Raw genomic sequence first — 54737 nt, forward strand, 5'->3', positions numbered from 1 at the left:
GCGGCGCCGTGGCGGATGCGATCGGCCAGCGGCTGCGCCGCCTCTCTAAAACCGTGCAGGTTCTTTCCGTCACTCATGCGCCGCAGGTGGCGGCGCGTGCGGCGACGCATCTCCTCATTTCTAAGGGCCCATTGGGCGACGGCAGTGAGCGCATTGCCACGCGCGTCGCCACCATGGAGCCGAACCACCGTACCGAAGAAATTGCCCGTATGCTTGCCGGCGCCTCGGTGACGGACGAGGCGCGGGCTGCTGCCGCGCGCCTTCTGGCCGCCAAGGACTAGCGGCTGACCGCTATTGCCACGCCCGAGCCGATCATGACGCCGCCGGCGGCGCGGTTCACCCTACGGACGACCTTCGGCTCCCGCAGCATTTTTCTTGCTCGCACCGCCAGGAAGACGTGGCCGCCTATCACGACTGTTTCCACGGCGATGATAACGGAGGCGAGTGTCAAGAGGTGATCGACCGTCAATGATGTGCCGACCACGTTCGGCAGGAGTGCGACGTAAAAAAGCGGCATTTTGGGATTGCCGAGGTTTAGGGCGGTTCCGGTGGCGAAGACAGAGAGCAGGCCGCGCGCATCCCGCATCGGCTGTAGATCGGGGACGACGGGCTCCGCTGTCCAGAGTTTGAAGCCCATCCAGATCAGATAGGCAGCGCCGCCATAGCGCAACACTGCCATCACCGTTCCCATTTCTGATGCCAGGATCGACAGACCGAAAGCTGCGAGTGTGAGGAAGATCAATATGCCGGCGACGGTGCCAGCCCCATAGGCGAGGCCTGAGGCTGCGCCGTGGGTGATCGTGCGGGCGACTATGGTCATATTGTCCGGGCCCGGACTGGCCGCGAAGACAAGGAAAGCCGCTGCGAAGGCAAGAAGCGTAGTGAGGTCCATGGGAGGCTCCGGCAACTGTTTCGTCCGGATGTTCAGAATAGAGGATTCTCGGGCAATGAGAAGCGAGGATGGTTTTGCGTTTGGCAATAATTCGCTAAAAGCATTGCAGATTCATCTGTGAGGCTTCTTCCATGTCGAAAGACCAGAAACCCGTCGAAACCCTGACCGAGCTTGAAGCCTCTTCCGAGCTTGCATTTCTGGCAGCCGAGCTTGCCCGTCATGACGCGCTTTACCATGGCAAGGATGCGCCGGAGGTTTCGGACGCCGAATATGATGCGCTGAAGCGGCGCAACGATGCCATCGAGGCGGCTTTTCCGGCGCTGGTGCGGGCTGACAGTCCATCCAAGAAAGTCGGCTTCACGCCGCTGCCAACCTTCGCACCCATCGTGCATGCGCGGCCGATGCTTTCGCTCGACAATACGTTCTCGGAAGAAGATCTGCGCGATTTCGTCAGTTCGGTCTATCGTTTCCTGGGGCATCTGCCTGACGATTCCATCGCCTTTACCGCCGAGCCGAAGATCGACGGGCTTTCCATGTCCATCCGCTACGAGAAGGGCAAGCTGAAGACGGCGGCGACCCGTGGGGACGGCACAACCGGCGAGAACGTTACCGCCAATATCAGGACCATCAAGGAAATTCCAAACGAGCTGCCTTCGGATGCGCCCGATGTGGTGGAGGTTCGCGGCGAAGTCTATATGGCCAAGAGCGACTTTCTGGCGCTCAATGCCCAGATGGAGGCTGAAGGCAAGCAGACCTATGTGAACCCGCGCAACACGGCGTCCGGCTCGCTGCGCCAGCTCGACGCCAATGTGACGGCGAAACGCAAGCTGCGGTTCTTCGCCTACGCTCTGGGGGAGGTCTCGAATGGTGGTCAGCCGGCCCGGATTGCTGATACGCAATATGGTATCGTCGAGAAATTCCGGGAGTGGGGGTTTCCGGTCAATCCGTTGATGAAGCGATTCACCTCGGCCCAGCAATTGCTTGAGCATTATAATGAAATCGGCGTCGCGCGACCTGATCTCGATTATGATATTGATGGCGTGGTTTATAAGGTCGATCGGCTCGATCTACAGGAGCGGCTGGGTTTTCGTTCGCGCAGCCCGCGCTGGGCGACCGCGCACAAGTTCCCGGCCGAGCAAGCCTTCACCACCGTTGAGAATATCGAGATACAGGTGGGGCGCACTGGCGCCTTGACGCCGGTGGCGCGGCTCACGCCGATCACCGTTGGCGGTGTCGTCGTTACCAATGCGACCCTGCACAATGCCGATTACATTGAAGGCATCGGCAATAGCGGCGAGCGCATCCGCCCGGAGGATCACGATATCCGCATCGGCGATACTGTCATCGTCCAGCGCGCGGGGGATGTCATTCCGCAGGTGCTGGATGTGCTGCTGGAAAAGCGCCCGACTGAGGCGGTGAAATATGCCTTCCCGGAGAAATGCCCGGTCTGTGGCAGCCATGCGGTGCGGGAGCGCAATGAAAAGACCGGCAAGCTCGATTCGGTCACGCGCTGCACGGGCGGTTTCGTCTGCCGGGCGCAGGCGGTGGAGCATCTCAAACATTTCGTTTCGCGCAATGCCTTCGATATCGAAGGGCTCGGCACCAAACAGATCGATTTCTTTTTCGAAAGTGATGATCCCGCGCTCTCGATCAAGACCGCGCCTGATATTTTCACGCTAAAGGCGCGACAGGAAGCCTCCCATCTGACCAAGCTCGAAAATATCGACGGCTTCGGCAAGGTCAGCGTCAAGAAGCTCTTCGACGCCATCGATGCCCGCCGCGAGATCGATCTGCATCGGCTGATATTTGCGCTCGGCATCCGTCATGTGGGCGAGACCACGGCGAAGCTTCTGGCGCGTTCCTACAGCACTTATGAGCATTTCGAAGAGGCGATGAAGGCAGCGGCTGATCCGGCAAGTGACGCCTGGGCCGAGCTCAACAGCATTGACGGCATCGGCGAGGTGGTGGCCCGCGCCATCATCGAGTTCTACAAGGAGCCGCGCAATCTCGACGTCATCGACCGCCTGATACGGGAGCTTCGCCCGAAAGAGGCCGAAAAGCCTTCGACTGAAGGTAGCCCGGTGGCCGGCAAGACCGTTGTCTTCACCGGTTCGCTGGAAAAATTCACCCGTGATGAGGCGAAGGCGCGCGCCGAAAGCCTCGGTGCGAAAGTGGCGGGTTCCGTTTCGAAAAAGACGGATATTCTGGTGGCCGGGCCGGGGGCCGGTTCCAAGCTTGCCAAGGCTGCCGAACTGGGCGTGCAGACCATGGACGAGGATGAGTGGCTGGCATTGATCGGCGGCTGAGGCGTCGTCACTGCCATGTTGTTCACGTCCGCTAGAGCTTTGCGCCTGAATGGGAGTGGACAGCATGGACGATCGCATTGTCGTCAGCGTAGAGCAGGCTCGGGGGCTGATCGCCAGCCAATTTCCGCAATGGGCGGCGCTCGATATTCGCCCGGTCGAGCTGAGCGGCTGGGACAATCGCAGTTTTCGTCTCGGTGATGACATGTTGATCCGCATGCCGAGCGCCGCCCGTTATGTGGCCCAAGTGGAAAAGGAGCACCGGTGGTTGCCGGAACTTGCACCGCTTCTGCCTTTCCCGATTCCGACACCTTTGGCGCTTGGTCAGCCGGGCGAGGATTATCCATTCTGCTGGTCCGTCTATCGCTGGCTTGATGGCGAGCCTCTCGCCGGGCTTCTGGGCAGCGTCGATCTTTCGATCATCGCCGTTGATGTTGCGACGTTTTTGAAGGCCTTGCATAATATCGACGCTTCAGGTGGTCCGCCTGCTGGTGCGCATAATTTCCATCGTGGCGGATCGCTCGTTGTCTATGATGGCGAGGCGAGGGCGTCTGCGATGCGGCTTGCCGATGAGGTGGATCAGGCGTTGGCCATGGAGATATGGCAGCTTGCCCTTTCAAGCCGCTGGCAGGGGCAGGGCGTGTGGGTGCACGGCGATATTGCCGAGGGCAATCTGCTGGTGAGAGACGGGCACCTTTCGGCGGTCATTGATTTCGGCAGTTCCGGCGTTGGCGATCCATCGTCCGATCTCATTCTTGCGTGGAATTTGCTCGACGCGCAAAGCCGGGCTGTTTTTCGCCGGGCGCTGGATCTGGACGAGGCGACATGGCAGCGCGGGCGTGGCTGGGCACTATGGAAGGCGCTGATCGTGCTGGATGCCGCGCGCGGGCGGAACGAAAAAATGGCCGAATGGTCGCGGCGGACCATTCGGGAAGTGTTTGAAGATCATCTGAACGGCTGACAACTTTACCGAAGTCGCGCCATCACATGCGCGTCAACGTATTTTCCATCACGATAGGCATCGTTGCGTAAGGTGCCTTCGTGTTCGAAACCGAATTTTTCGTAGAGCCTGATGGCTGCTAGATTGTCGGTGAAGACGTTCAATTCAATGCGGCGGATATCGTGCCAATTGTCGGCCGTGTCGATCAGCGCCGCGAGGATATACGAGCCCACTCCCTTGCCGGCAAAGCCGTCATGAACACTGATCGCCAGATCGGCCACATGCGATTGCCTCCCCGCCCTCCGACGCAGCCCCGCATTTGCAACGATCTTTTCACGCCATTCGCCGATGATGGAAATATCGGACGGATCGCGATTTTCCAGCGCCTGTCGTGTTTTTTCGAGTGACTGAAACGGCTGACGAAGGGTGCCGTAACGAACTCCCGGCAGGTTGAACAGGTCGGTTAAAGCTTCGGCGTCGTCCAAACGTGTAGCGCGCAGGACAACGTCGCTTAGCTGGAAAGGTTTATCTTCATTGTCGGCGATTTTTACAGTCTGCATGCCTGTCTCCTTGGGCGCATTGGGGGCGTGTGTGGAGCAGGTGTCCGAACCCTGCTCTAACTGGCAGGGTGGAAATGGATCGCTTACCGCGACGACATACCTTCCCCTGCCGAATGGCCGGTCATGGTATAGCGACGGATGATGCTCTGTTTTGTTGCGATCATGCGCGCAGAATGCTTTTGCTGCGTGTTCCTGTCAAGCGGGCGCATTGCGCATCAGGCTTCGGAGTTTCGCCGGCAGCCTGCCATCGATCGCCGCAAGTCCGGCGGCAATCATCGCCATGCCGGCGAAGTGCTTTATTTCCAGCTGCTCACCGAGAATGAGCGAGCCTAGCAAAATGGCGCTGACCGGGATGAGGAAGGTGACGAGCGCGAGGTTGGTGGCGCCGGCGCTGGCGAGAATGCGGAAGAAGATGAGATAGGCAAGCGCGGTGGATAGTAGCGCAATGCCGATAAGCGCGCCCCAGGTGCCAAGGCTTGGCATGGCGAGCGTCCATGGCTTGTCGATGAGGAGTGCGGCGGGGATCAGCATCAGCGTCGATGAGGATATTTGCCCGGTTGCGGTCATCAGCGGCGGTACACCCATGGCCTTGAAGCGGCGACCGAATATGCCCGCGAAGGAATAGGAGATGGCCGCGCCGAGAATGGCGATCTGGCCCCACAGACCGGATGATCCGCCAAAGGCCGCCGGGCCGATCATGGTCGCCACGCCGGCAAAGCCGATCACGACCCCGGTCAGCTTGTTGCCGGTCATCTTTTCGTCGGCGGTCAGGAAATGGGCGACGATGACGGTGAAGAGCGGCGTGGTGGCGTTGAGGATCGAGGCAAGCCCGCTGGCGATCTGGGTCTGGCCCCAGACGATCAGGCAGAAGGGGATGATGTTATTGAGCAGGCCCATGCCAAAAAAGGCGCGCCATACCATCCATTCCCTGGGCAGGCGAAGCCCCATGAGGCGGCAGACGATCAGGAGCGCGGTTGCTGCAAACGTGACCCGCAGCGTGACGATGGTGACGGGCGGCAGTTCCTTGACGGCCACGCCGATGAAAAAGAACGATCCGCCCCACAGCAGCGAGAGCGCTATGAGCATCGCCCACTCGCGGGCATCCATCTGTTTCTGTATCGCCATCTTCGTCTCCCAGGAGCATGAATATTGATATAGTTGCAGACGCAGCTGCCGCCATCCACCCGATATCGGTTGAGTTTACCTCAATCCAGTATTCCGGGTCATATACCGTTTTGCACGTCTTGTTGCGTCCATCTAGTCCCTGATTTATGATGTTTTCAAACGATAGTTTCTCGTCTGATAATTGAGCTGAGCTAAACCATGATCGCGGAGCTTCCATCTCTGAAAGGATTGCAGGCCTTTGAGGCCGCGGCGCGGTATCGCAGTGTCACGCTCGCCTCCAACGAGCTGAATGTCACGCCCGGTGCGGTCAGCCTGCAGATCCGGGAGCTGGAGGCGCGGCTGGGTGTGCAGCTCTTCCTGCGCAAGCCGCGCAGCATTCAACTGACACGGGAAGGAGAGCGTTATTACGGCGCGCTTCGCACCGCCTTCCGGATGATGCGCGAGGCGACGGCGGAATTGACGGCGCGCTCGGAAATCACGGTTCTGACACTCAGTTGCACGCCCACCTTCGCCGTGCAGTGGCTGATGCCGCGATTGCCCTCTTTCCAGCAGCAACACCCGCATGTGGATGTCCGTATCAGCGTCACGAACCGGCTGGTGGATTTTTCGCGGGACGATGTCGATCTGGCGGTGCGGCATGGTTTTGGACGTTATGAAGGGCTGGAGAGCATCCGTTTCATCGATGACAGCACACTGCCGGTCTGCTCGCCGCAGCTTCTTGAGAAATACGGACCGCTTCAGGAGGCGGGGGACCTGAAATCCGTGCCGCTGCTGCATGATGAAAATCGCAACGAATGGCGGCGCTGGCTGGAGGCGGCCGGCGCATCCGAAGTCGACGCTTCCCGTGGCACCGTCTTCATCGACAGCAACGGCGCGCTGGATGCGGCCAAGGCCGGACACGGCATTGCGCTGACACGGCGCTCCCTCGTTTCCCGCGAACTTGCGGAGGGCGCATTGATTGCACCCTTTGGCAAGGACATGGCCAGTACGCTAGCTTATTTCCTCGTCTATCCGCGGCGCATGCTCGACAATCCCGATCTTGTGACACTCATCGACTGGATGCTTTCGCAGGCGGGTTCGGCCGAGGCCGGTTCTCTTTGAGGCCAATTCGGTTTATGCCGGAATGAAACAACGGGAATCACTCTTGAAAACCATTGCCATCGATTTCGAGACCGCCAATGAAGAGCGGGGCAGCGCCTGCTCCGTCGGGCTTGCGTGGATAGAGGAGGGCGAGATCGTTCGCGTCGAGGAACGTCTCATCCGGCCGAAGGATATGCGGTTTTCGCCCTTCAACATTGCCGTGCACGGCATCCGCCCTGCCGATGTCGAGGATGCGCCGGAATTCCCTGATGTGATGGAGGAGTTTATTGACGACTTCGACGGCGCCCTGATGATCGCCCATAATGCCGCCTTCGACTTCAGCGTCATGCGCGCATCATTCGACAAATACCGGCAATCCTATCCCGATCTTTCTTATCTATGCAGCGTCAAGATTGCCCGGCATGTCTGGCCAAATCTGGTGTCGCACAAGCTGAACGTCATTGCCCACCACCTCCAACTGCGTTTCGTGCATCACAATGCCGCCGAAGATGCGGTTGTCTGCGCGGCTGCGTCCATCGCTGCTGCCAAGGCGCTGCGCGTTGCCCATCTTCGCGACCTGCCGGAAAAGATCGGCATGGTGGCCGGTCGTCTCACTTCCACGGGTTATCAGCCTTGCAGCATGAAAAAACGCCCCGTCTCCCGGGTTGCGTAACGGCTTCGTCCACCTATGTTTGAAGCAGCGTAACGGAGAAGATGCGATGAGGATGAAAACTCTGTCGGGTTTGTTTGCGGGCCTTCTGGCATTGCTGCCGGTCACAGCGGCGCATTCCGAGGTCGTCGGCAAGGTCGGCGTCGACTGGATCGGCAACGACATCGTCGTCGAGGCGATTGCCGATCCGAAGATCAAGGGTGTGACCTGCCACGTTACCTATTTCGACCGCGGCGTGATCGACCGGCTGAAAAACGGCAACTGGTTCGAAGACCCATCGAACAACGCTATTTCCTGTAGCCAGACGGGGCCGGTTGAGATCGGCGACATCGATCTCTCCAAGGGCGGGGAAGAAGTGTTCCGGCAGGGCATGTCGCTGGTATGGAAAAAGCTCGTCGTCAGCCGGGTTTACGACAAGACGAATGACACGCTGATTTATCTCGTGCATGCGCGGGAACTGACGGATGGCTCGGCCAAGATGGCGATATCGACGGTGCCGCTTTATAACCAGCAGGTGACGTGGCAGAAGGGCAAGCCGTGAGGTTTTGCCTGCGGTACTTCTGCGCATAATCCACCCGCGTCGTCATCCTCGGGCTTGTCCCGAGGATCCAACCACGTATCCTAAAATGATAAGTTTCAGATGCTCGGGACAGGCCCGAGCATGACGGAGGAGAGGTTTGCGACGTTGGCGTGTGCTTAGACGAGCCGCAGAACCCGCCCGTTAATTTGAAACCTCGGTGACCTGATCAGGCTGCTTCGCGTGCCAGTTCGTCCGCAATAACCGTGTCGAGGTTGAGGAAGCAGACCATGCTCTTTTCCAGCGCCACGATACCGCGGCAGAAGCTGCGCTGCTCTTCCGGAATGATATCGGGTGCAGGCTGCAGGTCTTCCGAGCGGATGGTCATCATGTCGGAAACCTGTTCGACCAGGAGGCCGACCAGCTTGCCGCCGATATCGGTGACGATGATGGCGGAGCGTTCGGACGGCTCGGTCATTTTCATGCCGAGGCGGCCGGCCATGTCGATGACGGGAATGACGGCGCCGCGCAGGTTGATGAGACCGAGAACATAGGGTGGCGTGTGCGGCATTGGTGTAACCGGCGCCCAGCCGCGGATTTCGCGGATCGCCATGATGTCGATGCAGAATTCCTGATCGCTCAGATGGAAGGAAACGATTTCGAGATATGCGCCGGATTGCTTGATGGCGTTGGACATGACGGCAGGTTTCCTCTGATGGCTCTCTAACAGGCCCGCGCAGGATTGAGCTTTATGCGGTGGCCGGAATGGACCGGGAGACATCATGTCGAGGATTTGAAAACCGCTGCCGCGATCATGCGCAGCAAGATTTTAAACTTTCCCTAACAATTGCCGCCATCAGGCCGTGAAAACCCAGTATTTGGCGGTTTTCGCGCCTGCCCAAACAGGTTATAACAGGAACATGAAGGCACTGACGTCCCATCCGCTGAAGTTTATTCTGGCAAGTCTTGCCGCGGCCGTTTCGCTTGTCATCGTGCTTCTTGCCTTTGACGGCTGGGTGCGGCACAGCACGGATATCTTCATTTCCGCCGTGCAGAGCGGCATTGCCTGGTGCCTGTAATCCTTTGTCGATCGTGGCTTTGTGACAAATCAGCGCGGTCAACCCAAATACGCCCAGTTGATTTGCGGTCGCCGCCACCGTTCGATATCAGTCGGGCAGGGCCTGCGATATGCCGCGGGCTTTCGGGGTAGGATTGGACAATGAGAAATATTCGCATCGTATTGTGGGCTGTGGTGGTCGTTCTCGCCGGTGTCGTCAGCTGGTTGACGATCGAGATGACGAAAACCCGTGAGGAAATGGTAGAAACGGCCTATGGCGTGCCTTTCGCACTGACCGCGCAAAATGGCCAGCCGATCACCGAAAAGGCGTTTCAGGGCAAACCGACGGCGTTATTCTTCGGCTTCACCCATTGCCCGGAAGTGTGCCCGACGACCCTGTTCGAGCTGAACGGCTGGATGGAAAAGGTGGACCCGGCCGGCGACAAGCTGCAGGCCTATTTCGTGTCCGTCGATCCCGAGCGCGATACGCCTGAGATCATGCAGCAATATGTTTCCAACGTTTCGAAGCGGATCACCGGCATCACCGGCCCGGCTGACAAGATTGCCGAAACGCTGAAAGGCTATCGCATCTACGCCAAGAAGGTGCCGGTGGATGAAAAGGATCCCAATGGCGACTATACCATGGATCACACCGCATCCGTGATCCTGCTTGATGCCAATGGCCGCTTTGCAGGAACAATCGCTTACGGCGAAAACCCTGACATCGCCGAGCAGAAGCTTCAAAATCTTCTCAAAGGTACGAAGGCATAATTGCGTTGGGCTCCTTGGACTGATGAAGGTTTTGTGGCAAAGGCAGATTAAGTAGCCTTAGCCAGAGAAAGCAGCCGCCGTGAGCGAAATCCGCCTTTATGTCACCACGACCGAAATCAAGGCCGGTGAAATCCTCGATCTCATGTCGGACTATTTCGGTGAAGAGGATGTCGCGATTGCTACCACCGAGGTGGATGAGAAGCGCGACATCTGGGAAGCTTCCGTCTATCTGATGGCCGAGCAGGAGGATGAGTTCCGCGAACGCATCAGCTCCTTGCTTGCTCCCGCATTTCCCGGTCTCGCCATCGAGAAGGAAATCGTTCCCGATGTCGATTGGATCGCCAAGTCGCTCGAGGGGCTGAAGCCGGTGCGGGCAGGGAGGTTCATCGTGCATGGCGCGCATGATCGCGACAAGGTGCGGGCGAACGATTTGGCAATCGAGATCGAGGCGGGACAGGCTTTCGGCACCGGTCATCACGGCACGACGGCCGGATGCCTTGAGATGATCGAGGAGGTTCTGCGTGCGCGCACCGTGCGCAATGCGCTCGATCTTGGCACCGGCAGCGGCGTTCTGGCGATTGCCGTGCGCAAGATGCGTCCCATTCCCGTACTTGCGACGGATATCGACCCTATCGCCGTCAAGGTGGCGAAGGAGAATGTGCGGCTGAACGGCATCGTCTCCGGGATGGCGCTGGAGACCGCGCCGGGCTTCCACTCGGATGCCTTTCGCAAGCATGGTCCGTTCGATCTCATCATCGCCAATATTCTGGCGCGGCCGCTCATCAAGATGGCGCCGCAGCTCGTGACGCATCTGGCGCCCGGAGGCACCGTCATCCTGTCCGGTATTCTCGCATCGCAGCGCTGGAAGGTGCTCTCCGCCTACAATGGCGCAAGGCTTTCCCATGTCCGCACCATTTGGCGCAATGGCTGGGTGACGCTTCATTTGCGCAAGGACTAGAGCGTTTCCGGTGAACACGGGTTCACCTCCAATGCTCTAATCTCTTGTTTTGACGCATTGTCCGGACGCAAAAGCGACCTCGCTTTTGCTGGAAATGCTCTAAGTTCTCGAAATATCTATTTCGGACAAAGAAAAGGCGGCGCTTTCGCGCCGCCTGGAGACCCGCGAGCATGGGAGGAGCTTGCTCAAGCGGATCGACGTATTCCTGTTCAGACGCGGTGGAGGGAGGATCGTCGCGCCTGATGTCATCAGAATACGTAGCTGGACTTTGCCTTGCGACGCAGATCGGCGCGGTTCATGCCAAGCGCTTCGAGCGACTTGTCGTCGAGGTTCAGAAGGGCGGCGTTGACATGACGGCTGACCTGACGCTCGCGTGCTTCAATGACGCGATCGAAGGCGGTGCGGAGGAAAGATTTTGCCATTGCTTCAAATCCTTGTTTGCCGGGAGAGTGTCTCTCTCGCTGTGCTGACCCTGATATAAGCGATGTGTTTTTGTTTGGTTAGGTGGGAAGCTTCACGGTAGGAATGCATAGGATGCATAGCATTCTCCCTTGAGTACGACTTATTCCGCACAAAATGCACAATTTATCGCCGCAATCCGCGCGGTCATATATGGCTTGAAAGCGCCTCCACCGGCATGGCATTGTTCTTCCTGACCGCCGGTCTGATCGCGCGGGCGACAGCTTTTCTCATGACAGTTCCTGAAAGACACCCATGTTCCAGACCTTCCAAAACAAATCTGCGCCGCAATATGGCAAGGCCCGCGTCGAGGCGCTGCGCGCCGGTTTCGATGCCCTTGGTATCGACGGATTTCTCGTGCCGCGCGCCGACGAATATCAGGGGGAATATGTGCCTGAGTGTGCCGAGCGCCTGTCCTGGCTGACCGGCTTTACCGGTTCGGCCGGCATTGCGCTGGTCACGCGTACGCAGGCGGTGGTGTTCGTCGACGGACGATACACGACGCAGCTCAAGTCTCAGGTCGATCAGTCGGTGTTTACTGGGGGTGATCTGGTGGGGGCGCCACCCTCCGTCTGGTTGTCGGAACATGCTCCACAGGGTTTCAGGCTTGGTATCGATCCATGGCTGCACACTGGGGCCGAGCTTAAGCGGCTGGAAAAGGCACTGGCCGGCAAAGGCGGTTCGGTCGTTCTTTTGGCAAAGAACCCGCTCGATGCTCTGTGGCAGGACCGTCCCGCCGAGCCGCTGGAACCCGTCGTCATCCAGCCTGAGGTCTTCACGGGCAAGCTCTCGAAGGAAAAGATCGCCGCGCTTGCGGAAACTGTCTCCGCCAAGGGCGCGGAAGCCCTGCTGGTCACCGATCCATCCTCCATCGCCTGGATTTTCAATATTCGCGGCAATGACGTGCCACACACGCCGCACCCGCTCGCCCGCGCCATTATTTATGCTGACGGCAGGGCGGATATTTTTCTCGATAAGCGCAAGACCGGCATCGAGACCGAGGCCTATCTGGCGCAACTCGCCACACAATTGCCGCCGTCAAACATCGCCGACCGTCTGCACGCCATTGCCAGTGCCAAGGGTCGGGTGATGGTCGATGCCGATCTGACGCCGGTGGCGTTGACGGGAGCGATAACGCTCGCGGGCGGCTCTCTGATTGAGGAGCCTGATCCTGTCCGTCTACCGCGGGCGCGCAAGAACGAGGCGGAGCTTGCCGGCTCGGCTGCCGCGCATGTGCAGGACGGTGCGGCCATGGTTGAATATCTCTGCTGGCTGGATAGCCAGCAGCCGGGCAGCGTCACCGAAATCGCTGCGGTGAAGGCGCTGGAGGCGGCGCGCGCCAAAGTGGGGCAGGCGATGCAGAACCCGCTGAAGGACGTGTCGTTCGATACGATTTCGGGCGCTGGCGAACATGCTGCCATCATCCATTATCGCGTTACGACGGATACGGACCGCACACTTGCCGATGGCGAGATGTTCCTCGTCGATTCCGGCGCGCAATATGTCAACGGCACCACCGATATCACCCGCACCGTTGCGATCGGCACGGTGCCGGAAGAGCAGAGGCGTTTCTTCACGCTGGTGCTGAAGGGCGTAATCGCCATCAGCGCCGCACGGTTTCCGAAGGGAACGCGTGGCTGCGATCTCGATCCGCTGGCGCGAATCGCGCTGTGGAAGGCAGGCGCCGATTACGCCCATGGCACGGGCCACGGTGTCGGCTCCTATCTCTCCGTGCATGAGGGGCCGCAGCGTATCTCGCGGCTTTCGACGCAGGAACTTTTGCCCGGCATGATCCTGTCGAACGAGCCGGGTTATTACCGTCCCGGCGCTTTCGGCATCCGTATCGAGAATCTGATCTATGTGCGTGAGGCGGAAGACGTGGCTGGAGGCGACCAGCCGATGCTTTCCTTCGAGACGCTGACCTGGTGCCCCATCGACCGCAGGCTGGTCGTCGTGTCCCTCCTGACCGACGAGGAACTCGACTGGCTGAATGCCTACCACCTCGGCGTTCTGGAGAAGCTTTCGCCGCTGATCACGGACGAAGAGGTTAAGGCGTGGCTGGTTGCCGCGACCGAGCCGCTGGAGCGGGCCGCCTAAAACAGCCCGAAATGCCTGATGGCGATGACGATGGCCCAGCCGATGGCGAGCATCGTCAGGCCGGGAAAGCGCAGGCAGACCACAAGGGCCGCCACCATGCCGATCTTCACCTCGTATCCGCCTTCGAAAAAGGCGGGTGCGACGAGCGTGGTCAGAACTGCTACGGGCACGGCGTTCAATCCCGCCTCCATGCGCGGCGGAATGGATTTCATTCGCGTCATCAGCACGTAACCGCCGACGCGGGTGAGGTAGGTGGCGATGGCGGCGAGCGCGATCAGGAAGAGGGTATCGGCGTGCAGCATGTCGCTCATGGCGTGTCCGCCCCGCTCTCGGAATTCAAGGTGTTATTCGGTTTCGGCGGATAGATGACCGCAACAAGAATTCCGACGACTGCGCCGAGGCTGACATGCCAGGGCGAGCCGACGAAGTGGTAGGCGACCGTCGCGCCAACCGCGCTTGCCAGCATCACCGGGTAGAAATTCTCCCGTTGGCGGAAGCTGAGGACCATGCCCATGAAATAGATCGGCAGCAGCACATCCAGGCCCATTGCTTTCGGGTCGCCGATGAGGTTGCCGAGCGATGCGCCGACAATGGTCATAGCGAGCCACAGCAGGTAAATCGGCGCTGCAAAGCCCATGTACCAGGAAAAATCCACGCGGCCGGTATTCTCATATTTCCGAACAGATTCGGCAAATTGCGGATCCACAAGGACAAAGAAGCCGGTAGCCTTCTGCAAAAACGACCAGTTCGAGATCATCCGGGCAATGGCAGCCGAATAGAGGATATGGCGGAAATTGACCGCGAAGACCGAAAGCACGATCAGCCAGGGGGCGACCTTCTGGCCGAACAGTTCGATACCAACGAGCTGGCTTGCGCCGGCATAAACGGTGCCGCTCATGATCGTGGCTTCGGTGATACTGAGGCCATTATCGACTGCGACCGCGCCGAACAGCGCACCGAAGGGAGCGGCGGAGAGGGCGATCGGAAAACCGCTCTTCAATCCCTCGCGAAAATCTGCATTGAACATGTCTGGAAACTCCTTGCCCGCCGCTCTATCGCCGCTCAGGCCGACTGGCAAACGAATTGCATGAATGGATCGATTGATTAACTTGAACCTTCCGTTACGGTAGTCCCGTCAGCGGGCGGACGAGGCATCGCCTTTTTCTCGCACGCCCCAACAGGCCAACCGTGGAAGATCAATGCTGGAAAAGCAGGAAAAGGCCGATCTGGCCGTACGTATCAGGGCTTATCTCGCCCGCGAGACAGAAGCCGAAATCGGCCTTTTGCAGGCAGAGATATTCGTCGATTTTCTGGCGGAGGAAATGGGATATGTGTTTTACAATCAGGGGCTCAAGGACGCCCATACGGCGATCTTGAGGCGTCTTGACGATGCTGCTGCTGATATCGACGTGCTGGAAAAGGCGAAGCCGCGCTAACGGCGCTCTCCTTTTTCATTCCTGTGCCCGTCACGGAAGTAACGAAAGTGGCAGGCTCAGTGTCCTCTAATCCCGCAATATGTCGCGGCTTTTGAGAATGACCGCGCCCTTTTCCCGCATCGTCGCAATCGCGCCCTCGATGCCTCGTGGGTCGATGCCGCGGCTGGCATCCTCGATGAAACGGACCTTCACATCAGGCAGCATGGAGAGGGCGTCGAGCACCGAAAAACTGACGCAATAATCGGTTGCCAGGCCGCAGATATCGAGTTGCGTCACGCCCTGGCGGGCCAGATAGTCGGCCAGTCCGGTCGTCGCCACCTGGTCATTGTCGCGAAAGGCGGAGTAGCTGTCGATGGCGGGGTTTTCACCCTTTTGCTGGATGTAGTCGAAGGCCTCCGCCTTCAGGTCAGGATGGAATTCCGCATCCGGCGTGCCCTGCACGCAATGGTCCGGCCACATCATCTGCGGTTTGCCGGAGAGTTCCCCCATGTCGAAGGGTTTCTTGCCGGGATGCTGCGAAGCGAAACTGCCGTGATTTTCCGGGTGCCAGTCCTGCGACGCGACGATGAGGTCGTAGCCGCCATTATCGATGAGGGCATTGGCGATGGGCACGATCTTGTCACCATCGGCAACGGCCAGATTGCCGCCCGGGCAAAACCCGTTCTGGATATCGATGAGCAGCAGTGCCTTCATGATGGCCTCCCTTTTTTCGCAGGATGCCAAGCAGGCTTTGGCGGATCAAGCCCCTTTCGACCTATGCGTCAGAGACAGGTGTTGCTGGCGGAAGCCGGCCTTGTCGCAGTCCTGCCGCATTTGCAGCAAATTTCCGGCCAAGTCGGAATTTACCTGACAAAGCGGCGACGGAAATTTTTAGGCCGATGACGCTCCTTTAAGGGGCATTTCCCGGGACGATGCAGTGCGGACGCACGCAGTACCCGCGCAAGTCATTGTTTTGCCTTCGCCTTACAATGCGCAGACCTTAACGAAATATTTTTGCAGGGACTCGTAAACACTTTGGTTACCATAATTCGTCATGCTTCGAACCAGTCGATTCCGAAACCGGCGTGGTGTCCGCCCGCTCTTCGGATGTCCAAAAATCCCTCCGGCGTCGGCCGGGTATGCGTGAACGGTTCGAGTAACGAGTATCATGGCGTTTTCTGCTGCGGCCTATAATGGTGCCGGCTTTGCCGGTTCGTCTTCCGCCAGGAGAGGTAAATCCTCTTCGCTTGGACGGATATCCGCGCTTCTCGGTGGCGGCGCCTTTGCCGGCCTTTTCGCCTTTGCTGCATTTGCCTCGCTGCACAGCATGGCGGCCGCGTCGCATGGTGTCGGGCAATTTGAAAAGACATTGGTCGCACGGCTCGATTCTGCTGAAACGGCAATCTCACGCACGGCTGCGCGGGATATTCACGTCCGCAAGTTTTCCCGCCTGAGCGACCACAGCCACGGTCAGCAGAAGGCCGTTCGCCTTGCCGGCGTCATGCCCGAAATCGGCGCGAAGGAGTTCGGCGAGCGCTTCGGTGCGGCCGCCAATGCCAAAGGGCAGGCGACGGTGAAGGAACTTGCCGCGCTGAAGCCTTCGGCAATCGTTGATTCGGCGTTGGGGCGTACCTCCGAGGTTGCCTATCAGAGTGCGGTTCCGCAGCATCCTGCATTTGAAGTGGCGCTGGCGCGGCCTCAGATCGAGGAAGAGGCAAGCAGTCTGCTTCCCGATGATGTGCCGCTGCCGAGTTTCCGACCTGAAGTCGCAACGGCTCAGGCGGTTGAACCGTCACCGCGTCCGGCCACACCTGCCAAGGCCGAGGTTGCTTCGGCGCCGGCCTTTGATGCGCCTGTTCCCCTTCGTGCACCTGCGCCGCCGAAGCAGAGCACCGGCGCCATGCTCGCCTTTGCAAAGCCCGACAATCCAATGCGTGAGCCGAGCAAGATGGATGCGGTTCCGTGGCCGGATCGCGGCAATGGCACGGCCATCTACGATATTTCTTCTGGCGTCGTGCACATGCCGAATGGCGAAAAGCTGGAAGCCCATTCCGGCATCGGCAAGATGCGCGACAATCCTGATTATGTGCATGTGAGAATGCGCGGCTCGACACCGCCTTCCAGCTACCGCCTGACGATGCGCGAGGCCCGGTTCCATGGCGTGGAAGCCATTCGTTTGACACCGGAAAATGGCGTCAACCCGCACGGCCGCGACGGCCTTCTCGCCCACACCTACATGCTGGCGAAACGCGGCGAATCAAACGGCTGCGTGGTGTTCCGCGACTATCCGCGCTTCCTTGCGGCCTTCAAGCGCGGCGAAATCAAGCGCATGGTGGTGGTGCCGAAGCTGAATGGAAACCGCCCGACGCTTGCCAGCAGTGGCGGCAAAAGCGGCGGCAAGACGCTGCTCGGCATGTTCTCGCGTGGCAGCGATTCCTGATTGCCTTCGATTTAGCGAAATGCCTAGCGGCGTCGGCGTTGCGTCAGAACCATGCCGGCGAGGATGAGCAGGATGCCAAGCGCGCTGGCCCAGATTTTCGGCGGATGATCGCTAAAGAGATCGAGCACGACGCCTGATACCATCTGGCCGCTGATGACCAGAAGTGCGGTATTGACGGCGCCGATGCGGGGGATGAGCCAGCTTCCCGAAGCGATGAAAACGACGCCGATTGGACCGCCGATGAACGCAAACCACGGGGCGTCGGCCGCGCCCGGCGGAATGAGGCCGCCGACGATCAGGCCGATGACGGTCAGCACGGCAAACCCGACGATGTGATTCCAGAAGGACGCGATCAGCGGGGAGTTGGACAGGCTGAGGCGGCCATTGATCTGGCGGCTCAGCGCCACGAAGACGCCGCCGGCAAAGGCCATGGCGATCCAGACAATCATGCGGCTCTCCCGACAAGGATGATGAGTGCGCTGCCGCAGAGAATGAGGGCCACCGCCGCCATATCCTGCAAATCCGGTCGCCGTTTTGGCAGCCCGAAGAGGCCGAAAAGATCAGCCAGCAGACTGAAGATCACCTGCCCACCAAGCCCGAGCGCAATGGTGCCGGAAAGCGCCAGGGGCGAATTGACGGCCGTGGAGGTGAGGATGACAATGGCAGCGCCCACCACCCCGCCGCAATAGGCCCAGAGCGGCGCCTTCGGTTTTGCCGGTGCCGCAGGGTCTTTTTTCGGGCGCATGATGGCGAGATAGATCAGCGCCGCCACCGTGCCGGTACCATGCGCGGTCCAGGAGGAAAACAGCGCATTGCCATAATGGGCAAGTTGACCGTTGAAATGCACCATCAGTGTCAGAAGACAACCGCTCGCGAAGGCGGCGGCGAGATGCAGCGGGTTCAGGCGTGGGTGAGTTGTTTCTGTCATATCGGACCGGATTTGGTTTTACGCTGGGAAGCGTTACCGCATCGGGGCCGGAATCAAAATCGAATTCTCCGCCTGTGCCTCGTTCACATGGGCGTGTCAGCGTTTGTCCGCTGACGTCTGAAGATTGCGGACCGGACCGGCATCCTTCGTCACTTTGGCGAAGAACTCGGTGATGAAGGCGGAAACACCCTCCGGATTCTCCCAGTGCGGATTGTGCCCGTGGTCTGGTAACGTCACGGTTTGCCCCACGGGGAAAGCTTCGGAAAGTTGCTGCCGATGTGATTCATCGAACAAGGGGTCTTCGGCACCGGCGAGGCAGAGCACCGGCGCGTTTATTTTGGACGCGCTGTAGTGCAGGTTTGTTTCAGCAAAGGCTTTCAAAACGCCGTGCCAGGTTGCGGCAGGCATGTTCGCGGCGTCGCATTTCATTCGGGAGAGGAATTCCTCGTCTACCGGACGCTTGCAGGAATACCAGTCACGCAAAAAACCGCCGGCCGGCCTGATTGGGTCGCGTAGCGCAAGGATATCCTTGGCAAGTTTGCTTTCGGTGCCGAAATCGGGCTCCAGCGTGCCAGAGAGAAGCGCAAGACCCTGAACGGCGGAAGAACGCCGCGCCGCCAGTTCGATTGCCGTCATCGCCCCCATGGAATGGCCGAGCACAAAGAAACGAGAGATGCCCATGAGCCTCAGAAAACGGTCGATCGTTTCCGCGAAATCCGCGACATGGAAACCATGTCCCACCGAGGATGCGCCGTGGCCGGGCAGATCAGGAGCGATCAGCCGGTACTCCTGGAAATAAGGTTCGATAAGGGAGAAACTGCGGCTGGTGTCGGAAAATCCGTGGAGCATCAGCAGTACCGGCCCCGGACCTCCCGTGTCGATGAACGCCATTCGGCGCTTGCGCGGCAATTCGACAAAACGCTTGCGCTTTTCCCAAGCATCCTGAGACGTCGCTGTCATAGGCCGAGCGCCACCTTGACGGCTGCGTGGCCATTTTGACCGTCGAAGGTGGAGACGTCCCTCAGCCACGTCTCAAGTCGGCCAGGTTCGGCCTTGATCGCCTGCGTGGCAGCATCGTCCGGGGAGAGGCCGCCGTTCATGATCAGGTCCATGCCCTTGTTTTCGTATTCCACATCGAATTGGAGATTCTGCAACAGTCTGGCGACGTTAGTGCATTCCTGCAGGTAGCCTCTGCGGACCTGTGTATCGACGGTGGCGGCGCCGAAATCAGGTCCATAAAACTTGTCGCCGCCCGTTAGATATTTGATGTCAAATCTGCTGTTCATGGGATGCGGCGCCCAGCCCTGGAAGACGATGAACCCCTTGTTGCGGTTAAGCCGCGCGACCTGGGAAAGCATGCCCTGTTCGCTGGATTCCACCACTTCCCAGTCCTTCAGGCCGAGTGCGGGGTCGTTAACGGCATCCAGCATCAACTGGTTCGAGCCGGGCTCGATGCCGTAAAGTTTCCTGTCGAACTTGTCTGCGAACTTCTGCAGGTCGGAAAAGTCCTTCACGCCAGCCTCCCACACATAGGTGGGCACGGCGAAGGTGTATTTGGCGCCCATGAGGTTGGTGCGGACCTTTTCGACCGAACCGTCCTCCTTATAGGGCTTGTAATAGTTGGTCATCGCCGGATCCCAGTAGCCCAGGAACACATCCAGATCCTTGCTCTTCAGGCTGGTATAGATGACGTCGATGCCGAGCAGCTGGCTCTGCGGTGCATAGCCCAGCGCCTTGAGAAGGGTCGAGGCGACGCCGGTCGTGAAGGCGAGATCGTTCCAGCCCGGTTCAGCCATTCTGACGATTTTGCAGGCTTCGGCATCAGCGGCAGAAGCGGCGCCTGCCCCTATCACGACCAGCGTCGCCGCCGAAAAAATTCTCACCCATCTTCTCATGAGGCGACCTTTTGTCTTAGCAGTCACTAAATTGACCCGTGGGACAATAATTGATCTTTCCGGAAACTTTGTCAATGTGTTCCTGCAAGGAGACTGAAATGCGACTCACTAAAATAAGCGATATCCGTCGGGCCGAGTTGAGACGGGCAGCATTCGAAGTGTTGCAGACAGAGGGGATGGCCGGCGCAACCCTCGAAAGGGTGGCGGCGCAGGCGGGCGCTTCCAAAGGCATTGTGCTGCATTATTTCGCGAGCAAGCAGGAGCTCTTCGAGCACGCAATGCGTGAGGCAAACCTGAAGCTGGCGGAAGTTGTCATCGCGCGCCTCAATCGTGCCTCCACCCCGAGGGAGAGGCTGGACGCCATTATCGAAGGGAACTTCGACGAGAGCTTTTTCCAGCCCTCTATCTGTCATGCCTGGCTTTCGCTTTGCGCGGAAGTTCCCCGCGAGCCGCAGCTTGCGCGAATCCAGAAGGTAATTCATGCACGGATGCGCTCAAATCTTCTCTCAGCATTGCGGCATATCGTGCCAGAGGAGGAATGCGAGCCCATTGCGCTGGGGATCACCACGCTGATCGACGGTCTGTGGCTGCGGTCGGGATTACAATCGGGCGGTCTGTCGCGAGAAGCGGCAATGGCGCAAATGCGCGACTACCTCTTACATCGTTTGCCTGATGCGGATTCTGCTCCCTGATTGCTGCGAGGCCGCAGGCAAGCGGCGGTTTCATGGAACCAGCTTCCTCCTGCCGCATTATTGCATCATGAAGAAAACGACCCGCAAACCATTGAACCGGATGACGATTTTCGTCATTTCGATCTTTATTCTCGCAGCCGTCATTGCAGCGGTCTACCTCGTGGGCTTCACGCCTGGCGAGGTGTGAACCGGGCGTTCAATTGCCGGCGGAAACAGCGTTCGTCTTGCCACCTTCCATTGCGACTTTTGCCTTTGCCACGAGCAGGCGGATGCCGCGCAACAGAAACCGGCTAGTCTCCAGATAGGCGCGATAGGGCAGGACCGTAAAATACCGCCAGCGCGGCAGACGGTAGATGCGCAGGTTGTTCTGAATCTGGCTTTCGCCATCCGCATCCTGCGTGGCGCAGAGCGGGTAGATGAAGGCTGCCTTCAGGCCGGAGAGATATTCGAGATCGAAGGCGATGTCATAGGCGAGCCGCATGGGAATGAGTTTCGATATCCATTTCCCGGCGCGGCGGTTGACGAGATAGGCGCCCGATCCTTTTTCCCTGGTGAGCGCGACTGCAAGCGATCGATCATTGGACAACGGGCGGAATGGGAATTTGCGGCCGTTGCTGACCGTCGTCAGCCGCAGAATATCCCAGTCGCTGCCGTTCAAAACCGCTTCATCAATGGCATCAAGAAAATCATCCTCGAAGACCACATCGTCCTCGAGAATGAGCGCGATATCGGCGTCGCCTTCCATGAATTTATTGGCACAGGCGACATGGCTGAGATAACAGCCGATTTCTGGCGGCGAGGTACGGCGACCATGCATGAGCATGTAGGAAATTTCGCTGAATTCCGGGATCGGATATTTCAGTTCGCGGCCGTTGACGCCGGCAATGCGCTCCGCCTTCAGCCCCAAGGCATCTAGGCGGGCATTCATATCGGCGAGGCGCTTTTTGGCGCTGTCCATATTGATCAGGAAAACCGCAAGCTTACGCTGGCTTTTCGGCAATATATGCAAAGCAGTCCTCACCCGGTTCTCACATCCCATTGCAACTCCTTTATTGCAATGGCGTGACGTGGGCTATGGGAAAAGCGGTCTTCAGGCACTCATAGTTGTCGAATCAAACCTTTTCCACAAATCCATCCAGCACCCGCTTCTGGCCGGCGCGGTCGAAGTCGATGGTGAGCTTGTTGCCCTCGATGGCAGCGATATTGCCATTGCCGAACTTGATGTGGAACACGCGGTCGCCGACGAAGAATTTCGAGGGCGTGTCGGCCACGGATTTGGCCACCAGTTCGCCATCTATGGTGCGGGTGCGCGGGCCGCTTTCGCCATAGCCGATGCGTTCCACGGCGTGACCGGAGCGGGTGCCCCAGTTATCGCGGGTGGCGTCGCTGCGGTTCTGCTGCGCGCGTTTCCAGCCGGGGGTGGAGTAGGTGTTGGCGAAGGGATCTGCCTTATCGAAACGTGATTGTCCGTAGCCGCCACGCCCGCCATACCCGCCGTAATTGCTGTCGGACGCCGCCACATCGACATGAGCGGGCGGCAGTTCGTCGAGGAAACGCGAGGGCAGGGTGGATTGCCAAAGCCCATGAATGCGCCGGTTCGAGACAAACCAGATATGGCAGAGTTTCTTGGCACGGGTGATGCCGACATAGGCAAGACGACGTTCTTCCTCGAGACCGGAGCGGCCGCCTTCATCCAGCGCCCGCTGGTGCGGAAACAGGCCTTCTTCCCAGCCGGGCAGGAAGACGGTGTCGAATTCCAGACCCTTGGCGGAATGCAGCGTCATGATGGAGACGGCATCGAGGTTTTCGTTCTGCTCGGCATCCATGACAAGTGCAACATGCTCGAGGAAACCGCGCATGCTTTCAAAGGCTTCCATCGAGCGGATGAGTTCCTTCAGGTTCTCAAGGCGCCCTGGCGCTTCGGCCGTCTTGTCGGCCTGCCACATGGCGGTATAGCCGCTTTCGTCGAGAATCTGCTCGGCAAGCGTGGTGTGTTCGGTGTTTTCCAGCAGGCCCTGCCAGCGGCGAAAATCCTGCACCACATCAAAGAGTGCCTTGCGCGCCTTCGGCTTCAGCTCGTCAGTCTCGATGATGTCGGCCGCTGCCGCGAGCATCGGAATGTCACGCGCGCGCGCATAATCATGTAGATTGCGGATCGTCGTATCGCCAAGGCCGCGCTTCGGCGTATTGACGATCCGCTCGAAGGCGAGATCGTCAGCCGGCTGGCAGACGAGGCGGAAATAGGCCATGGCATCGCGGATTTCGAGGCGCTCATAAAAGCGCGGGCCGCCGATGACGCGGTAATTGAGGCCGAGCGTGACAAAACGGTCTTCGAATTCGCGCATCTGGAAGGAGGCGCGAACGAGGATCGCCATGTCATTCAGCAGGTGACCCTTGCGCTGAAGCTGCTCGATCTCTTCGCCGACCGCGCGGGCTTCCTCCTCGGAATCCCAGGCAGCATGCACCACGACCTTTTCGTCGTCAGGGCTGCTGCGCTCGGTGAACAGCGTCTTGCCCAGACGCCCCTCGTTATGTGCAATGAGATGGCCGGCGGCGCCGAGAATATGTTCGGTGGAACGGTAGTTGCGCTCCAGTTTGATGACCTTGGCGCCGGGGAAATCCTTGTCGAAGCGCAGGATGTTGTCCACTTCGGCGCCGCGCCAGCCATAGATCGATTGGTCATCGTCACCCACGCAGCAGACGTTCTGCGGCTCGCCCTTGGCGCGCTGGGCCAAGAGCCGCAGCCACATATATTGCGCCGTGTTGGTGTCCTGATATTCGTCCACCAGAATGTAACGGAACTTCTGGTGATACTCCTTGAGAATATCCGTATGGCGGCGGAAGATGCTGATCGGGTGCATCAGGAGATCGCCGAAGTCGCAGGCATTCAGCGTTTTCAGCCGGTTCTGATAGGCAGTGTAGAGTTCGCGGCCCTTGCCATTGGCGAAGGCGCGGCTATCGCCCTCCGGAATATCCGGCGGTGTCAGGCCCTTGTTCTTCCAGCCGTCGATCATGCCGGCGAACTGTTTTGCCGGCCAGCGCTTGTCATCGAGACCTTCGGCCTGGATGAGCTGCTTGATCAGCCGCACCACGTCATCCGTATCGAGAATGGTGAAATCCGATTTGAGACCAACGAGTTCGGCGTGACGACGCAACAGTTTGACGCCAATTGAGTGGAACGTGCCGAGCCAGGGCATGCCCTCGACCGCGCCGCCGACGAGAACGCCGATACGTTCCTTCATCTCGCGTGCGGCCTTGTTGGTGAAGGTCACGGCGAGGATCTGGCTGGGATAGGCGCGGCCGGTGGCGAGAATATGGGCGATGCGGGTCGTCAGAACGCGGGTCTTGCCGGTGCCGGCGCCGGCGAGGACGAGAACCGGTCCGTCCAGGGTTTCCACTGCGTCGCGCTGTTCCGGGTTGAGGCCGGAAAGATAATCGGGTGCGGCACGCGTTTGATCGCGCGCAGCCATGGCGCGGGCGGCGATGCCAAGCCCACCGCCGTTGTCCGAAGGGGCATTTTTCGTCGCCCTGCGCGGTGCCACGGGTTCTTCATCGAAGAACGGCATATCGTCAAAACTGTTGCTCATGCGGCCCAATGTAGTGATTCGGGATATAAAGGCTAGAACCGCGTTCTGCTTTTATTCCGGTATCGCCGCTCAAAACGCCTATTCCAAGGCATTATTTCGGGTTCATGTCCTCTGGTCGGCATCAAAAGCGGCATCAACGGGCACTTGCAGAGCCACGGCAAGCTGATTGGTCTTGGCGGCAAGCGCGATAATCCGCATCAGATCGGCATGCTGTTCATTCGTCATGCCCTTGGCTTTTGCGGCCGCCGTGTGGGAATGGGCGCAATAGGAGCAGCCATTGGTTACGGACACTGCGATATAAAGCATTTCCTTTACGAGTGGATCGAGCGCCGAAGGTGTCGCCATCACCGCCTTGACCTCAGCCCATGTCCTTTCCAGAAGATCAGGATCGAAGGCGAGATAAAGCCACATATTGTTGATGAAGTCCGATTTGCGGGTGGTGCGGATATCATCGAATACCGCTTTGACACGCGGATCGGCTTCGGGATTTCGTGTTTTCGTGATGGTGCTCATGGCTTCCTCCGGCTCATTTCCTGCCGGCAGATTATCGCCTTGAAGAATATTTGCGATAAAAATGGCTTTCTTCGTGCGTTCGACGAGAATCCATCACAAATTACAATTACGTAAGAAACGGATTTGTGCGTTGCCTCGTTCTAAGCGAGCGGGAATAGTGCTGGTGTCCCTAAGTTTGCGCTTCAGGGCTCATTTATGCTGATATTATCAACCGGAGAACTATATGCGGGTCTGGAAACAGGTGGGTGTCAGTCTGGCCGTGGTGGGGGCAGGTCTCTGTCTCTGGGGTTTTTATTCGCCTGACGCCCGCACTATGCTTGCCAGCGTCGGACTTGCAAAACCGGCGCCCGGCGCTGTTGAAGTCGCAGCAGCGGGCTCGTCGGGTGGCCAGAATGGCAATGGCGCGCGCCGCAATTCCAATGCCACGCTTGTCGTGACGGCCCCTGTGAAGCGCGGCGTTGTCAACGATCGTCTCAACGCCATCGGCAACGGTCAGGCTATTCAGTCGGTTGTGGTCATGCCGCAGGTATCCGGCACGCTTTCTGAAATCCGCACCTCGTCCGGCCAGCGCGTCGTGAAGGGCCAGGTATTGGCACGTCTGGATGACGATGAACAATTGATAGAGCGGGACAAGGCCCAGGTGGCGCTGCGCAGCGCTGTCGAAAAATCCAATTCCTACAAAAACCTCAAATCCGTTGCCCGCCTCGACGTGCTTGATGCGCAGATCGCAGAGGAGGCAGCAAAGCTTGCGCTCAGCACTGCGGAGCTCAATTTGAAGCGGCGCGATATCGTAGCGCCGATCAATGGCGTTGCCGGTATCGTTGCCGCCAATATCGGGGATAACGTTACGACACAGTCTACCATCGTCAGCATCGATGACCGGTCTGAGATCCTCGTCAACTTCTGGGCGCCGGAGCGTTTTGCAACGGCAATCAAGATCGGCATGCCCGTCGAAGCGACCTCCATTTCGCGGCCTGGCGAAACCTTCACCGGCGAGGTCGAGGCTGTCGACAACCGCGTGGATGAGGCGAGCCGTACCATTCGCATCCGCGCAAAATTTGGAAATGAAAAGGATGAGCTGAGGGCTGGCATGTCCTTCGGCGTTACAATGCGTTTTGCCGGCGAAACTTATGCATCCGTCGATCCGCTGGCCGTGCAATGGGATGCGGAAGGCTCCTATGTCTGGCGTGTCGTAGACAACAAGTCGAACAAGGTGCGGGTGCAGATCGTGCAGCGCAACCCGGACGCCGTGCTGGTGAAAGCCGAGCTGGCGGACGGCGAGTCTGTTGTCATTGAAGGATTGCAGCGCGTCAGGGAAGGCGGCGCTGTCCGCGTCGGTAATGCGCCGAAGGCCGAGGAGGTTGCCAGCCAATGACGCAGTCGCCCTCCGGTCAGGATTCCAAACTTGCCTTCACCGCGCTTTTCGTGCGCCGGCCGATTTTGGCGGCGGTTCTCAACACGCTGCTGGTCGTCGCCGGTCTTGCCGCGCTGGTTGGCGTCGAAGTGCGCGAATTGCCTGATGTCGACCGGCCGTCGATCAGTGTCAGAACCACCTATGAGGGGGCGGCGCCAGAAACGATTGACCAGGAAGTAACGCAGACCATCGAGGGTGCGGTGGCGCGTGTCAGCGGCATCAAGTCCATCGCTTCCAGCTCGCAATTCGGCACCAGCCGCGTAACGATGGAATTCGGCGACAATGTCGATATGGCCGTTGCCGCCAATGATGTGCGCGATGCCATCGGCCGCATCACCAATCAGTTGCCCGACGATGCCGACGAGCCGCAGATCATCAAGGCGGATTCCGACAGCCAGCCGATCATGCGTCTTGCCGTCACATCCTCCACGCTCAGCATGGAAGACCTGACCAAGCTGGTGGATGACGAGATCATCGACCGTCTGGCTGCCGTCGATGGTGTGGCGGACGTGGAGCTTTACGGCGATCAGGAAAAGGTCTTTCGCGTAGACCTCAATCAGGCGGCACTCGCCAGCCGTGGTTTGACGGTGACCGACGTTTCCAATGCACTGGCAAGTGCGGCGCTGGATGTGCCTGCGGGATCGCTGAAAAGCACGACGCAGGATATCGTCGTGCGCGCTACGGCGAGCCTGACGAAGCCCGAGGATTTCTCCAATCTTCTTATCAAGAACAATATCCGCCTGCGCGATGTGGCGACCGTCATGCTCGGAGCTGATGATGAATCCACCTCGTTGCGTTCCAATGGCGTGCAGGGTGTCGGTCTCGGTGTCATCCGTCAGGCGCAGTCCAACACGCTCAATATTTCAACGGGCGTGAAAGCCGCCGTTGATGCCATGCAGGCCAATCTGCCTGAGGGCACGCGTATCGTCGTCACCAGCGATGACGCCGTCTTCATTGAAGGCGCGCTGCACGAGGTTGAGCTGGCGCTCGGTCTGTCGGCGATTATCGTCGTAGTCGTGTTGTATCTCTTCCTTCGCGACTGGCGCGCCACCCTCATTCCGGCGATCACCATGCCGGTGGCGCTGATCGGCACCATTATCGCCATCTACATGGTCGGCTTCTCGGTCAATATTCTGACGCTGCTCGCCATCGTTCTGGCGACCGGTCTGGTGGTCGACGACGCCATCGTTGTGCTGGAAAATATTGTGCGCCGCCGCGCGGAGGGTATGGGGCCGCGGGCCGCCGCCGTTCTCGGCACGCAGGAAGTCTTCTTTGCCGTCATTGCAACGACGGCGACGCTTGCTGCCGTCTTCATTCCGCTTTCCTTCCTGCCCGGCCAGCTTGGCGGTCTGTTCCGCGAATTCGGTTTCGTGCTGGCCTTCGCCGTGGGCCTGTCTTCCATCGTGGCGCTGACGCTCTGCCCGATGCTCGCGTCCCGCATGTTGAAGGAGGGGCTGAAAGAGCCGACGGGTCCGCTTGCGTGGTTTGGCAATGTTTTTGCTGCCACCTATAAATCGACGCTGTCCGCCTGCCTCAACAATCCGCTGATCGTCATCATCGTGGCGCTGATCTTTTCCGGCCTGTCGTGGATCGCCTTCGGCATGATCCAGAACGAGCTGACGCCGCGCGAGGACCGCGCCTCGATCATGATGCGGGTTACTGCACCGCAGGGCGTGAGCCTCGAATATACCCGTGACCAGCTGCAACGTATCGAGGAAAATCTGCAGCCGCTGCGCGATAGCGGTGAAATCCGCAATATCTATTCCATAACCGGCATGAACGGTTCCTCCAATACAGGTTTCATGGTGCTGACGCTGGCGCCTTGGGCCGACCGCGAGCGCACCCAGAACCAGATCGCCGCTGATGTGACTTCCGCTGCCAACAAGGTTCCGGCTCTGCGCGGAAGCGCGATGCAGCCGAACAGCCTGCGTATCCGCGGCGCCGGCAACGGTTTGCAGATGGCCATGGTTGGCAGCAACTATGCGGCGCTGACCGAGGCGACGCAGAAATTGCTGCTTTCCATGGAAGAGAGCGGGCTGTTCGAGACACCACGCTTGGACAACGAGCCCAATCAGGCGCAGCTTTCCGTCTCCATCGACCGCGAGCGGGCCTCCGATCTTGGTATCGACATCACCGGCCTCTCGCGAGCCATGCAGTCCCTTCTGGAAGGGCGCTCAATCGTTGATGTCTTCGTGAATGGCGATGCCATCCCGGTGCGGCTCCTGTCCTCCACCCGGCCGATCAACGATCCGACCGATCTCGAAAACGTCTTCCTGAAAACCGGTGATGGCAAAATCGTGCCGATGTCGGTCATCGCCTCGCTCAAGGAAAATGCGGTCGCACCGCAATTGAACCGTGAGCAGCAGCTTCCCTCCGTCGGCTTCACGGCCAATCTGAAAGACGGTGTGTCGCTCGGGCAGGCCCTGGAGAAGGTGAACGAGCTGGCGCAATCAGTGATGCCATCAGGCGCCCGCCTGTTGCCGCTGGGTGAAGCGGCGACGCTGGAAGAAAATTCGAGCGGCATGTTGCTGACCTTTGGTTTTGCCATCGCCATCATCTTCCTCGTGCTCGCCGCGCAGTTTGAAAGCGTGCTGAGTTCGATCATCATCATGTCGACAGTGCCGCTCGGCCTTGCCTGCGCCGTCATCGCGCTGCTCGTCACCGGCTCCAGCCTCAATGTGTATAGCCAGATCGGTCTCGTGCTGCTTGTCGGCGTCATGGCCAAGAACGGCATTCTCATCGTTGAGTTCGCCAACCATCTGCGCGATCAGGGAGCGACCGTGCGCGAGGCCATCGAAAAGGCCACCAGCATCCGCCTGCGCCCGGTCATGATGACCATGATCGCCACCATTCTCGGCGGCGTGCCGCTGGTGTTGGCGCAGGGGGCGGGTGCGGAAGCGCGCATCGCGCTCGGCTGGGTTATCGTCGGCGGTCTCGGTTTTGCAACGCTGGTGACGCTCTACATCACGCCGGTCTCCTACCTGCTGATTGCCCGCTTTGCCAAACCGCAGGCGGATGAGGAAATCCGCCTCCACCGCGAACTGGAACTTGCCGCCCGCCGCAAGGCGCTGGAGGAAGACAAGCCGTTGCTCGCGGCGGAGTAGGGTTGGCGCCAAACCGCATCCGATGCAATCGCGATGCTGGACAAAGCGTTAACCTTATCCCATACCACCTGACGAAATTTCGTAACGGATCGAATCCGTTACGGGCAGATGTTGCGGTGGAGATGGACGATGGCGCTGAAGGATGTGGTCGCAGGTAAGCGGAATGAAGAGGGCATCGCGTCCGCGCTTGCGGTGCTGAAACAGCAACTGGGCGAGAAGGTCCAGACGGGCCAGGCGTTTCGCGAGCAGCACGGCCACACCACCACCTATCTGACACTCCAGGCGCCTGACGGCGTCGTTTTCGCCGAAAGCGCCGATGATGTGAAGGCCGTCGTGAAGGCCTGCGCGCAATATAAGGTGCCGGTCATTCCCTTCGGTACGGGGTCTTCGCTCGAAGGGCAGGTCAATGCGCCCAATGGCGGAATCTGCATCGATTTCAGCCGGATGAATCGCATCATTGAGGTGAATGCCGAAGATCTTGACGTCACGGTGGAGCCTGGTGTGACGCGCGAGGATCTCAATGTTTATCTGCGCGATACCGGCCTTTTCTTTCCGATTGATCCGGGCGCCAATGCTTCGCTCGGCGGCATGGCCTCTACGCGGGCTTCCGGCACAAATGCCGTGCGTTACGGGACGATGAAGGACAATGTTCTCGCCGTCACTGCCGTCGTCGCCAATGGCGAGGAAATCCGCACCGCGCGGCGCGCCCGCAAGTCGTCTGCTGGCTATGACCTGACGCGGCTTTTCGTGGGTGCAGAGGGTACGCTCGGCGTCATCACCTCGGTCACGCTACGGCTGCAGGGCATTCCCGAAAAGATCGCCGGTGGGGTCTGCACCTTCGAAAGCATCAAAGCTGCCTGCGATGCCGTCATCATGACAATCCAGATGGGCGTTCCGGTTGCCCGCATCGAATTGCTCGATGAGGTGCAGTTGCGGGCCTGCAATGCTTATTCCGGCCTGAATTATGCGGAAAAGCCGACACTGTTCGTGGAGTTTCATGGCACGGAAGAGACGGCGGCGCTGCAATCGCAGCAATTTGCCGAGATTGCGGCCGAATGCGGCAGCGTCGATTTCCGCTGGACGGGCGATGCCGCCGAGCGCAACAAGCTCTGGAAAGCGCGACATGATGCCTATTGGGCGTCGCGTGCGCTCGCGCCGCATCTCGATGGTCTTTCCACTGATGTCTGCGTCCCGATTTCGCGCCTCGCTGACTGCGTGGTGGAAACGCAGCGGGATATTGAGGAAAACGGCTTTCTCGCGCCGATCGTCGGCCATGCCGGTGACGGGAACTTTCATGTGCTTATTCTGTTCGATGGCAAGGATGCCGAAAGCGTCGCGAAGACCGAGGCTTTCGTGGCCCGTCTCAACCGCCGCGCCATCGCCATGGACGGCACCTGTACCGGCGAGCACGGCATTGGCCAGGGCAAGATGAGTTTTCTCGCCGAAGAGGCCGGAAATGCGCTGGATCTCATGCGCGCCATCAAAACGTCGCTCGATCCGGATAACATCTTCAATCCGGGCAAATTGTTCCGGCTTGTCTGATCGTTCTCATATTTGATTGGTACAAAAGGCTGCTTGCCGTTAAGGCATAAAAGAATAGGTTTGCAGCGTTCGCGAAGGGAGATGCAGGTCAGTGCTCGGGCGTATTCTGGTTTTTCTGGGCGGACTGCTGGCCGTGGTGCTGTTTTCGGCGCTGCTCATTCCCTATTTCGTCGACTGGACGGATTTCCGCCGCGATTTCGAGGACCAGGCCAGCCGCATTCTCGGCAAGAAGGTGGTGGTGCACGGCCGTGTCGAAGCCCGGCTTCTGCCTTTCCCTTCCGTGACGCTGCATGACGTGCGCGCCGGAACGGATGCGGATGGATCGCCGCTGATCCAGGTCGCGCGTTTTTCCATGGATGCCGAGCTGGCGCCTTTCCTTTCCGGGGAGGCGCGTATCTTCGACATGCGCATCGAGGAACCGAAGGCGAAAATCCGGCTTCTGAAGGACGGCACACTGGACTGGATGCGCGGCAGCCGGGCGGAAATTCCCGCCCGCACCGTGGTTCTGGAAAGCGTGCAGATCGAAGGCGGGCAGATCGAATTCATCGATGAGCAGTCCGGCCGCAACCGCGTCGTGACCGGCCTTACCGCCGATATGTCCGCCAACTCGCTGGCCGGACCCTGGAAAGCCGAAGGACGCGCCGCCGTCGACGGGCATCCGGGCTCATTCTCGCTTTCCAGCAACGAGCCGGATTACGCCAATGGCCGCATGGGGCTGAGGCTCCGCCTTGTGCCGGATGAACACCCGGTCGAAGTCGATCTCGATGGGGCGATTGCGGCGACGGCGGGAAAACCGGCCTATAGCGGCTCCTTCTCCTTCAGCTTCCGGGAAGACGAAAAGCAGAAGCAGCAGGCGGGGCAATCCATTTTCTCCTCGCCGCGCACACGGGGTAGTTTCGAGCTTACGAATGAGAGCGTACGCGTCCCGAGCTACCGCATGGAGCTCGGGGGCAACGAAAATCCCTATATCGTGACCGGTGAAGCGACGCTGGATACCGGCGCCAAGCCCGAATTCCTGCTGACTGCGGATGGCCAGCAGATCGATGTCGCCCGCTTTGCGCCGCCCGTGGTGCAGACGGGCAAGACCTCGCGCCAGCCCACCATCTCGGTGCGCCAGCGCATCGAAGCCTTCGCCGCCATGGTTGCCCGCATTCCGGTGCCGCCGGTGCCGGGTAAGGCGAGCATCAGCCTTCCGGCGCTCGTTTCCGACGATACGACGATCCGCGACATAAGGCTGGATGTGCGACCGGATGGCAGCGGCTGGCAGGTGGTGAATGCGGTTGCGACGCTGCCCGGCAGGACGCAACTCGAAGCCAAGGGATCACTGACGCTGCTTGGCGGCCCCGCCTTCAACGGCAATCTGCTGCTCGCCTCCAACCAGCCTTCGGGGCTGGCAAACTGGCTTTCCGGCTCGGTCGACCCCGCGATCCGGCAGCTCAATGCCGCCGGTTTTTCCGCCGATGTCTCGCTGACGACGCTGAACCAGCGTTTCGACAATCTGGAACTGGCGATCGGCGATGCTTCTTTGAAAGGCGAGCTGGAGCGGCGCTCCGATGGCAAGACCTCCAATCTTTCCATCGATCTGGCCGGCAATGAAATCGATCTCGATGCTCTGCGGGCGCTTGGCAGCCTGGCGCTCGGCGATCAGGTCGGAAGCTCGGTTCTCGACCATCGCATCACCGCGAAATTCAAGGCCGATCGGTTCAACATGGCCGGCGTGACCGCCAATCATGTCGAGACCGCCTTCACCATGGCGGGCGGGGTTCTCTCGCTTGAGAACATGACCGCCGGCGATATTGCCGGCGCGGAAGTGAAGGCCAAAGGCCAGTTGCAGGGTTCGTTGCTGAAATATGCGGGCAAGGGCACGGTGAACCTGCATGCTGCCGATATGCAGCCGTTCCTGACCATGCTTCGCCAGAAACTGCCCAACCACCCCTTCTTCACCCGCCTGGCGGCGAGTGCCCCGTGGTATGCCAATTCCGATCTTGCGATGGATGTTTCCGTCAACAGTGAAAACGGCGGCGCCAATGTCGCCGTTTCCGGCACCGTCAATGGCAGCCGCCTGTCGGCTGTCGCCAAGATGCCGGATTTCCTGTCGATCACGGATGATACGGCCATGTCGCTGGAGGCGGTGCTGAAGAACCAGTCGACGGCGATCCTGTTCGGACAGGCGGGGCTGGACCCGCTGCCCTTTGACGCGGATGGCGAGGGGCTTCTTTCCGTCAAGCTCAACGGCACGCTCGGTTCACCTGCTCAGACCGACCTGCGTTTTTCGACGGAGCGCACGCATTTTTCGATGAACGGCTCCTTTAACGTTGCGGCCGGCAATTTCGGTGAAGGCAGCGCGGATGTTGCGCTCGAAAGTGCTGACATCGAACCCTATCTGATCATGAATGCCGTCGGCCTGCCGCAGCTCGGTGGCGGCATGGCGCTGAAGGCCAATGCCAAGGTGGCGGTGGATGGGCAGAAGATTGCCTTTTCCTCGATCGGCGGGCAGGTGGGTGGCAATCCTTTCTCGGGCAATGTCACGGTCGAGCGCGCCGCGCCTCATCCCGTCACGGGCGATCTGTCGGTCAGAACGGCCGATCTCGCCTGGCTGGGTGATGTGATGTATGGGCCGGTGATCGACCCGGAAACCGGCGCGCTGAATGCCAAGCCTCTCGCCATGCCCGCATTCCCGCAGCTCAAGGCCTCGCTTGCCTTGAAGGCGGAAAGCTTCGAGGCCGGACCCTTCGGCACGGTCACGGGTGTTTCGGCTAAAGTTACACATGATGCAGGCAGCCTCTCGCTTGATGATGTTGCCGGTACCTTCATGGGCGGCAAGCTGACCGGTCGGCTTGCCATGTCCACGGGCGAGGGCGCGGGCATTTTCCGCACCAAGATCGCAGTGACCGATGCCAATCCGGAGCCGATCCTGTGGGCCAATGCCAACGGTCCTGTTGCGGCAGGCCGGGTCGCCATTGATCTCACGGCCGAATCGACCGGCAAGAGTGTCGGTGAAATGCTGAAATCGGCGGGCGGTTCAGGTGAAATCCGGGCTGGCGGGCTGGTGCTGAAGGGACTTAATCCCGGCGCCCTGCCGCCGATGCTGCAGGCGGCCGATGGTCTACAGCAGCCGATCGATGCGCCGAAGGTGCGGCCGCTGGTGGATCAAAGCCTTTGGCAGGGTGAAATAGCACTCGGTGATGTGGCCCTGCCATTTTCCCTGAATGGCGGCGCGCTTCATTTCAAGAATCTGCGTGCCGGGGTCGATCCGGTGACGCTGACCGCCGATGCGACCGTCGATATCGCTGCCTCGACCGTGAATGGCGACCTCGATCTTTCGTTCAATCCCGGCACCGAAACGGTTGCCGGGGCCGAGCCATCCGTGCGTCTCAACTATAACGGCCCGCTTGCCGCGCCGGCTTTGACGACCGATGTCTCCGCGCTCAGCAATTACCTGTCCCTGCGGGCTTTCGAAAAGGAACGGCGCCGGGTGGAAGCCATGCAGGCCAGCGTTCTTGAAAAGCAGCGCCTGCGCCGCGAGGTGGCGCTTTACCGCTCCCAGGCGGCGGAGCGGCAGGCCGAGAAGGAACGGGCCGAGGCGGAAGCCAAGGCCAAGGCAGAAGAAGAGGCGCGGTTGAAGGCCGCGGCCGAAGAACGTCTGCGCCAGGAAAAGGAGCAGCAGGAGCGGTTGCAGCAACAGCAGCAACAGCAGCCGGCACCCGAGAGGCAGTCCGCGCCGGCTCTTGTGGTGCCGCCCACGGAAAACGCCATCCGGCAACTGGCGCCGGAAATTGCGCCCGCCAACCCGTAAGCCAAGGGCAGGAAAGCCGTTGCACCAAACTCTCCAACCTCATCCTCGGGGTTGTCCCCGTTATATGCAATCGCTTGATTTACTCGACGTGACTAGATCCTCGGCACAGGGCCGAGGACGCAGAGGGGATATTTACCCTTCTCAGCCGGCTTCAGGCTTCAATCAAAATTTAAATCTGATAGCGGCGGCTCTGCCTAAGGATTGATTGCAATCCTCGTTTCCGGAGACGGCTGAAGCCATCTGCGCCTTGTGGTAGAGGCGCGGAGCCGACAGTCTGAAGCAAATATTTGGAGGCAAGGCTACGCAATACGGAAATGCCTTGCAACGCAGACTAGGCCGCCAATGTTTAATGAATGCTTTCGCGGCGTTATGAGTTTTCGGCGGGAATTTTTGTAGTCGGCTTCAGGTAGGCGGCATTGCAATCTGCGCTCGACGGCGGATGGCCCGTCGTGCCGGTCTGGATCAGCGGGTCTTCAGCCAGTTCAGCACGTAAACCCGCAGCGACGAGGACAGGTTGCTATCAGCCGGGCGGTTGTCGTCTATTTCGGCGAGCAGGGCGGCAAAACTGATCTTGCGTCTTTCTGCGATGATTTTCAGTTCGTCCCAGAAAGCATCCTCAAGCGAGATGCTGGTGCGGTGGCCGTGCAAGGTTGCGGAGTGTTTGCGGATCATCAGATCGGTCTCCGGCGGGTCCGGTTGGAAATCTCGATCATGTCTCGCCGGCAAGTCCCTGTTTTGCGATTCTTTTTCGAATCCCGAAATCCGTTGCGGTCCGTCAGTCTTTTCCGGCGCCGTCATCGCCTTTTTCGAGCCGCCCCTGATCGAGCGCTTTTTCGGCTTTTTCGTTCAGGGCCGAGGTAAGGTTCTTTTCCGTCTTGGTGCGACCGTAAGAGAGGCGGTTCTGCTCCGCCTGCTTTTCTTTTTCGCTACGGGCCTTCTGCTTGCGAAACTGACGCAGATTGACGATATCGGCCGCCATGGGGATATGTCTCCTTGAGTTTCACGAGGCTAAGTTCACAGGGATTGGGGCAGGAGCCGTTACTGCTTCTTGCGGAAAGCATCCAGCGAAACGACGGAACCTTCCTTCTTTTCCTCGCCGGATTTTGGCGTTTCGGAAGCGGGCTTGGCCTCGTGGGAAACGGGGTAAGCGGTGATTTCCGCATCTTCCATTTCTTCTTCTTCCGCCAGAGGCACATCGAATTCAAGTTCGAAATTGACCGACGGGTCGTAGAAACCCCTGATGGCATTGTAGGGTATAACAAGCTTTTCCGGCGTATCGGAGAAGGAGAGGCCGATTTCGAAGCCGATTTCCGTAACCTTCAGATCCCAGAACTGATGCTGAATGACAATGGTCATCTGCTCGGCATATTTGGATTTCAGGTGCTGGGAAATCCGCACGCCCGGCGCGCCGGTCAGGAAGGTGATGAAGAAATGGTGGTCGCCGGGCAGACGGCCGGTTGCGGCCACTTCACCCAAAACCTTGCGAATAACGCCGCGAAGGGCATCCTGTGCGAGAATGTCGTAACGGATATGATCCTGCCCCATGCGGTCCTGTCTTTCCCTTATTCGAACGTCTTTTCATATGCGGCGCGGCCTGCGCGCCAAGGACGCTTTAACACTTTGAATCTTCGCGCAATCCTTGCGCCGAGATCATTTCCGATCCTGACGCTCGCGCGTTACCCAAGTATACGCAATGTCCCGAACGGCAGCAACGGAAAAGCCGACACCGTTTGCATGTCAGCTATCATATATTCAATTCAGACAAAATGGAGAAGGTGGAGGTTTCTGTTGCCAGGTACCTCCGAACCCCGCCTTACGGGGCTAACCGTAAGGGCTTTAGAGCGGAATTCCCGCACCGCCATTAGGCAGCGAGAGCATATTCCTTAGCGTTGTTGTCATTTGCAACTACACTTGTGACCCGATAACGGCGGTATCATGCCGAGCAAAAGTTCGATCTTTACGCCCTTGTCGATCCTATTTCGCCCCCATCAAAAGCCGCCCTCGTCCTGAGGAGCCCGCCGGTTTTTGGTGGAGGCGCCGGGTACCGCCCCCGGGTCCAATAGGTTTATTACACCGACCGTTTATCGCCATAGCCGGGTTGCCCCGGCAAGGTCCATATAGGCGTTTCCCCTGGCCGAGAAAAGAGGCCGATGACAATTCCGTGAAAAGATTTCGCATTTGCCGCGCACAATTTAGACAATTCTTGACGACGAGGGATTGCTGTCTCATTCTCCATACAACCGGTCACTTGAAGCAACCGGGCCGGGGACACACGAAGGAGCTGATATGACCGACTATCTCGCAGATGTGAAGAAATACGACGCAGCGGCCGACGAAGCCATTGTCGGCAAGATCGTCAAGCATCTCGGCATTGCCCTGCGCAACCGGGATTCCTCGCTGGTGTCCGCTTCCGACCCGGAAGAGCTCGCGCGCGTGAAGACGAGCTGGTGCGGCAAGAAGCTCGGTGTCACCGATGACAGCGCCGACAAGGCAGTGGCTGCCGTGGCAAAAATCATGGCTGCGGATCGCTCCAAGTCGCGCGTGACCTTCTATTATCTGGTGGCCAAGGAACTGGGCAAGCTTCAGTCGCTTTGATTTGAGCGGGGATAAACCCGCATTCGGTGATTGGTTCTGCCGCCCTGTGCTATTATATTCCCCTGATATCAGGGAATCGGCGGCAGAACGCATGAAACAATATCTCGATCTTCTTCGGCATGTGATGGAAACCGGCTCCGACCGTGGAGACCGCACCGGCACCGGCACGCGCTCGGTGTTCGGTTACCAGATGCGTTTTGACCTTTCCGAAGGGTTTCCGGTCCTCACCACCAAGAAACTGCATCTGCGCTCCATCATTCATGAGCTGCTGTGGTTCCTGAAGGGCGATACCAATATCGCCTATCTCAAGGAAAACGGTGTTTCCATCTGGGATGAATGGGCAGATGAAAATGGCGATCTCGGTCCGGTCTATGGCGCGCAATGGCGCTCCTGGCCGGCGCCTGACGGTCGCCATATCGATCAGATCGCGCTTCTGATCGAGGCTCTGAAAACCAATCCCAATTCCCGCCGCCACATCGTTTCGGCCTGGAACCCGGCGCTGGTTGACGAGATGGCGCTGCCGCCCTGCCATTGCCTGTTCCAGTTCTATGTTTCTGATGGTAAGCTCTCCTGCCAGCTTTACCAGCGTTCAGCGGATATTTTCCTCGGCGTGCCCTTCAACATCGCCTCCTATGCGCTTTTGACGCTGATGGTGGCGCAGGTCGTGGGTCTGAAGCCGGGTGATTTCGTTCACACGCTGGGTGATGCGCATATCTACGCCAATCATTTCGAACAGGCACGGCTGCAAATGACGCGTACGCCGAAGGCCTTGCCGACGATGCGCCTCAACCCTGATGTAAAGGACCTTTTCGGCTTTAAGTTCGAGGACTTTACGCTTGAGAACTACGAAGCTGATTCAAGCATCAAGGCGCCGATCGCGGTATGAGTGAGCCGTGCGTCACCATTATCGTTGCCGTCTCGGAGAACGGTGTCATCGGCCGCGATCTCGACATGCCATGGAAACTGTCGACCGATCTGAAGCGCTTCAAGGCGCTGACGATGGGCAAGCCGTTGATCATGGGGCGCAAGACATTTTTGTCTGTCGGCGAACGTCCATTGCCGGGACGGCCGCATATCATCGTCAGCCGCAACGCCGATTACCGGCCGGAAGGTGTCGATGTCGTCTCGTCGCTGGACGAGGCCGTGAGGCTTGCAAAGAGGAAGGCGGCGGAACTGGGCGTGGACGAGGTTTTCGTCGCCGGCGGCGGCGAGATTTACCGCCAGGCGATGCCCTTTGCCGATCAACTTTCCGTCACCCATGTGGCGGTAAAACTCGATGGCGACACTTTTTTCCCGGAAATCGATCCTGCCGTTTTCGAAAAAATCGAAGAAAAGGCCGTGCCCGCAGGGGAAAAGGACAATTATCCGGTTCTGTTTACCACTTATGTGCGAAGAGCCGCGGCAAAGTGAACTATTTACCCGGATCGGGTATTTAGTTACCACCTCTGCGTTGAAACGGACGCTTCTCCTTCCTATAACGGGTCGATATTCCCGCCGCACGCGAGCAATCGCTTACGAACGGAACCGGGAGAGGCTTTTATAAAGAGGTATTGATGCCCTGGAGCAATCAGAATGGCGGCGGCGGCCCTTGGGGCGGCGGCGGTGGAGGAAACAACCAGGGCGGCGGTGGCGGCCCATGGGGACAGGGGCCGAACCGGCCTCGCGGCGGTGGCGGCGGCAATGGCGGCCCGCCCGATCTGGAAGAGATCATCCGGCGCAGCCAGGACCGTTTCAAGAATGTGCTGCCCGGCGGCTTTAATGGCGGCGTGGTCGCCATCGTGGTTCTCATCCTTCTGGTTTTCCTCGGCATCCAGTCCATCTACACCGTTCAGCCTGATGAGCGCGGCGTGGAGCTGCGCTTCGGCCGTCCGAAGGATGAAATCTCGATGCCGGGCCTGCATTTCCATCTCTGGCCGATCGAGACGGTGGAAATCGTCAAGGTTACCGAGCAGCAGCAGAATATCGGCTCGCGCGCCTCGTCCTCTTCATCGAGCGGCGTGATGCTGACGGGCGACCAGAACATCGTCAACGTCCAGTTCTCGGTGCTCTATACGGTCTCCGATCCGAAGTCCTATCTCTTCAACGTCGACACACCGGCGGAAACGCTGCAGCAGGTTTCCGAAAGCGCCATGCGCGAAGTCGTCGGCCGTCGTCCGGCTCAGGATATCTTCCGCGATAACCGTCAGGCGATTGCGGCGGATGTGCGCAGCATCATCCAGTCCACCATGGACGGTTATGGCGCCGGCATCTCCATCAATGCCGTGGCCATCGAAGATGCGGCTCCGCCGCGCGAAGTGGCTGATGCGTTCGACGAAGTGCAGCGTGCAGAACAGGACGAGGATCGCTTCGTTCAGGAAGCCAACCAGTACGCCAACCAGAAGCTCGGTGCCGCCCGCGGTCAGGCCGCGCAGATCCTCGAAGAAGCGAACGCCTACAAGTCGCGCGTCGTCAACGAGGCACAGGGTGAGGCGCAGCGCTTCATTTCCATCTATGACCAGTATCGCACGGCGCCTGATGTGACCCGTCAGCGCATGTTCCTGGAAACGATGGAGCAGGTTCTGAAGGGTTCCAACAAGATCATCATCGACGAGAAACAGGGCGTCGTGCCCTATCTGCCTCTGAACGAGATCATGCGCAACAATCCGGGCGCAGCACAGCAGGGAGGCAACTGATATGAGTAACCGTCTTACGGCCGTTCTCGTCGGTCTCGCCGTCCTGCTTTTCCTCGGCTATTCGTCGATCTTTGTGGTCAACGAACGCCAGCAGGCCATCGTTGTCCGCTTCGGTCAGATTCAGGATGTCAAAACGGCGCCGGGCCTCTATTTCAAGCTGCCTTTCGCCTTCATGGACGCTGATCGCGTGCAATACATCGAGAACCGCGCACTGCGTTTCGATCATGATAATATCCGCGTTCAGGTCTCCGGCGGCAAGTTCTACGAGGTTGATGCTTTCGTGGTCTATCGCATCACGGATGCACGCCGCTTCCGCCAGACGGTCTCGGGTGACCAGATGTCGGCGGAATCGCGCCTGCGCACCCGTCTCGATGCGTCGCTGCGTCGGGTCTACGGTCTGCGCGGCTTCGAATCGGCACTGTCGGATGCACGCGCATCGATGATGCAGGAAGTGCGTGACGATCTGCGTCCCGATGCGGAATCGCTTGGCATCAGCATTGTGGATGTCCGCATCCGCCGTACCGACCTCACGCAGGAAGTCTCTCAGCAGACCTTCGAGCGCATGAAGTCGGAGCGTCTGGCCGAAGCCGAACTGATCCGCGCCCGGGGTAACGAAGAAGCCCAGCGTCGCCGCGCTATTGCCGACCGTCAGGTTGTCGAGTTCGAGTCCGATGCCCGCCGTCAGTCCGAAGTGCTTCGGGGTGAAGGCGATGCGGAGCGCAACAAGGTGTTCGGCGAGGCTTTCCAGCGTGATCCTGATTTCTTCGAGTTCTATCGCTCGATGTCGGCTTATGCCAACTCGCTGAACGGCACCGGTACGACGCTGGTCCTATCCCCGGATTCGACCTTCTTCCGTTATTTCAACAACATCAACGGCGCGGCTCCTGCCGCTCCGGCTGCGCCTCAACCGGCACCGGCAAATTGATAACGGATCGATTGATTTTGAAGGGGCCGGTTTTTACCGGCCCTTTCTTTTTGATCGGTTTTCGTGCCAAAGCTGTGGTAGCGGGCATGGTGTTAGCAGCCCGTTCACGAAAAGGTATTTTTACACTTCATCATTCCGCCTTATGCTTTGACGATATATGCAGGGCATGACGATTTGAAACGCGAGGACGCTTATGGCCGTGACCCTTCTTTCGCCTTTTCGCAGCAGCATTGCCGCATTCGCGGGCATCGCGCTTGTCGCGGGTAGCCTTTCGGCGCCGGTTGCAGCAAGAGCGCAGAGCCATGGGCCGGAATCGGTGGCTGATCTCGCCGCTCCGCTGCTCGATGCGGTGGTGAATATTTCCACGTCGCAGAACGTCAAGACCGAGGGCAAGGGGCCCGTTCCGCCAAAGCTGCCGGAAGGTTCGCCGTTCCAGGAATTCTTCAAGGACTACTTCGACAGCCAGAAGCCGGAAGGTGGTGAAAAGGTCAATTCGCTGGGGTCAGGTTTCGTGATCGACCCGGCCGGTTATGTCGTGACCAATAACCACGTCATCGAGGGTGCTGACGCCATCGAGGTGATTTTCCCGAATGGCTCCAAGCTCAAGGCGACGCTGGTTGGCACCGATACCAAGACGGACCTTTCCGTCCTGAAGGTGGAGCCGAAGGCGCCGTTGAAGGCGGTCAAGTTCGGTGATTCGCGCAGCATGCGTATCGGCGACTGGGTGATGGCCGTGGGTAATCCCTTCGGCCTGGGCGGATCGCTGACCGTGGGCGTCATTTCCGCGCGCGGCCGTAACATCAATGCCGGTCCCTATGACAATTTCATCCAGACGGATGCGGCGATCAACAAGGGTAACTCCGGTGGCCCGCTCTTCAACATGAAGGGCGAGGTGATCGGCATCAACACGGCGATCATTTCGCCGAGCGGTGGTTCGATCGGTATCGGTTTCGCCGTGCCGACGGAACTCGCGCAGAATATCGTCCAGCAGCTGATCGAGTTCGGTGAAACCCGTCGCGGCTGGCTCGGCGTCCGCGTGCAGCCGGTCACCGATGACGTGGCGGCGAGCCTTGGTATGGACAGCGCCAAGGGCGCGCTTATTTCAGGCGTTGCCAAGGGTGGTCCGGTGGAGAACGGCCCGATCCAGGCTGGCGACGTCGTCCTGAAATTCGACGGCAAAGACATCAATGAAATGCGTGATCTCCTGCGCATCGTGGCGGAAAGCCCGGTTGGCAAGGAAGTCGATGTTGTTGTCTATCGCGACGGCAAGGAAGAGACCGTGAAGGTTAAGCTTGGCCAATTGCAGGATACGACCGACGAAAAGGCCTCGACCGACGACCAGCAGAGCGAAGACGGCGACGGTGGCATGGTTGTGCCCGAAGACAAAGACGGCGGCGACGATCAGGCGCAGGACCAGACGCCGGAAGTCCGCGAGGCGCCGCAGAGCGTGCTTGGTATGAACCTCGTGGTGCTGAGCAATGAACTGCGCGCGGAAAAGGGCATTGCCGAAAGCGTGGAAGGCGTACTTGTCGCCAGCGTCGCTCCCGGTTCTCCCGCTGAACAGAAGGGCATGAAAGCTGGTGACGTCATCGTCGAGGTCGGGCAGGATTTCATGGAAGTGCCCGGTGATGTGCTGGTGCGTGTGAACGGCCTGAAGTCCGAGGGCCGCAAGAATGCGCATATGATGGTGGCGGATGCCCAGGGCAATCTGCGCGTTGTGGCGCTGCCGCTGGAATAAATGCTTTTCGCCCGATCCGTCAGGAATCGGGTGGTTACGGCGTCGTCAGATCCCTATCCCTTAGTCTCTATCAAATGGAGGCCAAGGATATGAAATTACTCGAAAACAAGGTTGCCATCATCATCGGCGCGTCGTCAGGAATCGGCCGTGCGACGGCAACGCTGTTTGCCAGCCACGGCGCGGCCGTTGTCATCAATGCGCGTGGTGAAAAGGCGCTGGATGAAGTTGCCGCGGAGATTTGCGGAGCAGGTGGTCGTGTGCACGCGGTTTCCGGTGACGCCGGTATTGCGGAAACACATGCCCGGCTGGCGGACGCGGCAGTCAGCGTCTTCGGGGGCCTCGATATCGCCGTAAACAATGCGGGTGGGGTCGGTGCCGCCAAGCCAATGGCGGAGATTTCGCCCGATGAATGGGAATACGTGCTCAAGGTCAACCTGACCTCCGCCTTCCTTGGCGCGCGCCATCAAATTCCATTGATGTTAAGGCGGGGCGGCGGATCGATTGTCTTTACCTCGAGCTTTGTCGGCTCCAGCGTCGGCATAGCGGGCATGTCAGCTTATGGCGCTGCGAAGGCAGGGCTAATGGGTCTGGTGAAAGGCATTACCGCTGACTATGCCGCCAATGGCATTCGGGCCAATGCGCTGCTACCCGGGGGTGTTGATACGCCCATGGCAGGCAATCAGGCGCAGAAGGAATGGGCGGCCGGCCTGCATGCGATGAAACGCATTGCCGAGCCGGAAGAAATTGCGCAGGCAGCGCTTTTTCTTGCGAGCCCGATGGCAAGTTTTGTTGCCGGGGCGGCGCTGTTTGCCGATGGTGGCAATGCCGCGGTGAAATGAGGTTCCGGGTTGGCAGGCAAACGTCTTATCGCGCCCGCCACTCCTCCAGCGTCAGCGCATAGGTGACATGCGGACGCAGATGCGGGTGGGTCTCTTCCGGTACGCGCGGATGGTCGAAATCGCGGGAAGGATCGCGCCTGAGGCCGATGCGTTCCATAACCGCCGTCGAACGATGGTTGTCGTGCACGGCGAAGGAGACGATTTCGGGCGTCTCCTTTTCATCGAAGGCCATAACGAGAAGGGATTGTGCGGCTTCGGTGACATAGCCATTCCCCCAGAAGCGGGTCGCGAGGCGCCAGCCGATCTCCATGGTGCCGAGCGGGAAGGGCGGATCGAGGTTCATGACGGGGGATATGCCGCAGAACCCCATGACGTCGCCGGTCTCGCGCAGCTCCATGGCATAGAAGCCATAACCGCTGCCGCGGATCATACCGTTGATGGTTTCCAGCACGGCGTCCGCTTCCGCGTGGCTGCGGCGAAAGGGGAAAAATTCCATGACCTTTTCGTCGGCGTTGATCTCGCGAAAAAGGTCGCGGTCGCTCTCCTTCCACTCGCGCAGAATGAGTCTTTGTGTTTCGCGAATGATCATGGAATGACAAAATCCGTCTTGCGATAGCCCTGGATGTAAAGAAGCGCGGTCAGGTCGCCGTGGTCCACGCGCATCTGCGCTTCGGCGGCGACGGCGGGTTTGGCATGCAGGGCAACGCCGGCGCCGGCCACATGCAGCATGCCGAGATCGTTGGCGCCATCACCGACCGCCATTGCCTCATCAGGCGAAATGCCGAGCTTTGCGGCAATATCGTTCAGCGCATCCACCTTGGCCTGTTTGCCGAGAATGGGCTCTGCAACGGTGCCATCAAGCTCGCCATTGGCCTCGCCGAGCAGATTGGCGCGATTCTCATCGAAACCAAGCATCGCCGCGACACGGCTGGTGAAGACGGTGAAACCGCCTGACACGAGGGCCGTGTAATAACCCTTCGCCTTCATGGTGGCGATGAGTTCCTTGCCACCTGGTGTGAGGGTGATGCGCTTCTCGATGACGTCATCGATGACGGAGACCGGTAGACCCTTCAGCAGCGCCACGCGCTCGCGCAGGGCAGGTTCAAAAGCGATCTCGCCATTCATGGCGCGGGCGGTAATCGCGGAGACCTTTTCCTTCAGCCCGACTTCGGCTGCCAGTTCGTCGATGCATTCCTGGCCGATCATGGTCGAATCCATATCGGCGATCAGAAGCTTCTTGCGACGCTGGTCCTGTTCCTGGATGACGATATCAACCGGTTTTCCGGCAAGCGTGGCTGCAATTGCGCTGCGCGCCTGCTCAGTTGCTGTGCCGGAGGGCAGAGCGATATCACAGGCTATGCCATCGGCCAGCCAATAAAGGCCCGACGCGTTGACGGCCTTTGCGGCCGCTTCGCCGAGGGCCGGTGTCAGAACAGGATTTGACGGATTGGCGATAAGCGTGGCAACCAGAGCCATGATGAAAAACCTTGATGAGAATTTTGATGCGATCCTGATAACCGGCCCGACGGCAAGCGGCAAGTCCGCGCTTGCGCTTCGCTTAGCGCGGCAGCGGAACGGCGTCGTCATCAACGCCGACAGCATGCAGGTTTATGACACGCTGCAGGTGCTGACCGCCCGGCCTTCCCACGATGAAATGGAGGGCGTGCCGCATTGTCTCTATGGCCATGTGGCGGCGAGCAGCCTCTATTCAACCGGTGAATGGTTGCGCGACGTTTCCGCCTTGCTTGCGGATTTGCGCGGGCAGGGACGTTTCCCCGTCATCGTCGGCGGCACAGGACTTTATTTCAAGGCGTTGACGGGCGGCCTCTCCGATATGCCCGCCATTCCGGAAGGCATCCGCGAGGGATTGCGCTCGAGATTGGTGGAAGAGGGAGCGGCGGTCCTTCATGCTGAACTTAAGCGCCGCGATCCGGCCATGGCGGACGCACTCCAATCGGGGGATGGCCAACGTATCGTCCGGGCTCTGGAAGTTCTTGAGGCGACGGGAAAGTCGATCCGCGATTTCCAGCGTGCCACCGGCCCGATGATTGTTGATCCCGAGCGGGTGCAGAAATTCGTCGTCCTGCCGGAGAGGCCAGTACTGCATGACCGCATCAACCGCCGTTTCGAGGCGATGATGGACAGCGGTGCGGTGGAGGAGGTGCAGGCGCTTCTCGCCCTTGATCTTGCGCCGGATGCAACGGCGATGAAAGCGATCGGCGTTTCTCAGATAGCCGATATGCTGGCGGGACGCATGAGCCAGGCGGAGGTGATCGAAAGATCGGCGGCTGCGACCCGTCAATATGCCAAGCGGCAGATGACCTGGTTCCGCAACCAGATGGGGGACGACTGGACGCGCATCCAGCCGTGAAAAGGCCTAGTCCTTGCGATAAAGGCTGCCGAGCGGTTTCTTCAACAGGCTTTCGCGCAGCGAAGGGCGGGACTCTGCTTCCGGCGGGCCATTCTGTGTCTGCATCTGGAAACCGGCCTTGCGCAATTCGCTGACGGCGCCGGAGGTGGCATCCGTGGTCGCCGTATTGGATGGCGCAGGCGATACGCGTCCGGGCAGCATATCGGGGCGGTAGGGTTCATATCCTTCCGTTGCGGATGTCCCCAGTTCACGCTTCCAGCGATCCACATCGTCCGTCGCTTGGAATGCCGCCGGTTCCGGCTGATCGGAAAAAGCCGCTTCCACGCTTTGCTGGAAGCCGGTGATAACGGGCTTGGCCGTGGCGCGCATGCGGGTGACGATACTGTTCAGGTCGACCGTGTCCGGGGTCTCGTGGTTCGCATGGCTGATCGTTCCGCTCGCTTTCGGCAGCTTGACCGTGGCTACACGGTCGAAACGCATGCGCATCGGCACACTCACGGCTTCGCCGAAGGCGATGGCTTCACCATTGCCGATGGACGATAGGAAACTGGTGGTCGATGTCGATGCATTCGGTACGGCGGACAGGATGATCTTCTGGTCGATCTCGTTCGAAAGCCGCATGGCGAAAACGGTCGAGCATTGCGACAGGATGGTCTGGTCGAGTTCGCTTGGTCGCTGACTGACGACGCCGAGTGAAATGCCGTATTTGCGGCCTTCCTTGGCGATCTGGGCGATGGATTGCCGGGTGGGGAAAAAGCCGCGCTCGGGATCAGCCGGAACATAACGATGTGCTTCTTCGCAGACGATGAGCATATGCAGCGAACCGCGGGCCAGAACCGCGAGCTCGAAGGACATGCGGCAGAGCACCGAGACCACCGAATTTACCACCTCGGAGGGGATGCCTGACAGCTGGAACACCGAAATCGGCTTGCCTTCCCCGGGGATGCGGAAGATATGCGCGACCGTCTCGAGAATGTTGTCGTTGATCGTATTGCTCGAGAACATGAAATTATAGCGCGTATCGTTGACCGCCGAGAGGATGCGGCCTTTCAACGTGCGTAGCGCCGGTTTTTCGTCGCGGCCTTCCAGCCGGCCAATGCGTTCGTCGATGAGGGCGAGAAGATCGGCGATGCGGTAGGGCACCGGCGTGTCCGGCGTGATCGCACTCTTGTCGGATGTGCGGCGGACAGCGGAACCGTCTGTGCCGCGAAACGCCTTTTTCGCTTCCGGAATGAGGTCACGGAGGAAATCCATCTCTTGCGGCACGGGCTTGCGGCCGCGGAAAATCACCTCGGCAAATTCCTCGAGCCGCATCAGCCAGAAGGGAAGGTCCAGCGTGTCCGTATCGATGACAACGGAATGATCGGGAAAAGCAGCCGCGAATTCATTGTGCGGATCGAGAATGAGGACACGCAGCTTCGGATCGGTCTCGATCGCCTTGTTCAGAAGCAATGAAACGGCGGTGGTCTTGCCCACGCCCGTCGAGCCGACGACGGCGAAATGTTTGGCAAGCATCTGCGGAATGCTGATGGCGGCATTGATCGTGTCGTCCTGCGTCAGCTTGCCGATGACGCAGGCATCGCGCTTGCCGCTGTCGTAAATCTTCGCAAGGTCGCTTGTGCGGATGCGGTGCGATACCGCGCCGAGATAGGGGTAACGAGAGATGCCGGAGGAAAAACGTTCGCTGCCGTCCTCGGTGCGGTAGACCTCGCCCACCAGCTCAACGTCGATCAGCAGCCTGTTCGGCCTATCCGCCGCCCAGTATTCTTCACCGGTGCGCATGGCAAAGACGAGCGCCGCGACACGGCTTGTCCCCATTTCGATCGAGATCAGGCGTCCGACTGACCAGAGCTGCGACACGTCCGTGGTGCCCAGTTCGGTTTCGGCCGCAATGGTGGCGTGCGCACCGTTGCAGGCGATGACGCGGCCGAGCATGCGGTTCGCCGGCTGCTCGCCGGATCGCCGTTCGTTTTCGCCCGCGCGGGACGCGTTATGAAACGTGTCGTTATTCACATTTTTTCCCGGTACATGCGGATGATCGCGGTGGTTCGGGCGGCATCTGCTATCTCGGTATAAAAGATTATGCTTAACAACAGGTGTATCTGCCGCGTTCGAAAATTTCGCGAAACTCCGCTTTCGGGTAATAAAAGAAGGCGGCGGTGATTTTTTCCAGCAATATGCGTTGACGGCTGGGGCTTTTGTGGCTAACACTCCGGCCCATGAAAAATCTTAACGTACTTATCGTGGTGGGACGGCGCATGGGCAGGATGGTGTAACCATCCGGCGAAAGCACCCATGCGCTGAACGAGGCTCCTCTAGGGGCCTTTTTTTATGTCTTCAAACAGGCCCTCGGGCTCCTCGATATCCAAAGCCAAAGCGGGATGGAAACAGGCAATGACGGATAAGGACAATACGGAAAACAGCAATCGCATGACAGGTGCGGAGATCGTTCTGCAGGCGCTAAAGGACAATGGCGTCGAGCACATCTTCGGTTATCCGGGCGGTGCCGTTCTTCCGATCTACGACGAGATTTTCCAGCAGGAAGACATCCAGCATATCCTCGTGCGCCACGAGCAGGGCGCTGGCCATGCGGCCGAAGGTTATGCGCGCTCCACCGGCAAGGTTGGCGTTATGCTCGTCACATCCGGCCCGGGTGCGACGAACGCGGTCACTCCGCTGCAGGATGCGCTGATGGATTCCATTCCGCTCGTCTGCCTTTCCGGCCAGGTTCCCACCACGCTCATCGGCTCGGACGCGTTCCAGGAATGCGACACCGTCGGCATCACGCGGCCCTGCACCAAGCACAACTGGCTGGTCAAGGACGTCAATGAACTGGCGGGCATCATCCATGAGGCTTTTCGCATTGCGCAGACCGGTCGTCCGGGTCCTGTCGTTGTCGATATTCCGAAGGACATCCAGTTCGCCACCGGCACCTACACGCCCCCTTCGGCCGCCGTTCAGCAGAAGAGCTACAAGCCGAAGGTTCAGGGCGACCTCAATGCCATCCATGCCGCCATCGAGCTGATGTCGAAGGCGAAGAAGCCGGTTTTCTACACCGGCGGCGGCGTCATCAATTCCGGTCCGGAAGCCACCCGCCTGCTGCGCGAACTGGTGGAGCTGACTGGCTTCCCGATCACGTCGACGCTGATGGGTCTTGGCGCCTATCCGGCTTCCGGCAAGAACTGGCTCGGCATGCTGGGCATGCACGGTTCCTACGAAGCCAATATGACGATGCATGATTGCGATGTTCTGGTCTGCGTCGGCGCGCGTTTCGACGACCGAATTACCGGCCGCATCAACGCGTTCTCGCCGAATTCCAAAAAGATCCATATCGACATCGATCCGTCTTCGATCAACAAGACGGTTCGTGTCGATGTGCCTGTTATCGGCGATGTCGGTCATGTCCTCGAAGATATGGTTCGCCTGTGGCGTGCTCTGCCGAAGAAGCCGGAGAAAGCGCAGACCGCAGAGTGGTGGTCGCAGATCGAGCGCTGGCGTGCCCGCAACTCCTTCGCCTACAAGAATTCCAACGATGTCATCATGCCGCAATATGCTCTGCAGCGGCTTTATGAGGCATCGAAGGGGCGTGACACCTATATCACGACAGAAGTCGGCCAGCACCAGATGTGGGCGGCGCAGTTCTTTGGCTTCGAGGAGCCGAACCACTGGATGACCTCGGGCGGCCTCGGCACGATGGGTTATGGCCTGCCGGCGGCCATCGGGGTTCAGGTTGCGCATCCGGAAGCGCTGGTTATCGACATTGCCGGCGATGCCTCGATCCAGATGTGCATTCAGGAAATGTCCTGCGCCATCCAGTATGGCTTGCCGGTGAAGATCTTCATTCTCAATAACCAATATATGGGCATGGTGCGGCAGTGGCAGCAGCTGCTGCATGGCAACCGCCTGTCGAACTCCTATACCGAAGCGATGCCTGATTTCGTCAAGCTCGCGGAAGCCTATGGCGCGGTTGGCATGTATTGCGACGACCCGAAGGAACTGGACGACAAGATCGCCGAGATGATCGCGGTCAACAAGCCTGTCATCTTCGATTGCCGCGTTGCCAATCTTGCCAATTGCTTCCCGATGATTCCGTCTGGTAAGGCTCATAACGAGATGCTGTTGCCGGATGAGGCGACGGATGAAGCTGTTGCCAACGCCATTGACGCCAAGGGCCGTCAGCTAGTCTGAGCCGGGAGAGGAAAAGGACATGAACGCACACCTACAACCCACTGGCTCCGCCTACTTCATCCAGAAGGAAACGGCCGCCGTCGAAAACCACACGCTGTCGGTTCTCGTCAGCAACGAGCCGGGCGTTCTCGCCCGGGTCATCGGCCTGTTTTCCGGTCGCGGCTACAACATCGAAAGCCTGACGGTTTCCGAGACCGAACACGAGGCGCATCTGTCGCGCATCACCATCGTCACGCGCGGCACGCCGATCGTGCTGGAGCAGATCAAGGCGCAGCTGGAGCGCATCGTGCCGGTGCACCGGGTGCTCGATCTCACCGTTCGCGCCCGTGAGCTTGGGCAGGAACGGCCGATCGAGCGCGAAGTGGCGCTTATCAAGGTCGCCGGTTCGGGTGAAGCCCGCGCCGAAACGCTGCGGCTTGCCGATGCGTTTCAGGCCAAGGTGGTGGACGCGACAGTTGAGCATTTCATCTTCGAAATCACCGGCAAGTCGTCCAAGATCGACCAGTTCGTGGCCATCATCAAGCCGCTCGGCCTGATCGAGATCTGCCGTACAGGTATTGCGGCGATGAACCGCGGTTCGCAGGGGATGTAATTTCTCCGGGCGCGGAGCGGGTTTCCCTCGATGCAGACTGTGCTTTGCTGCGTGCCGGACTTGTAAATTTTGAACGCTCTGTCTCGTCATGCTCGGGCTCGTCCCGAGCATCTGCGACGTCTCAGTCTTGTTGGATGTGATTAGATCCTTGGGACAAGCCCAAGGATGACCTCTACTCGGGATTGGGCTTTGCCATCATCTTCGACCGCGGCTTTTGCCGCGGTTTTTTTATGGCCTGCTCTTGGCCGATATATATTCAACCATTTGGTTGACTTTCTCGGCCGGGAGTCTATATTCAACAACATGGTTGAATTATCCGCTTCACATCTCGATACCGTCTTTCATGCCCTTGGCGACGCAACGCGACGTAAGATGCTGCGCGATCTTTCGCGTGGTGAGCGAACGGTGAGCCAGTTAGCTCAGCCGTTCGACATATCGCTCGCTGCGGCTTCAAAGCACATCAAGGCGCTGGAAAATGCGGGGCTCATCCGCCGCGAGGTGAGGGGGCGTATCCACCTCTGCCGCCTTGCGCCGGAACGGCTGGAAGAAGCGCATGAATGGCTGGATTTCTACCGGCAGTTCTGGGGCAGTCGCCTCGATATTCTTGAGCAGATGCTCAGGGAGGAAGATCAGGGAAAAACCCCTGCAGATGGAGGAAATGACAATGGCTGATATTGCAATGCCTGAAACCTATGGCCGTCTCGTCGAGCCGACGACCCTGAGGATCGAACGGCTGCTGCCCGGACCGATCGAGCGGGTTTGGGCTTATCTGACACAAAGTGAGCTTCGCCGACGCTGGTTGGCGTCGGGCGAAATGCGCCTAGCGCCGGATGCGCCCTTCGAACTGGTCTGGCGCAACGACGAGCTTTCCGATCCGCCAGGTCAACGCCCTGAAGGTTTTTCCGAAGAACACCGGATGGCTTCGCGCATCATCACCGTTGTCCCGCCGCATCGCCTGGTCTTCACCTGGGGTGAGGGTGCAGAAGTGTCGATCGAGCTTCAGCCGTTGGGCAAGGAAGTGCTTCTGACGCTGGTTCATCGCCGCCTGGCGGAGCGGACGACCAGGCTCAATGTCAGCGCCGGCTGGCACGTGCACCTCGATATTCTTGCGGCGCGTCTTCAGGAAAAGGAACCGGGACCTTTCTGGGATACGTGGTTGGCGTTGAAAGAGGAATACGAGCCCCGCATACCGTGACAAAGCCCCCAGGCTATCTTACAGACGGCGCGGCTTGCCGCGCCGTTTTTGGTCGCCCATGCGCGTCTCCGGTTTCTCACATTCCGATTCAACCGCTTCGGACCTGATTCCGAAATTCCTCGTAATGCCCTGTTACGTCAGAGCATTTCCAAAGACGTCTTACGTGTCGGCGGCGGGAAGGCGGCGTCGAGCGCCGCCCAGTCTTCATCCGTTATTTCAAGATCGGTCGCACCGCGGTTTTCCTCGACGCGGGAGACGCTGGCGGATTTCGGAATGGCGATGACGCCGTCTCTTTCCAGAAGAAAAGCCAAAGCCAGTTGCGCCGGGGTTGCCTGATAGGCCTTGGCGATACGGATGAGTTCGTGGTTCTTCAGGATGCGGCCCTGCTCGATGGGAGAGTAGGCCATCAGCGGCACGCCGCGCTCCTGACACCACGGCAGCAGCGAAAATTCCGGTCCGCGACGGGAGAGGTTATAAAGAACCTGATTGGCGGCGCAATTTTTACCACCTGGAACCGCGAAAAGCTCTTCCATGTCGTCGGTATCGAAATTGGAGACACCCCAGTCGCCGATCTTGCCGTCGCTCTTCAGCCTTTCGAATGCGGCCACGGTTTCGCCAAGTGGGTGCTCGCCGCGCCAGTGCAGCAGGTAGAGGTCGATGTGATCGGTGCCGAGCCTTGCGAGGCTGCGCTCGCAGGCTTCCGCAGTGCCTTTTGCGCTGGCGTTCCACGGATAGACCTTGGTGACGAGAAACACCTCGTCGCGGCGGCCGGCGATTGCCGTTCCAACCAGTTCTTCCGACCGGCCGTCCGCATACATTTCCGCGGTGTCGACGAGCGTCATGCCGAGATTGATCGCCTTGCGGATGCTTTCAACTTCCTGGTCTGCCGATGATCTCGTCTCCCCCATGTTCCAGGTGCCGATGCCGAGGGCTGGAACGTCTTTTCCAGAGGGCAGGGTGACGGAAGGAATATCCTCATGCATGGTTTTGCTCCAGCGGTTGCCAGTGGGACAATAGTCTTTTGTGTCGACTTCTCAAACCCATGGCGCAAATGATTGATCCATCAAAAAATTTGACCTCGCCCATCGGCATGTCGGGGTGGTTTGACGGCAGGGCGGCGGATAGGGTTTTGGCTCAAGGAGAGATCATGACCATAGAAACCTTCGCCGCGCTGGTGCTGTTTGCCTTCACCACCTCCATCACGCCCGGCCCCAACAATATGATGCTGTTTGCGTCGGGTGTGAATTTCGGTTTCCGCCGAACCATCCCGCATATGCTGGGCATTGGCGCCGGATTTCTGTCGCTGTTGATCGGGGTGGGATTTGGCCTTGGTGCGTTGCTGCATTCCGTGCCCGCGTTGTACACGGGGCTGAAATTCGCGGGTGGGCTCTATCTCGTCTGGATTGCGTGGAAGATCGCGATGTCACGCAGCCTCAGCGAAGGTTCGGCCGCTTCCGAGCCGATGAGCTTCCTTGCCGCCGCCGCCTTTCAATGGGTCAACCCGAAAGCCTGGGTAATGGCGGTGACGGCGATGGCGACCTACACCAATGAGGCCCAATATTTCCTGACGGTCCTGATCGTCGGTCTTGCCTTTGCGGCCGTCAATCTTCCCAGCGTTTCCACCTGGGCCGGTTTTGGTTCCGCGCTGCGAGACTGGCTGTCGGTGCCGGTACGGCTCAAATGGTTCAACATCACCATGGCTGTCCTGCTCGTCGTCAGCCTCTGGCCAATGCTGAAGTAACAACCGTCACGTCGGAAACTGCCGGTAACATTCCTCGGCAATCGCCTGCACCTCGTCGCGCGTCAGTTCGGCTGACACGGCATAACCCAGTTCATTGTCGATCCAGTAGAAGGTCTCGATGCCGTCTGCGCTGGCCATACGGAAGCTGGTGGTGCGGTTTTCCTCGTTGTGGCCGATCAGCACCGTCACCCGGCGGCCGGTCTTGTCCTGATACATCAGCATCGCGCCCGGCTTGCCGCTGACGGGAATAAGACGCCCGCCGACAAGGTCATATCCGATCTTCGAGAGATCGGGAATGGCGAAGGGGTAACCCAGCCGCTTGCCGAGCCATGTCGCAAGATGCTGCTGTTCGCCTGCGCCGACTTCGACGGGATGGCGCACCTCGCTTGCATAGATGAGATAGGCGGATTTCGCCTGCGCCGGAATATCAGTCGTCAGCGATGCCAGCGTCACGTCCTGCGGTGTGGAAAAAGACGGCGGTAGAAGCCTGCCCGCCGCAGCACCCACCACGAAGATCAAAAGGGCGGCCGCTATTTGCAGCAGAACCGGTTTTGCGCGCCATGTACGGGCCTTCTTTTGCGGGCTGAGCAGCGATGCGTCATGCGGATGTGCGGCGGCATAGGAGGCGAAGGCATTGCGCAGAATGTCGGCCTGTTTTCTCCATTCCTCCACACGGGTCTGCTCTTCCGGCCTTTCCGCCAGCCAGGCCTCGACAGCCGCGCGATCATCGTCGGAAAGAAGTCCGTCGACATAGGCGTGCAGATCGTCTTCGGTTATGGCCTCTAGCCGTTTCATCTTGGTCTCCGCAGGGGAATGATATTATCCGCCGCCAGGTGCTGGCGAAGGGTTTCGCGGGCACGGGACAGTCTCGACATGACGGTGCCAAGCGGGATCGCCAGGGTCTCTGCCGCCTCCTGATAGCTGTAGCCTTCCACGGTCACCAGCATCAGCACGGCGCGCATATCCGGCGAGAGAAGCGCAAGCGCGCCATGCAGCCGGTCGTTCTCCAGCGTGTCGGAAAGCGTTTCCGCGCCAGCGATGCTCTCATGGGCATCGAGGCTTTCCGACGGGTGACGTTTCTCGGCGCGGTGACGGTTGCGATAAAGATTCGTCATTATCGTGTAAG

54 protein-coding genes and 1 other RNA gene (2 of these 55 cut by a window edge) are annotated in these 54737 nt (G+C 59.3%); 30 read left to right on the plus strand and 25 right to left on the minus strand.

Going from position 1 to position 54737, the window contains the following annotated elements; all coding sequences use genetic code 11:
* Window positions 1-281: the end of a DNA repair protein RecN gene (recN, locus tag ACFVTJ_RS02420; protein ID WP_386904328.1), read on the plus strand. It extends 1393 nt beyond the left edge of the window; the window shows 281 of its 1674 coding nt (coding positions 1394-1674); its start codon lies beyond the left edge, outside the window; it ends in the stop codon at window positions 279-281.
* Here the strand turns inward: recN and ACFVTJ_RS02425 are convergent.
* The gene (locus ACFVTJ_RS02425; RefSeq protein ID WP_386904330.1) at window positions 278-892 is read right to left on the minus strand and encodes a LysE family translocator; all 615 of its coding nucleotides are present in this window, start codon (window positions 890-892) and stop codon (window positions 278-280) included. The genes recN and ACFVTJ_RS02425 overlap by 4 nt on opposite strands.
* A gap of 131 nt (window positions 893-1023) precedes the next feature.
* Here ACFVTJ_RS02425 and ligA point away from each other — a divergent pair, with 131 nt between their 5' ends.
* Both ligA and ACFVTJ_RS02435 read left to right on the plus strand, forming a co-directional pair.
* Window positions 1024-3198 (plus strand): NAD-dependent DNA ligase LigA, encoded by a 2175-nt coding sequence (gene ligA / locus ACFVTJ_RS02430; RefSeq protein WP_386904332.1) that lies wholly within the window; start codon window positions 1024-1026, stop codon window positions 3196-3198.
* Between the two features lie 64 nt (window positions 3199-3262).
* Complete coding sequence (locus tag ACFVTJ_RS02435; protein ID WP_386904334.1) at window positions 3263-4156, plus strand: aminoglycoside phosphotransferase family protein; 894 nt, start codon at window positions 3263-3265, stop codon at window positions 4154-4156.
* Window positions 4157-4161: 5 nt separating this feature from the next.
* On the opposite strand, the gene ACFVTJ_RS02440 is transcribed toward ACFVTJ_RS02435, so the two are convergent.
* Both ACFVTJ_RS02440 and ACFVTJ_RS02445 read right to left on the minus strand, forming a co-directional pair.
* Entirely contained in the window at window positions 4162-4695 is a 534-nt protein-coding gene (locus tag ACFVTJ_RS02440; RefSeq protein WP_386904335.1) for a GNAT family N-acetyltransferase, read from the minus strand.
* 195 nt (window positions 4696-4890) lie between these two features.
* Complete coding sequence (locus ACFVTJ_RS02445; protein ID WP_386904337.1) at window positions 4891-5820, minus strand: DMT family transporter; 930 nt, start codon at window positions 5818-5820, stop codon at window positions 4891-4893.
* A gap of 198 nt (window positions 5821-6018) precedes the next feature.
* Here ACFVTJ_RS02445 and gcvA point away from each other — a divergent pair, with 198 nt between their 5' ends.
* Genes gcvA through ACFVTJ_RS02460 form a run of 3 tightly spaced genes read left to right on the plus strand, consistent with a single transcriptional unit; the run spans window position 6019 to window position 8111 of the window.
* Complete coding sequence (gcvA, locus tag ACFVTJ_RS02450; protein WP_386904339.1) at window positions 6019-6921, plus strand: transcriptional regulator GcvA; 903 nt, start codon at window positions 6019-6021, stop codon at window positions 6919-6921.
* 43 nt (window positions 6922-6964) lie between these two features.
* Entirely contained in the window at window positions 6965-7573 is a 609-nt protein-coding gene (locus tag ACFVTJ_RS02455; RefSeq protein ID WP_386904341.1) for a 3'-5' exonuclease, read from the plus strand.
* A gap of 46 nt (window positions 7574-7619) precedes the next feature.
* The gene (locus tag ACFVTJ_RS02460; protein ID WP_386904343.1) at window positions 7620-8111 is read left to right on the plus strand and encodes a CreA family protein; all 492 of its coding nucleotides are present in this window, start codon (window positions 7620-7622) and stop codon (window positions 8109-8111) included.
* 205 nt (window positions 8112-8316) lie between these two features.
* Here the strand turns inward: ACFVTJ_RS02460 and ACFVTJ_RS02465 are convergent, their stop codons facing one another.
* Window positions 8317-8784, minus strand: coding sequence for a chemotaxis protein CheW (locus ACFVTJ_RS02465; protein ID WP_004430791.1), 468 nt, complete (start codon window positions 8782-8784; stop codon window positions 8317-8319).
* Between the two features lie 223 nt (window positions 8785-9007).
* Between ACFVTJ_RS02465 and ACFVTJ_RS02470 the strand changes: the two genes are divergently transcribed.
* From ACFVTJ_RS02470 to ACFVTJ_RS02480, 3 genes are all read left to right on the plus strand, one after another.
* On the plus strand, window positions 9008-9166 hold the full coding sequence (locus tag ACFVTJ_RS02470; protein ID WP_386904345.1) for a hypothetical protein: 159 nt from the start codon (window positions 9008-9010) through the stop codon (window positions 9164-9166).
* Between the two features lie 140 nt (window positions 9167-9306).
* Window positions 9307-9915, plus strand: coding sequence for a cytochrome oxidase assembly protein Sco (gene sco / locus ACFVTJ_RS02475; protein WP_386904347.1), 609 nt, complete (start codon window positions 9307-9309; stop codon window positions 9913-9915).
* Between the two features lie 79 nt (window positions 9916-9994).
* Entirely contained in the window at window positions 9995-10873 is an 879-nt protein-coding gene (locus ACFVTJ_RS02480; protein ID WP_386904349.1) for a 50S ribosomal protein L11 methyltransferase, read from the plus strand.
* Window positions 10874-11121: 248 nt separating this feature from the next.
* Here ACFVTJ_RS02480 and ACFVTJ_RS02485 read toward each other — a convergent pair whose 3' ends face one another.
* Window positions 11122-11295, minus strand: coding sequence for a hypothetical protein (locus ACFVTJ_RS02485; protein ID WP_269709416.1), 174 nt, complete (start codon window positions 11293-11295; stop codon window positions 11122-11124).
* A 292-nt stretch (window positions 11296-11587) separates the two neighbouring features.
* On the opposite strand from ACFVTJ_RS02485, the gene ACFVTJ_RS02490 reads away from it, so the two are divergent.
* Window positions 11588-13429 carry an aminopeptidase P family protein gene (locus ACFVTJ_RS02490; RefSeq protein WP_386904351.1) on the plus strand — a complete coding sequence of 614 codons (1842 nt, stop codon included), beginning with the start codon at window positions 11588-11590 and terminating at the stop codon, window positions 13427-13429.
* Here ACFVTJ_RS02490 and ACFVTJ_RS02495 read toward each other — a convergent pair.
* A complete protein-coding gene (locus ACFVTJ_RS02495) occupies window positions 13426-13740 on the minus strand; it encodes an AzlD family protein (RefSeq protein ID WP_386904353.1) in 315 nt (104 codons plus the stop codon). The genes ACFVTJ_RS02490 and ACFVTJ_RS02495 overlap by 4 nt on opposite strands.
* Complete coding sequence (locus ACFVTJ_RS02500) at window positions 13737-14456, minus strand: AzlC family ABC transporter permease (RefSeq protein ID WP_386904355.1); 720 nt, start codon at window positions 14454-14456, stop codon at window positions 13737-13739. The genes ACFVTJ_RS02495 and ACFVTJ_RS02500 overlap by 4 nt, the downstream gene beginning before the upstream one ends.
* 172 nt (window positions 14457-14628) lie before the next feature.
* Between ACFVTJ_RS02500 and ACFVTJ_RS02505 the strand changes: the two genes are divergently transcribed.
* Window positions 14629-14865 (plus strand): DUF2164 domain-containing protein, encoded by a 237-nt coding sequence (locus tag ACFVTJ_RS02505; RefSeq protein ID WP_386904357.1) that lies wholly within the window; start codon window positions 14629-14631, stop codon window positions 14863-14865.
* A 66-nt stretch (window positions 14866-14931) separates the two neighbouring features.
* Here the strand turns inward: ACFVTJ_RS02505 and pncA are convergent, their stop codons facing one another.
* Window positions 14932-15558: a bifunctional nicotinamidase/pyrazinamidase gene (gene pncA, locus ACFVTJ_RS02510; protein WP_386904359.1), complete on the minus strand. Its 627-nt coding sequence runs from the start codon at window positions 15556-15558 to the stop codon at window positions 14932-14934.
* Window positions 15559-16012: 454 nt separating this feature from the next.
* On the opposite strand from pncA, the gene ACFVTJ_RS02515 reads away from it, so the two are divergent.
* Window positions 16013-17284: a tlde1 domain-containing protein gene (locus ACFVTJ_RS02515; RefSeq protein WP_386904360.1), complete on the plus strand. Its 1272-nt coding sequence runs from the start codon at window positions 16013-16015 to the stop codon at window positions 17282-17284.
* Window positions 17285-17307: 23 nt separating this feature from the next.
* On the opposite strand, the gene ACFVTJ_RS02520 is transcribed toward ACFVTJ_RS02515, so the two are convergent.
* The 4 genes from ACFVTJ_RS02520 to choX form a co-directional block, all read right to left on the minus strand.
* Window positions 17308-17733: a DMT family transporter gene (locus tag ACFVTJ_RS02520; RefSeq protein WP_386904362.1), complete on the minus strand. Its 426-nt coding sequence runs from the start codon at window positions 17731-17733 to the stop codon at window positions 17308-17310.
* Window positions 17730-18212 (minus strand): DMT family transporter, encoded by a 483-nt coding sequence (locus ACFVTJ_RS02525; protein WP_386904364.1) that lies wholly within the window; start codon window positions 18210-18212, stop codon window positions 17730-17732. The genes ACFVTJ_RS02520 and ACFVTJ_RS02525 overlap by 4 nt, the downstream gene beginning before the upstream one ends.
* 96 nt (window positions 18213-18308) lie before the next feature.
* Window positions 18309-19172: an alpha/beta fold hydrolase gene (locus tag ACFVTJ_RS02530; RefSeq protein WP_386904366.1), complete on the minus strand. Its 864-nt coding sequence runs from the start codon at window positions 19170-19172 to the stop codon at window positions 18309-18311.
* Window positions 19169-20107 (minus strand): choline ABC transporter substrate-binding protein, encoded by a 939-nt coding sequence (choX, locus tag ACFVTJ_RS02535; RefSeq protein WP_386904368.1) that lies wholly within the window; start codon window positions 20105-20107, stop codon window positions 19169-19171. Before choX ends, ACFVTJ_RS02530 begins: the two co-directional genes overlap by 4 nt.
* Before the next feature lie 98 nt (window positions 20108-20205).
* Between choX and betI the strand changes: the two genes are divergently transcribed.
* On the plus strand, window positions 20206-20799 hold the full coding sequence (gene betI, locus ACFVTJ_RS02540; RefSeq protein WP_386905253.1) for a choline-responsive transcriptional repressor BetI: 594 nt from the start codon (window positions 20206-20208) through the stop codon (window positions 20797-20799).
* A 196-nt stretch (window positions 20800-20995) separates the two neighbouring features.
* Here the strand turns inward: betI and ACFVTJ_RS02545 are convergent, their stop codons facing one another.
* From ACFVTJ_RS02545 to ACFVTJ_RS02555, 3 genes are all read right to left on the minus strand, one after another.
* Window positions 20996-21808 carry a glycosyltransferase family 25 protein gene (locus tag ACFVTJ_RS02545; protein WP_386905255.1) on the minus strand — a complete coding sequence of 271 codons (813 nt, stop codon included), beginning with the start codon at window positions 21806-21808 and terminating at the stop codon, window positions 20996-20998.
* Between the two features lie 103 nt (window positions 21809-21911).
* Window positions 21912-24386: an ATP-dependent helicase gene (locus ACFVTJ_RS02550; RefSeq protein ID WP_386904370.1), complete on the minus strand. Its 2475-nt coding sequence runs from the start codon at window positions 24384-24386 to the stop codon at window positions 21912-21914.
* Between the two features lie 102 nt (window positions 24387-24488).
* Window positions 24489-24899, minus strand: coding sequence for a carboxymuconolactone decarboxylase family protein (locus ACFVTJ_RS02555; protein ID WP_386904372.1), 411 nt, complete (start codon window positions 24897-24899; stop codon window positions 24489-24491).
* A 223-nt stretch (window positions 24900-25122) separates the two neighbouring features.
* On the opposite strand from ACFVTJ_RS02555, the gene ACFVTJ_RS02560 reads away from it, so the two are divergent.
* The 4 genes from ACFVTJ_RS02560 (at window position 25123) to ACFVTJ_RS02575 (ending at window position 34755) form a co-directional block, all read left to right on the plus strand.
* A complete protein-coding gene (locus tag ACFVTJ_RS02560) occupies window positions 25123-26274 on the plus strand; it encodes an efflux RND transporter periplasmic adaptor subunit (protein ID WP_386904373.1) in 1152 nt (383 codons plus the stop codon).
* Entirely contained in the window at window positions 26271-29417 is a 3147-nt protein-coding gene (locus ACFVTJ_RS02565) for an efflux RND transporter permease subunit (RefSeq protein WP_386904375.1), read from the plus strand. Before ACFVTJ_RS02560 ends, ACFVTJ_RS02565 begins: the two co-directional genes overlap by 4 nt.
* 129 nt (window positions 29418-29546) lie before the next feature.
* A complete protein-coding gene (locus ACFVTJ_RS02570; RefSeq protein ID WP_386904377.1) occupies window positions 29547-30959 on the plus strand; it encodes an FAD-binding oxidoreductase in 1413 nt (470 codons plus the stop codon).
* A 91-nt stretch (window positions 30960-31050) separates the two neighbouring features.
* Window positions 31051-34755 carry an AsmA-like C-terminal region-containing protein gene (locus ACFVTJ_RS02575; protein WP_386904379.1) on the plus strand — a complete coding sequence of 1235 codons (3705 nt, stop codon included), beginning with the start codon at window positions 31051-31053 and terminating at the stop codon, window positions 34753-34755.
* A 462-nt stretch (window positions 34756-35217) separates the two neighbouring features.
* On the opposite strand, the gene ACFVTJ_RS02580 is transcribed toward ACFVTJ_RS02575, so the two are convergent.
* From ACFVTJ_RS02580 to ssrA, 4 genes are all read right to left on the minus strand, one after another.
* Window positions 35218-35427: a ribbon-helix-helix domain-containing protein gene (locus tag ACFVTJ_RS02580; RefSeq protein WP_269709400.1), complete on the minus strand. Its 210-nt coding sequence runs from the start codon at window positions 35425-35427 to the stop codon at window positions 35218-35220.
* 103 nt (window positions 35428-35530) lie between these two features.
* Window positions 35531-35734, minus strand: a complete 204-nt coding sequence (locus ACFVTJ_RS02585) for a DUF4169 family protein (protein WP_386904382.1) — start codon at window positions 35732-35734, stop codon at window positions 35531-35533.
* Window positions 35735-35793: 59 nt separating this feature from the next.
* Window positions 35794-36300 (minus strand): SspB family protein, encoded by a 507-nt coding sequence (locus ACFVTJ_RS02590; protein WP_386904383.1) that lies wholly within the window; start codon window positions 36298-36300, stop codon window positions 35794-35796.
* Between the two features lie 229 nt (window positions 36301-36529).
* Window positions 36530-36902, minus strand: a transfer-messenger RNA (tmRNA) gene (gene ssrA / locus ACFVTJ_RS02595).
* Between the two features lie 139 nt (window positions 36903-37041).
* On the opposite strand from ssrA, the gene ACFVTJ_RS02600 reads away from it, so the two are divergent.
* The 7 genes from ACFVTJ_RS02600 (at window position 37042) to ACFVTJ_RS02630 (ending at window position 43524) form a co-directional block, all read left to right on the plus strand.
* Complete coding sequence (locus ACFVTJ_RS02600; protein ID WP_386904385.1) at window positions 37042-37350, plus strand: DUF2853 family protein; 309 nt, start codon at window positions 37042-37044, stop codon at window positions 37348-37350.
* A gap of 91 nt (window positions 37351-37441) precedes the next feature.
* Window positions 37442-38236, plus strand: a complete 795-nt coding sequence (locus ACFVTJ_RS02605; RefSeq protein ID WP_386904387.1) for a thymidylate synthase — start codon at window positions 37442-37444, stop codon at window positions 38234-38236.
* Window positions 38233-38760, plus strand: a complete 528-nt coding sequence (locus tag ACFVTJ_RS02610) for a dihydrofolate reductase (protein ID WP_386904389.1) — start codon at window positions 38233-38235, stop codon at window positions 38758-38760. The genes ACFVTJ_RS02605 and ACFVTJ_RS02610 overlap by 4 nt, the downstream gene beginning before the upstream one ends.
* Window positions 38761-38903: 143 nt before the next feature.
* Window positions 38904-40022, plus strand: a complete 1119-nt coding sequence (hflK, locus tag ACFVTJ_RS02615) for an FtsH protease activity modulator HflK (RefSeq protein WP_386904391.1) — start codon at window positions 38904-38906, stop codon at window positions 40020-40022.
* Between the two features lies 1 nt (window position 40023).
* A complete protein-coding gene (hflC, locus tag ACFVTJ_RS02620; RefSeq protein ID WP_386904393.1) occupies window positions 40024-40947 on the plus strand; it encodes a protease modulator HflC in 924 nt (307 codons plus the stop codon).
* A gap of 193 nt (window positions 40948-41140) precedes the next feature.
* Window positions 41141-42685 (plus strand): Do family serine endopeptidase, encoded by a 1545-nt coding sequence (locus ACFVTJ_RS02625; protein WP_386904395.1) that lies wholly within the window; start codon window positions 41141-41143, stop codon window positions 42683-42685.
* Between the two features lie 89 nt (window positions 42686-42774).
* A complete protein-coding gene (locus ACFVTJ_RS02630) occupies window positions 42775-43524 on the plus strand; it encodes an SDR family oxidoreductase (protein ID WP_386904397.1) in 750 nt (249 codons plus the stop codon).
* A gap of 25 nt (window positions 43525-43549) precedes the next feature.
* Here the strand turns inward: ACFVTJ_RS02630 and ACFVTJ_RS02635 are convergent, their stop codons facing one another.
* The gene (locus ACFVTJ_RS02635; protein WP_386904399.1) at window positions 43550-44113 is read right to left on the minus strand and encodes a GNAT family N-acetyltransferase; all 564 of its coding nucleotides are present in this window, start codon (window positions 44111-44113) and stop codon (window positions 43550-43552) included.
* Window positions 44110-45000, minus strand: coding sequence for a phosphoserine phosphatase SerB (gene serB / locus ACFVTJ_RS02640; RefSeq protein WP_386904401.1), 891 nt, complete (start codon window positions 44998-45000; stop codon window positions 44110-44112). The genes ACFVTJ_RS02635 and serB overlap by 4 nt, the downstream gene beginning before the upstream one ends.
* Between serB and miaA the strand changes: the two genes are divergently transcribed.
* Window positions 44999-45895 carry a tRNA (adenosine(37)-N6)-dimethylallyltransferase MiaA gene (miaA, locus tag ACFVTJ_RS02645; RefSeq protein WP_386904403.1) on the plus strand — a complete coding sequence of 299 codons (897 nt, stop codon included), beginning with the start codon at window positions 44999-45001 and terminating at the stop codon, window positions 45893-45895. The genes serB and miaA overlap by 2 nt on opposite strands.
* A 6-nt stretch (window positions 45896-45901) precedes the next feature.
* On the opposite strand, the gene ACFVTJ_RS02650 is transcribed toward miaA, so the two are convergent.
* Window positions 45902-47908 carry an ATP-binding protein gene (locus ACFVTJ_RS02650; protein ID WP_386904405.1) on the minus strand — a complete coding sequence of 669 codons (2007 nt, stop codon included), beginning with the start codon at window positions 47906-47908 and terminating at the stop codon, window positions 45902-45904.
* A gap of 381 nt (window positions 47909-48289) precedes the next feature.
* Here ACFVTJ_RS02650 and ACFVTJ_RS02655 point away from each other — a divergent pair, with 381 nt between their 5' ends.
* The 4 genes from ACFVTJ_RS02655 to ACFVTJ_RS02670 all read left to right on the plus strand — a co-directional run bounded on the left by ACFVTJ_RS02655 (window position 48290) and on the right by ACFVTJ_RS02670 (window position 51870).
* Window positions 48290-50083, plus strand: coding sequence for an acetolactate synthase 3 large subunit (locus tag ACFVTJ_RS02655; RefSeq protein WP_386904407.1), 1794 nt, complete (start codon window positions 48290-48292; stop codon window positions 50081-50083).
* 19 nt (window positions 50084-50102) lie between these two features.
* Window positions 50103-50675 carry an acetolactate synthase small subunit gene (gene ilvN, locus ACFVTJ_RS02660; protein ID WP_003513099.1) on the plus strand — a complete coding sequence of 191 codons (573 nt, stop codon included), beginning with the start codon at window positions 50103-50105 and terminating at the stop codon, window positions 50673-50675.
* Window positions 50676-50978: 303 nt separating this feature from the next.
* A complete protein-coding gene (locus tag ACFVTJ_RS02665) occupies window positions 50979-51347 on the plus strand; it encodes an ArsR/SmtB family transcription factor (protein WP_386905257.1) in 369 nt (122 codons plus the stop codon).
* On the plus strand, window positions 51340-51870 hold the full coding sequence (locus ACFVTJ_RS02670) for an SRPBCC family protein (protein ID WP_386904410.1): 531 nt from the start codon (window positions 51340-51342) through the stop codon (window positions 51868-51870). Before ACFVTJ_RS02665 ends, ACFVTJ_RS02670 begins: the two co-directional genes overlap by 8 nt.
* 137 nt (window positions 51871-52007) lie before the next feature.
* On the opposite strand, the gene ACFVTJ_RS02675 is transcribed toward ACFVTJ_RS02670, so the two are convergent.
* A complete protein-coding gene (locus ACFVTJ_RS02675; RefSeq protein WP_386904411.1) occupies window positions 52008-52853 on the minus strand; it encodes an aldo/keto reductase in 846 nt (281 codons plus the stop codon).
* A 164-nt stretch (window positions 52854-53017) separates the two neighbouring features.
* On the opposite strand from ACFVTJ_RS02675, the gene ACFVTJ_RS02680 reads away from it, so the two are divergent.
* Window positions 53018-53611 carry a LysE family translocator gene (locus tag ACFVTJ_RS02680; protein WP_386904413.1) on the plus strand — a complete coding sequence of 198 codons (594 nt, stop codon included), beginning with the start codon at window positions 53018-53020 and terminating at the stop codon, window positions 53609-53611.
* A gap of 6 nt (window positions 53612-53617) precedes the next feature.
* On the opposite strand, the gene ACFVTJ_RS02685 is transcribed toward ACFVTJ_RS02680, so the two are convergent.
* Together ACFVTJ_RS02685 and ACFVTJ_RS02690 are read right to left on the minus strand one after the other, a co-directional pair.
* Window positions 53618-54406 carry an anti-sigma factor family protein gene (locus ACFVTJ_RS02685; protein WP_386904415.1) on the minus strand — a complete coding sequence of 263 codons (789 nt, stop codon included), beginning with the start codon at window positions 54404-54406 and terminating at the stop codon, window positions 53618-53620.
* Window positions 54403-54737, minus strand: the 3' portion of a protein-coding gene (locus ACFVTJ_RS02690) for an RNA polymerase sigma factor (RefSeq protein WP_386904417.1). 223 nt of this gene lie beyond the right edge of the window; the window shows 335 of its 558 coding nt (coding positions 224-558); the start codon falls outside the window, past its right edge; its stop codon occupies window positions 54403-54405. Before ACFVTJ_RS02690 ends, ACFVTJ_RS02685 begins: the two co-directional genes overlap by 4 nt.

It is taken from the genome of Agrobacterium sp. NPDC058088 (assembly GCF_042885035.1).
GTDB lineage: Bacteria > Pseudomonadota > Alphaproteobacteria > Rhizobiales > Rhizobiaceae > Agrobacterium.

Excerpts from the sequence above, each read along its gene's own strand:
- ACFVTJ_RS02530 (WP_386904366.1), bottom strand. The coding sequence starts at position 19,172 with ATGACAGCGACGTCTCAGGATGCTTGGGAAAAGCGCAAGCGTTTTGTC.
- ACFVTJ_RS02685 (WP_386904415.1), bottom strand. The coding sequence starts at position 54,406 with ATGAAACGGCTAGAGGCCATAACCGAAGACGATCTGCACGCCTATGTC.
- miaA (WP_386904403.1), top strand. The coding sequence starts at position 44,999 with ATGATGAAAAACCTTGATGAGAATTTTGATGCGATCCTGATAACCGGC.
- ligA (WP_386904332.1), top strand. The coding sequence starts at position 1,024 with ATGTCGAAAGACCAGAAACCCGTCGAAACCCTGACCGAGCTTGAAGCC.
- ACFVTJ_RS02435 (WP_386904334.1), top strand. The coding sequence starts at position 3,263 with ATGGACGATCGCATTGTCGTCAGCGTAGAGCAGGCTCGGGGGCTGATC.
- hflC (WP_386904393.1), top strand. The coding sequence starts at position 40,024 with ATGAGTAACCGTCTTACGGCCGTTCTCGTCGGTCTCGCCGTCCTGCTT.
- ACFVTJ_RS02675 (WP_386904411.1), bottom strand. The coding sequence starts at position 52,853 with ATGCATGAGGATATTCCTTCCGTCACCCTGCCCTCTGGAAAAGACGTT.
- ACFVTJ_RS02610 (WP_386904389.1), top strand. The coding sequence starts at position 38,233 with ATGAGTGAGCCGTGCGTCACCATTATCGTTGCCGTCTCGGAGAACGGT.
- ACFVTJ_RS02560 (WP_386904373.1), top strand. The coding sequence starts at position 25,123 with ATGCGGGTCTGGAAACAGGTGGGTGTCAGTCTGGCCGTGGTGGGGGCA.
- ACFVTJ_RS02550 (WP_386904370.1), bottom strand. The coding sequence starts at position 24,386 with ATGAGCAACAGTTTTGACGATATGCCGTTCTTCGATGAAGAACCCGTG.
- ACFVTJ_RS02565 (WP_386904375.1), top strand. The coding sequence starts at position 26,271 with ATGACGCAGTCGCCCTCCGGTCAGGATTCCAAACTTGCCTTCACCGCG.
- ACFVTJ_RS02440 (WP_386904335.1), bottom strand. The coding sequence starts at position 4,695 with ATGCAGACTGTAAAAATCGCCGACAATGAAGATAAACCTTTCCAGCTA.
- ACFVTJ_RS02625 (WP_386904395.1), top strand. The coding sequence starts at position 41,141 with ATGGCCGTGACCCTTCTTTCGCCTTTTCGCAGCAGCATTGCCGCATTC.
- sco (WP_386904347.1), top strand. The coding sequence starts at position 9,307 with ATGAGAAATATTCGCATCGTATTGTGGGCTGTGGTGGTCGTTCTCGCC.
- ACFVTJ_RS02670 (WP_386904410.1), top strand. The coding sequence starts at position 51,340 with ATGGCTGATATTGCAATGCCTGAAACCTATGGCCGTCTCGTCGAGCCG.
- ACFVTJ_RS02460 (WP_386904343.1), top strand. The coding sequence starts at position 7,620 with ATGAGGATGAAAACTCTGTCGGGTTTGTTTGCGGGCCTTCTGGCATTG.
- ACFVTJ_RS02425 (WP_386904330.1), bottom strand. The coding sequence starts at position 892 with ATGGACCTCACTACGCTTCTTGCCTTCGCAGCGGCTTTCCTTGTCTTC.
- choX (WP_386904368.1), bottom strand. The coding sequence starts at position 20,107 with ATGAGAAGATGGGTGAGAATTTTTTCGGCGGCGACGCTGGTCGTGATA.
- gcvA (WP_386904339.1), top strand. The coding sequence starts at position 6,019 with ATGATCGCGGAGCTTCCATCTCTGAAAGGATTGCAGGCCTTTGAGGCC.
- ACFVTJ_RS02445 (WP_386904337.1), bottom strand. The coding sequence starts at position 5,820 with ATGGCGATACAGAAACAGATGGATGCCCGCGAGTGGGCGATGCTCATA.
- ACFVTJ_RS02585 (WP_386904382.1), bottom strand. The coding sequence starts at position 35,734 with ATGGCGGCCGATATCGTCAATCTGCGTCAGTTTCGCAAGCAGAAGGCC.
- ACFVTJ_RS02520 (WP_386904362.1), bottom strand. The coding sequence starts at position 17,733 with ATGATTGTCTGGATCGCCATGGCCTTTGCCGGCGGCGTCTTCGTGGCG.
- hflK (WP_386904391.1), top strand. The coding sequence starts at position 38,904 with ATGCCCTGGAGCAATCAGAATGGCGGCGGCGGCCCTTGGGGCGGCGGC.
- ACFVTJ_RS02680 (WP_386904413.1), top strand. The coding sequence starts at position 53,018 with ATGACCATAGAAACCTTCGCCGCGCTGGTGCTGTTTGCCTTCACCACC.
- ACFVTJ_RS02570 (WP_386904377.1), top strand. The coding sequence starts at position 29,547 with ATGGCGCTGAAGGATGTGGTCGCAGGTAAGCGGAATGAAGAGGGCATC.
- ACFVTJ_RS02495 (WP_386904353.1), bottom strand. The coding sequence starts at position 13,740 with ATGAGCGACATGCTGCACGCCGATACCCTCTTCCTGATCGCGCTCGCC.
- ACFVTJ_RS02490 (WP_386904351.1), top strand. The coding sequence starts at position 11,588 with ATGTTCCAGACCTTCCAAAACAAATCTGCGCCGCAATATGGCAAGGCC.
- ACFVTJ_RS02580 (WP_269709400.1), bottom strand. The coding sequence starts at position 35,427 with ATGATCCGCAAACACTCCGCAACCTTGCACGGCCACCGCACCAGCATC.
- ACFVTJ_RS02555 (WP_386904372.1), bottom strand. The coding sequence starts at position 24,899 with ATGAGCACCATCACGAAAACACGAAATCCCGAAGCCGATCCGCGTGTC.
- pncA (WP_386904359.1), bottom strand. The coding sequence starts at position 15,558 with ATGAAGGCACTGCTGCTCATCGATATCCAGAACGGGTTTTGCCCGGGC.
- ACFVTJ_RS02505 (WP_386904357.1), top strand. The coding sequence starts at position 14,629 with ATGCTGGAAAAGCAGGAAAAGGCCGATCTGGCCGTACGTATCAGGGCT.
- ACFVTJ_RS02485 (WP_269709416.1), bottom strand. The coding sequence starts at position 11,295 with ATGGCAAAATCTTTCCTCCGCACCGCCTTCGATCGCGTCATTGAAGCA.
- ACFVTJ_RS02590 (WP_386904383.1), bottom strand. The coding sequence starts at position 36,300 with ATGGGGCAGGATCATATCCGTTACGACATTCTCGCACAGGATGCCCTT.
- ACFVTJ_RS02605 (WP_386904387.1), top strand. The coding sequence starts at position 37,442 with ATGAAACAATATCTCGATCTTCTTCGGCATGTGATGGAAACCGGCTCC.
- ilvN (WP_003513099.1), top strand. The coding sequence starts at position 50,103 with ATGAACGCACACCTACAACCCACTGGCTCCGCCTACTTCATCCAGAAG.
- ACFVTJ_RS02470 (WP_386904345.1), top strand. The coding sequence starts at position 9,008 with ATGAAGGCACTGACGTCCCATCCGCTGAAGTTTATTCTGGCAAGTCTT.
- ACFVTJ_RS02665 (WP_386905257.1), top strand. The coding sequence starts at position 50,979 with ATGGTTGAATTATCCGCTTCACATCTCGATACCGTCTTTCATGCCCTT.
- ACFVTJ_RS02600 (WP_386904385.1), top strand. The coding sequence starts at position 37,042 with ATGACCGACTATCTCGCAGATGTGAAGAAATACGACGCAGCGGCCGAC.
- ACFVTJ_RS02500 (WP_386904355.1), bottom strand. The coding sequence starts at position 14,456 with ATGTTCAATGCAGATTTTCGCGAGGGATTGAAGAGCGGTTTTCCGATC.
- serB (WP_386904401.1), bottom strand. The coding sequence starts at position 45,000 with ATGGCTCTGGTTGCCACGCTTATCGCCAATCCGTCAAATCCTGTTCTG.
- ACFVTJ_RS02655 (WP_386904407.1), top strand. The coding sequence starts at position 48,290 with ATGACGGATAAGGACAATACGGAAAACAGCAATCGCATGACAGGTGCG.
- ACFVTJ_RS02465 (WP_004430791.1), bottom strand. The coding sequence starts at position 8,784 with ATGTCCAACGCCATCAAGCAATCCGGCGCATATCTCGAAATCGTTTCC.
- betI (WP_386905253.1), top strand. The coding sequence starts at position 20,206 with ATGCGACTCACTAAAATAAGCGATATCCGTCGGGCCGAGTTGAGACGG.
- ACFVTJ_RS02630 (WP_386904397.1), top strand. The coding sequence starts at position 42,775 with ATGAAATTACTCGAAAACAAGGTTGCCATCATCATCGGCGCGTCGTCA.
- ACFVTJ_RS02635 (WP_386904399.1), bottom strand. The coding sequence starts at position 44,113 with ATGATCATTCGCGAAACACAAAGACTCATTCTGCGCGAGTGGAAGGAG.
- ACFVTJ_RS02525 (WP_386904364.1), bottom strand. The coding sequence starts at position 18,212 with ATGACAGAAACAACTCACCCACGCCTGAACCCGCTGCATCTCGCCGCC.
- ACFVTJ_RS02515 (WP_386904360.1), top strand. The coding sequence starts at position 16,013 with ATGGCGTTTTCTGCTGCGGCCTATAATGGTGCCGGCTTTGCCGGTTCG.